This window comes from Anoxybacillus thermarum (assembly GCF_000836725.1).
GTDB classification, from domain to species: Bacteria; Bacillota; Bacilli; order Bacillales; family Anoxybacillaceae; genus Anoxybacillus; species Anoxybacillus thermarum.
Genome location: NZ_JXTH01000008.1, coordinates 1 through 57,671 on the forward strand (window position 1 = coordinate 1; position 57,671 = coordinate 57,671).

General features: G+C 42.1%; 62 protein-coding genes (1 of these 62 running past the window's edge). All 62 read right to left on the reverse strand.

Annotation, left to right across the window (positions count from 1 at the left end):
- Window positions 1–288: 288 nt before the first annotated feature.
- Window positions 289–1,224, reverse strand: a complete 936-nt coding sequence (gene ribF, locus LH47_RS03125; RefSeq protein WP_043964783.1) for a bifunctional riboflavin kinase/FAD synthetase — start codon at window positions 1,222–1,224, stop codon at window positions 289–291.
- A 9-nt stretch (window positions 1,225–1,233) separates the two neighbouring features.
- Window positions 1,234–2,130 carry a tRNA pseudouridine(55) synthase TruB gene (gene truB, locus LH47_RS03130; protein WP_043964727.1) on the reverse strand — a complete coding sequence of 299 codons (897 nt, stop codon included), beginning with the start codon at window positions 2,128–2,130 and terminating at the stop codon, window positions 1,234–1,236.
- 47 nt (window positions 2,131–2,177) lie between these two features.
- Entirely contained in the window at window positions 2,178–2,537 is a 360-nt protein-coding gene (rbfA, locus tag LH47_RS03135) for a 30S ribosome-binding factor RbfA (RefSeq protein ID WP_003394813.1), read from the reverse strand.
- A gap of 14 nt (window positions 2,538–2,551) precedes the next feature.
- On the reverse strand, window positions 2,552–2,830 hold the full coding sequence (locus LH47_RS03140; protein ID WP_003394815.1) for a DUF503 domain-containing protein: 279 nt from the start codon (window positions 2,828–2,830) through the stop codon (window positions 2,552–2,554).
- Window positions 2,827–5,001 (reverse strand): translation initiation factor IF-2, encoded by a 2,175-nt coding sequence (infB, locus tag LH47_RS03145; RefSeq protein ID WP_043964729.1) that lies wholly within the window; start codon window positions 4,999–5,001, stop codon window positions 2,827–2,829. The genes LH47_RS03140 and infB overlap by 4 nt, the downstream gene beginning before the upstream one ends.
- An 18-nt stretch (window positions 5,002–5,019) precedes the next feature.
- Window positions 5,020–5,319, reverse strand: a complete 300-nt coding sequence (locus LH47_RS03150) for a YlxQ family RNA-binding protein (protein WP_021094175.1) — start codon at window positions 5,317–5,319, stop codon at window positions 5,020–5,022.
- Window positions 5,309–5,593: an RNase P modulator RnpM gene (gene rnpM / locus LH47_RS03155; protein ID WP_009732926.1), complete on the reverse strand. Its 285-nt coding sequence runs from the start codon at window positions 5,591–5,593 to the stop codon at window positions 5,309–5,311. Before rnpM ends, LH47_RS03150 begins: the two co-directional genes overlap by 11 nt.
- A 1-nt stretch (window position 5,594) precedes the next feature.
- Complete coding sequence (gene nusA / locus LH47_RS03160) at window positions 5,595–6,698, reverse strand: transcription termination factor NusA (RefSeq protein ID WP_006322329.1); 1,104 nt, start codon at window positions 6,696–6,698, stop codon at window positions 5,595–5,597.
- Window positions 6,699–6,725: 27 nt separating this feature from the next.
- Window positions 6,726–7,196 carry a ribosome maturation factor RimP gene (gene rimP, locus LH47_RS03165; protein WP_043964733.1) on the reverse strand — a complete coding sequence of 157 codons (471 nt, stop codon included), beginning with the start codon at window positions 7,194–7,196 and terminating at the stop codon, window positions 6,726–6,728.
- 149 nt (window positions 7,197–7,345) lie between these two features.
- Window positions 7,346–11,638: a PolC-type DNA polymerase III gene (locus LH47_RS03170; RefSeq protein WP_043964735.1), complete on the reverse strand. Its 4,293-nt coding sequence runs from the start codon at window positions 11,636–11,638 to the stop codon at window positions 7,346–7,348.
- 99 nt (window positions 11,639–11,737) lie between these two features.
- Window positions 11,738–13,432, reverse strand: coding sequence for a proline--tRNA ligase (locus tag LH47_RS03175; RefSeq protein WP_043964737.1), 1,695 nt, complete (start codon window positions 13,430–13,432; stop codon window positions 11,738–11,740).
- 27 nt (window positions 13,433–13,459) lie between these two features.
- Window positions 13,460–14,716: an RIP metalloprotease RseP gene (gene rseP / locus LH47_RS03180; protein WP_043964739.1), complete on the reverse strand. Its 1,257-nt coding sequence runs from the start codon at window positions 14,714–14,716 to the stop codon at window positions 13,460–13,462.
- A gap of 15 nt (window positions 14,717–14,731) precedes the next feature.
- Window positions 14,732–15,886 carry a 1-deoxy-D-xylulose-5-phosphate reductoisomerase gene (dxr, locus tag LH47_RS03185; RefSeq protein WP_084221236.1) on the reverse strand — a complete coding sequence of 385 codons (1,155 nt, stop codon included), beginning with the start codon at window positions 15,884–15,886 and terminating at the stop codon, window positions 14,732–14,734.
- Between the two features lie 7 nt (window positions 15,887–15,893).
- Window positions 15,894–16,661: a phosphatidate cytidylyltransferase gene (locus LH47_RS03190; protein WP_043964742.1), complete on the reverse strand. Its 768-nt coding sequence runs from the start codon at window positions 16,659–16,661 to the stop codon at window positions 15,894–15,896.
- Between the two features lie 6 nt (window positions 16,662–16,667).
- On the reverse strand, window positions 16,668–17,432 hold the full coding sequence (locus tag LH47_RS03195) for an isoprenyl transferase (RefSeq protein WP_043964743.1): 765 nt from the start codon (window positions 17,430–17,432) through the stop codon (window positions 16,668–16,670).
- A 93-nt stretch (window positions 17,433–17,525) separates the two neighbouring features.
- Window positions 17,526–18,077: a ribosome recycling factor gene (gene frr, locus LH47_RS03200; protein WP_009732918.1), complete on the reverse strand. Its 552-nt coding sequence runs from the start codon at window positions 18,075–18,077 to the stop codon at window positions 17,526–17,528.
- A 1-nt stretch (window position 18,078) separates the two neighbouring features.
- Entirely contained in the window at window positions 18,079–18,801 is a 723-nt protein-coding gene (pyrH, locus tag LH47_RS03205) for a UMP kinase (RefSeq protein WP_021094184.1), read from the reverse strand.
- Window positions 18,802–18,863: 62 nt separating this feature from the next.
- Window positions 18,864–19,745 (reverse strand): translation elongation factor Ts, encoded by an 882-nt coding sequence (gene tsf / locus LH47_RS03210; protein ID WP_009732916.1) that lies wholly within the window; start codon window positions 19,743–19,745, stop codon window positions 18,864–18,866.
- Between the two features lie 131 nt (window positions 19,746–19,876).
- The gene (gene rpsB, locus LH47_RS03215) at window positions 19,877–20,584 is read right to left on the reverse strand and encodes a 30S ribosomal protein S2 (protein WP_009732915.1); all 708 of its coding nucleotides are present in this window, start codon (window positions 20,582–20,584) and stop codon (window positions 19,877–19,879) included.
- A gap of 139 nt (window positions 20,585–20,723) precedes the next feature.
- Window positions 20,724–21,179, reverse strand: coding sequence for a hypothetical protein (locus LH47_RS03220; RefSeq protein ID WP_043964744.1), 456 nt, complete (start codon window positions 21,177–21,179; stop codon window positions 20,724–20,726).
- 10 nt (window positions 21,180–21,189) lie between these two features.
- Window positions 21,190–21,447, reverse strand: a complete 258-nt coding sequence (locus LH47_RS03225) for a hypothetical protein (RefSeq protein ID WP_043964745.1) — start codon at window positions 21,445–21,447, stop codon at window positions 21,190–21,192.
- A 34-nt stretch (window positions 21,448–21,481) separates the two neighbouring features.
- Entirely contained in the window at window positions 21,482–22,222 is a 741-nt protein-coding gene (locus LH47_RS03230; protein WP_043964746.1) for a FliA/WhiG family RNA polymerase sigma factor, read from the reverse strand.
- Window positions 22,223–22,250: 28 nt separating this feature from the next.
- Window positions 22,251–22,565 (reverse strand): hypothetical protein, encoded by a 315-nt coding sequence (locus tag LH47_RS03235; protein ID WP_043964747.1) that lies wholly within the window; start codon window positions 22,563–22,565, stop codon window positions 22,251–22,253.
- Window positions 22,565–23,065, reverse strand: a complete 501-nt coding sequence (locus LH47_RS03240; protein WP_043964748.1) for a chemotaxis protein CheD — start codon at window positions 23,063–23,065, stop codon at window positions 22,565–22,567. Before LH47_RS03240 ends, LH47_RS03235 begins: the two co-directional genes overlap by 1 nt.
- Window positions 23,058–23,693, reverse strand: a complete 636-nt coding sequence (locus LH47_RS03245) for a chemotaxis protein CheC (RefSeq protein ID WP_043964749.1) — start codon at window positions 23,691–23,693, stop codon at window positions 23,058–23,060. Before LH47_RS03245 ends, LH47_RS03240 begins: the two co-directional genes overlap by 8 nt.
- A gap of 7 nt (window positions 23,694–23,700) precedes the next feature.
- Complete coding sequence (locus LH47_RS03250) at window positions 23,701–24,132, reverse strand: chemotaxis protein CheW (protein ID WP_084221237.1); 432 nt, start codon at window positions 24,130–24,132, stop codon at window positions 23,701–23,703.
- Window positions 24,133–24,157: 25 nt separating this feature from the next.
- The gene (locus LH47_RS03255) at window positions 24,158–26,170 is read right to left on the reverse strand and encodes a chemotaxis protein CheA (protein ID WP_043964751.1); all 2,013 of its coding nucleotides are present in this window, start codon (window positions 26,168–26,170) and stop codon (window positions 24,158–24,160) included.
- Between the two features lie 14 nt (window positions 26,171–26,184).
- Window positions 26,185–27,255, reverse strand: coding sequence for a protein-glutamate methylesterase/protein-glutamine glutaminase (locus LH47_RS03260; RefSeq protein WP_043964752.1), 1,071 nt, complete (start codon window positions 27,253–27,255; stop codon window positions 26,185–26,187).
- Window positions 27,256–27,267: 12 nt separating this feature from the next.
- Window positions 27,268–28,137 carry a MinD/ParA family protein gene (locus LH47_RS03265; protein WP_043964753.1) on the reverse strand — a complete coding sequence of 290 codons (870 nt, stop codon included), beginning with the start codon at window positions 28,135–28,137 and terminating at the stop codon, window positions 27,268–27,270.
- Entirely contained in the window at window positions 28,134–29,240 is a 1,107-nt protein-coding gene (gene flhF, locus LH47_RS03270) for a flagellar biosynthesis protein FlhF (protein WP_043964754.1), read from the reverse strand. The genes LH47_RS03265 and flhF overlap by 4 nt, the downstream gene beginning before the upstream one ends.
- Window positions 29,237–31,273, reverse strand: a complete 2,037-nt coding sequence (flhA, locus tag LH47_RS03275) for a flagellar biosynthesis protein FlhA (RefSeq protein WP_043964755.1) — start codon at window positions 31,271–31,273, stop codon at window positions 29,237–29,239. The genes flhF and flhA overlap by 4 nt, the downstream gene beginning before the upstream one ends.
- 31 nt (window positions 31,274–31,304) lie before the next feature.
- The gene (gene flhB / locus LH47_RS03280) at window positions 31,305–32,387 is read right to left on the reverse strand and encodes a flagellar biosynthesis protein FlhB (protein ID WP_043964756.1); all 1,083 of its coding nucleotides are present in this window, start codon (window positions 32,385–32,387) and stop codon (window positions 31,305–31,307) included.
- 1 nt (window position 32,388) lies between these two features.
- Window positions 32,389–33,168, reverse strand: a complete 780-nt coding sequence (fliR, locus tag LH47_RS03285; RefSeq protein WP_084221238.1) for a flagellar biosynthetic protein FliR — start codon at window positions 33,166–33,168, stop codon at window positions 32,389–32,391.
- Window positions 33,165–33,434, reverse strand: a complete 270-nt coding sequence (fliQ, locus tag LH47_RS03290; RefSeq protein ID WP_009732900.1) for a flagellar biosynthesis protein FliQ — start codon at window positions 33,432–33,434, stop codon at window positions 33,165–33,167. Before fliQ ends, fliR begins: the two co-directional genes overlap by 4 nt.
- A gap of 14 nt (window positions 33,435–33,448) precedes the next feature.
- A complete protein-coding gene (gene fliP, locus LH47_RS03295; protein WP_043964758.1) occupies window positions 33,449–34,114 on the reverse strand; it encodes a flagellar type III secretion system pore protein FliP in 666 nt (221 codons plus the stop codon).
- Entirely contained in the window at window positions 34,107–34,733 is a 627-nt protein-coding gene (gene fliZ, locus LH47_RS03300; protein WP_052585003.1) for a flagella biosynthesis regulatory protein FliZ, read from the reverse strand. The genes fliP and fliZ overlap by 8 nt, the downstream gene beginning before the upstream one ends.
- A gap of 12 nt (window positions 34,734–34,745) precedes the next feature.
- Complete coding sequence (locus LH47_RS03305; RefSeq protein ID WP_003394872.1) at window positions 34,746–35,105, reverse strand: response regulator; 360 nt, start codon at window positions 35,103–35,105, stop codon at window positions 34,746–34,748.
- A 19-nt stretch (window positions 35,106–35,124) separates the two neighbouring features.
- A complete protein-coding gene (gene fliY / locus LH47_RS03310; RefSeq protein ID WP_043964759.1) occupies window positions 35,125–36,276 on the reverse strand; it encodes a flagellar motor switch phosphatase FliY in 1,152 nt (383 codons plus the stop codon).
- Entirely contained in the window at window positions 36,266–37,264 is a 999-nt protein-coding gene (gene fliM, locus LH47_RS03315; protein ID WP_009732896.1) for a flagellar motor switch protein FliM, read from the reverse strand. The genes fliY and fliM overlap by 11 nt, the downstream gene beginning before the upstream one ends.
- Before the next feature lie 31 nt (window positions 37,265–37,295).
- Window positions 37,296–37,709, reverse strand: coding sequence for a flagellar basal body-associated protein FliL (gene fliL / locus LH47_RS03320; protein ID WP_084221240.1), 414 nt, complete (start codon window positions 37,707–37,709; stop codon window positions 37,296–37,298).
- 1 nt (window position 37,710) lies between these two features.
- Complete coding sequence (locus tag LH47_RS03325) at window positions 37,711–37,938, reverse strand: flagellar FlbD family protein (RefSeq protein ID WP_043964761.1); 228 nt, start codon at window positions 37,936–37,938, stop codon at window positions 37,711–37,713.
- Between the two features lie 40 nt (window positions 37,939–37,978).
- Window positions 37,979–39,367, reverse strand: coding sequence for a flagellar hook-basal body complex protein (locus LH47_RS03330; protein WP_043964762.1), 1,389 nt, complete (start codon window positions 39,365–39,367; stop codon window positions 37,979–37,981).
- A gap of 76 nt (window positions 39,368–39,443) precedes the next feature.
- A complete protein-coding gene (locus LH47_RS03335) occupies window positions 39,444–39,806 on the reverse strand; it encodes a TIGR02530 family flagellar biosynthesis protein (protein WP_043964763.1) in 363 nt (120 codons plus the stop codon).
- A gap of 13 nt (window positions 39,807–39,819) precedes the next feature.
- Entirely contained in the window at window positions 39,820–40,287 is a 468-nt protein-coding gene (locus LH47_RS03340) for a FlgD family protein (protein WP_052585005.1), read from the reverse strand.
- A 5-nt stretch (window positions 40,288–40,292) separates the two neighbouring features.
- Entirely contained in the window at window positions 40,293–41,771 is a 1,479-nt protein-coding gene (locus LH47_RS03345) for a flagellar hook-length control protein FliK (protein ID WP_043964765.1), read from the reverse strand.
- A 14-nt stretch (window positions 41,772–41,785) separates the two neighbouring features.
- A complete protein-coding gene (locus LH47_RS03350; protein WP_043964766.1) occupies window positions 41,786–42,397 on the reverse strand; it encodes a MotE family protein in 612 nt (203 codons plus the stop codon).
- Between the two features lie 6 nt (window positions 42,398–42,403).
- Window positions 42,404–42,847, reverse strand: coding sequence for a flagellar export protein FliJ (gene fliJ / locus LH47_RS03355; protein WP_043964767.1), 444 nt, complete (start codon window positions 42,845–42,847; stop codon window positions 42,404–42,406).
- Window positions 42,848–42,854: 7 nt separating this feature from the next.
- Entirely contained in the window at window positions 42,855–44,168 is a 1,314-nt protein-coding gene (fliI, locus tag LH47_RS03360; protein WP_043964768.1) for a flagellar protein export ATPase FliI, read from the reverse strand.
- Entirely contained in the window at window positions 44,165–44,944 is a 780-nt protein-coding gene (fliH, locus tag LH47_RS03365) for a flagellar assembly protein FliH (RefSeq protein WP_043964769.1), read from the reverse strand. The genes fliI and fliH overlap by 4 nt, the downstream gene beginning before the upstream one ends.
- Window positions 44,928–45,944, reverse strand: coding sequence for a flagellar motor switch protein FliG (gene fliG, locus LH47_RS03370; protein ID WP_009732885.1), 1,017 nt, complete (start codon window positions 45,942–45,944; stop codon window positions 44,928–44,930). Before fliG ends, fliH begins: the two co-directional genes overlap by 17 nt.
- A gap of 13 nt (window positions 45,945–45,957) precedes the next feature.
- Window positions 45,958–47,544: a flagellar basal-body MS-ring/collar protein FliF gene (gene fliF / locus LH47_RS03375; RefSeq protein WP_043964770.1), complete on the reverse strand. Its 1,587-nt coding sequence runs from the start codon at window positions 47,542–47,544 to the stop codon at window positions 45,958–45,960.
- A gap of 29 nt (window positions 47,545–47,573) precedes the next feature.
- Window positions 47,574–47,864: a flagellar hook-basal body complex protein FliE gene (fliE, locus tag LH47_RS03380; RefSeq protein WP_043964771.1), complete on the reverse strand. Its 291-nt coding sequence runs from the start codon at window positions 47,862–47,864 to the stop codon at window positions 47,574–47,576.
- A gap of 11 nt (window positions 47,865–47,875) precedes the next feature.
- Entirely contained in the window at window positions 47,876–48,313 is a 438-nt protein-coding gene (gene flgC, locus LH47_RS03385; RefSeq protein WP_009732882.1) for a flagellar basal body rod protein FlgC, read from the reverse strand.
- 3 nt (window positions 48,314–48,316) lie between these two features.
- Window positions 48,317–48,697: a flagellar basal body rod protein FlgB gene (gene flgB / locus LH47_RS03390; protein ID WP_009732881.1), complete on the reverse strand. Its 381-nt coding sequence runs from the start codon at window positions 48,695–48,697 to the stop codon at window positions 48,317–48,319.
- A 145-nt stretch (window positions 48,698–48,842) separates the two neighbouring features.
- Entirely contained in the window at window positions 48,843–49,622 is a 780-nt protein-coding gene (codY, locus tag LH47_RS03395; protein WP_021094217.1) for a GTP-sensing pleiotropic transcriptional regulator CodY, read from the reverse strand.
- A 12-nt stretch (window positions 49,623–49,634) separates the two neighbouring features.
- A complete protein-coding gene (hslU, locus tag LH47_RS03400) occupies window positions 49,635–51,017 on the reverse strand; it encodes an HslU--HslV peptidase ATPase subunit (protein WP_043964772.1) in 1,383 nt (460 codons plus the stop codon).
- Between the two features lie 13 nt (window positions 51,018–51,030).
- Window positions 51,031–51,573, reverse strand: a complete 543-nt coding sequence (gene hslV / locus LH47_RS03405; RefSeq protein WP_043964773.1) for an ATP-dependent protease subunit HslV — start codon at window positions 51,571–51,573, stop codon at window positions 51,031–51,033.
- A gap of 15 nt (window positions 51,574–51,588) precedes the next feature.
- Window positions 51,589–52,491 carry a tyrosine recombinase XerC gene (xerC, locus tag LH47_RS03410; protein ID WP_043964774.1) on the reverse strand — a complete coding sequence of 301 codons (903 nt, stop codon included), beginning with the start codon at window positions 52,489–52,491 and terminating at the stop codon, window positions 51,589–51,591.
- A 60-nt stretch (window positions 52,492–52,551) separates the two neighbouring features.
- Window positions 52,552–53,850 carry an FADH(2)-oxidizing methylenetetrahydrofolate--tRNA-(uracil(54)-C(5))-methyltransferase TrmFO gene (gene trmFO, locus LH47_RS03415; protein WP_043964775.1) on the reverse strand — a complete coding sequence of 433 codons (1,299 nt, stop codon included), beginning with the start codon at window positions 53,848–53,850 and terminating at the stop codon, window positions 52,552–52,554.
- 45 nt (window positions 53,851–53,895) lie between these two features.
- On the reverse strand, window positions 53,896–55,965 hold the full coding sequence (gene topA / locus LH47_RS03420; protein ID WP_043964776.1) for a type I DNA topoisomerase: 2,070 nt from the start codon (window positions 55,963–55,965) through the stop codon (window positions 53,896–53,898).
- A 104-nt stretch (window positions 55,966–56,069) separates the two neighbouring features.
- Complete coding sequence (gene dprA, locus LH47_RS03425) at window positions 56,070–56,957, reverse strand: DNA-processing protein DprA (protein ID WP_043964777.1); 888 nt, start codon at window positions 56,955–56,957, stop codon at window positions 56,070–56,072.
- 58 nt (window positions 56,958–57,015) lie between these two features.
- Window positions 57,016–57,671 carry the 3' portion of a succinate--CoA ligase subunit alpha gene (gene sucD / locus LH47_RS03430; RefSeq protein WP_043964778.1) on the reverse strand. Its footprint extends 247 nt past the window's final position, so only the last 656 of its 903 coding nucleotides appear in the window; its start codon lies beyond the right edge, outside the window; it ends in the stop codon at window positions 57,016–57,018.

The following is a 57,671-nucleotide window of genomic DNA, read 5'->3' on the forward strand; positions in this document are numbered from 1 at the left end:
TCCAAAAGGGCCGCCAACAAGACAGCGAACACCTTTTGAAGAGTTCTGACTAATTGTTCCTCCAGCTCTTTTAATAAAGGCCATTCTGTGGTAAAATGTTTCATGGACTCTCTCCCTCCTGTTTTATTGATGTTGGTCATCACCATCATAGCAGGGAGAGAGTCCTTTTTGCATGACATTTGCTTTTTTCTACCGCGCTTCGCTTGGTGGCCCCGACGAGCGTCGCGAACAAAAGTTCGCAACCCTCGTCGGGGAATCATTCCTGAATGTCACCCACAAATATTTTACTCACACTTGAAAATATTCGCGTGCCGCTTGAGCATCGCGATGAATTTGTTCAACGAGCTCGTGAACGGAAGAAAATGCTCGTTCATCACGCAATCGTTTATGCCATTGAATACGTACATGTGCACCGTAAATGTCTGCCGAAAAGTCAAACAAATGCACTTCAATCATTGGATCTGTTTGTTGTTGGACGCGGAATGTCGGCTTATACCCGACGTTGCATACCCCCGTCCACGTGTTGTCGTCTACCGTTACCGTGACAGCATATACACCAATGCGCGGGATGATATATTCATCGTCAAGCGCAACGTTTGCCGTTGGAAATCCGATCGTCCGTCCGCGTTTATCCCCATGAATGACTGTGCCCGTTACTTCATACCATCTTCCGAGCAAATGAGGTAGCTGTTCCACGTCCCCTTCAGCTAACCGTTGCCGAATATATGTGGAGCTAATTTTTTCCTTCCCAAACGTCTGTTTTGGAATGACGGTTTGCGTAAATTGTTCACGAGAATGAAACGGCAATGTTTCCATCGTCCCTTTTCCTAAGCGGCCGTAGGTAAAATCAAATCCTGCCACGACATGCTTCACGCCAAGACCGATGATGTATTCGTCGACAAATTGTTGCGGCAACAAATAGGCAAATTCAGGCGTAAATTCAACAACGTATAAATAATCAACGCCAAGTTTTGCAATTTGTTTTTCTTTTTCTTTTAATGGTGTAATAAATCGAACATGTTGTTGTGAGCGCCCGAGCACGACGGACGGATGCGGATGGAAAGTCATAACCGCGCTTTTGTATCCATATTGATCAGCGATTTGTTTTGCCGTTTGAATGACTTTTTGATGTCCAAGATGAACACCGTCAAAATAACCGAGCGCCATAGCAAGTGGGTCGTCATTTTTTTTGTTGAACGGATGGGACAGCCAAATGGTTTTCATCGTTTTCACCTACAATACTTTTAAAGGTTTCATATAGCTTTGCTTTGTCGGATGAGGCATATAAATGGCTAACGCTTCACCTTGTTCATTAACCATTAACAGACGCTCTGGCATAGAAGGTAAAATAGGTAAAAGCGCCCCATGTTTTACCTTTTCCTCTTCTTCCTTACTCATGACATACGTCGGGAAATGAACTAGCGCTCGTTTAATCGGTAAAAGTAACGTATGCGCTGTACCAGCTACGACATGCTGTTCAATGTCGGCAAACGACACGCATTGATCGAGCGTAAACGGTCCTGACGCTGTGCGAACAAGATGTGACATGTGCGCCGGATACCCAAGTCGCTCGCCGATTTGAACAGCGAGTGTACGCACGTATGTCCCTTTACTACATGTCACACGAAAACGAAACGATATACGTTCACCTGTAAATACTTTTCTGTCATCAAGAAGGAGCAGTTCAAAAATGTGGACGTTTCGTTTCGGTCGTTCTACGTCAATACCTGCGCGTGCATACTCATATAGTTTTTTTCCATTTACTTTTACTGCGGAATACATCGGTGGCACTTGTTCAATGTCCCCTGTGAGATTAGCAAATACTCGTTCAATGTCATGACGAAAAATCGGCTGTTCAATCGGTTTCGCTGAAACGATGTCACCCGACGCATCTTCTGTTGTCGTCGCTATGCCTAACGTCACTTCCCCTTCATAAGTTTTTCTCTCCGCTGTTAATAGTTCAACGATTTTTGTTGCTTTGCCGATGCAAATGGGCAATACACCACTTACGTCAGGATCAAGCGTTCCTGTATGACCAACTTTTTTCGTTTGGAATAACTTACGAATGCGCATGACGCAGTCGTGTGACGTCATGCCTGCAGGTTTATGTAACAATAACACTCCGTCCATCGCTTCACCTCTAAAATAGCGGAAATGGATAGACGCACGTCTATCCATTATTCTTCTTTATGTTCTTTTTCTTCTGAAATTTGTTTAATTAAACTTTCAATTCGTTGACCGTAATCGATCGTTTCATCAATTTCGAAGTAAATTTCCGGCGTCTTGCGCAAACGAATACGCTGACCAATTTCTGAACGGATAAAGCCCGTTGCTTTCGCTAACCCTTTTAGCGTATTTTTCTTTTGTTCTTCGTCACCAAGAACAGAAATATACACTTTTGCTTGTTGCAAATCACCCGTCACACGAACATCTGTTACGGTAACGAAACCGATGCGTGGGTCTTTTAGTTTGCGTCCGATAATATCGCTTAATTCTTTTTTCATTTGTTCGCCTACACGTGTGGCTCGCAAACTCATTGTCATCACCTCGATTAAAACCACTCGAATGTTGTAACCGTTCGTTCGATTTCTGGAAACGAATCGATGAATTGTAACGCCCGATGTAGCTCTTGTTCCGTCGCCGTTCGCTCGGCTGTAATCGCTACAATCCCTAGCTTCGTTCGTTGCCATACGTTTTGATAATCTACTTCGGCTACAGATATATTATATTTTTGTTTAAGCCGTGTGACAACGCGTTGCAACACGGCTCGTTTTTCTTTCAATGATTGGACGTCGTAAATGATGCATTCACATTCGACGTATCCGATCATTTGCGCTCCACTTCTTGCATCATATATGCTTCAATGACGTCGCCTTCTTTAATGTCATTAAAGTTTTTAATCGTTATCCCGCACTCGTACCCTTGTGCGACTTCTTTTACATCGTCTTTGTAACGTTTTAACGTATCAATTTGTCCTTCGTAAACGACGATGCCTTGACGAATGAGACGGACGCTACTATCGCGCGTAATTTTTCCATCTGTCACATAGCATCCTGCAATTGTACCGACTTTTGATACTTTGAACGTTTGACGCACTTCCGCTTGACCGATCACTTTTTCTTCGTACTCTGGATCAAGCATCCCTTTCATCGCTGCTTCAATTTCTTCAATCACTTTGTAAATGATGCGATGAAGACGAATATCGACCTTTTCTGCTTCCGCGACACGTTTTGCGTTCGCATCCGGACGAACGTTAAAACCGATGACAATCGCATTTGATGCGGATGCGAGCATAATGTCGTATTCTGTTACCGCGCCGACGCCAGAGTGAATAATCTTGACGCGCACTCCTTCGACTTCGATTTTTTGTAATGCCGCAACGAGCGCTTCTACGGAACCTTGTACGTCCGCTTTCACAATAATATTTAATTCTTTCATTTCGCCTTGCTTAATTTTTTCAAACAAGTCGTCTAAGCTAACGCGCGCTTTTACGCTTCGTTGTTGGGCAATTTGTTTTTGGGCGCGAGCTTCACCAATTTGACGTGCTTTTTTCTCGTCTTCAAACACCATGAAACGATCGCCTGCTTGCGGCACCTCGTTTAATCCAGTAATTTCAACTGGCGTCGATGGACCCGCTTCTTTCACACGACGTCCAAGGTCATTCGTCATCGCCCGTACACGTCCGTACGTATAACCGACAACGATCGGATCACCAACGCGCAACGTACCTGATTGAACGAGAAGAGTTGCCACCGGGCCGCGACCTTTATCGAGCTTCGCTTCAATGACCGTTCCCGTCGCACGGCGGTTTGGATTTGCTTTTAATTCTTCCATTTCGCTCACAAGCAAAATCATTTCAAGCAAATTGTCAATCCCTTCTCCTGTTAACGCAGATAGTTTACAATAAATTGTATCGCCGCCCCATTCTTCTGGAACGAGCTCATATTCCATTAGCTCTTGCATGACGCGATCTGGATTCGCTGTTGGCTTATCGATTTTATTGACCGCGACAATAATTGGAACCTTTGCCGCTTTCGCATGGTTAATCGCTTCAACAGTTTGCGGCATCACTCCGTCATCTGCTGCGACAACAAGAATGACGATGTCTGTTACTTGTGCACCACGTGCACGCATCGTTGTAAATGCTTCGTGACCAGGTGTATCTAAAAATGTGATTTTTTTGCCGTTTACAACAACTTGATACGCACCGATATGTTGTGTAATACCGCCAGCTTCTTGTTCCGTTACTTTCGTATGGCGAATCGAGTCAAGCAACGTTGTTTTTCCGTGGTCAACGTGTCCCATAATCGTCACAACAGGCGGGCGTTCAACTAAATCTTCTGGATGATCAACAATTTCGATCGTCTCAAATTCAGTTTCGTCAATCGTCACTTTTTCTTCTACTTCTACACCGTAGTCAGAGCAAATGAGCTCGATCGCATCCTTGTCCAAATCTTTGTTAATTGTTGCAATGATGCCGAGCATAAATAGCTTTTTAATAATTTCAGAAGGCTCTTTGCCTAATTTTTTTGCTAACTCTGCGACCGTTAAAGAACCTTCAAATGTAATTTTTTTCGGAAGCTCTTTTTCTTTCTTCTTTTGCACTTCTTGTTGTGGAGCTTGCTGAGGTTTTTGTTTTTTATTTTTTTTGTTATTGAAAATTTTCTTTTCTTTTTGTTGAATTTGCAAGTCGTGTTTTTTCCCTTCGCGATTTTTTACTACTGCTTTTTTGATCGGCACTTTCGTTTGAATGACTTCATCCTCATCTTCTTCAAACTGTTCTAAAACAGGTTTTTTCACAGGTACTGTCTTTTCTTCTTCTTTTTTCATTTCTTGTTTTTGTTCTTTTTTGAACGAACGATCTAGCTTTTCGACAACATCCGCTTCAATCATCGTCATATGGTTCGATACGTCGATGTTCATTTCTTTTAATTTATGGATGACATCTTTACTTGACACGTTATGTTTTTTGGCATATTCATATACACGCATTTTTGACATACATTCACCCCCAAAATGTTAGAGCATCGTTTTTAGCTTTTGTGCGAATCCTTCATCTGTAATTGCTACAACGACCCGTGCTCCTTTGCCAATCGCTCCACCTAATTCATAGCGATTGTCTACATAACAAAGCGGAACGCGATAAAACGTACATTTATCGGAAATTTTTTTTCTCGTATTTTCTGACGCATCTTCCGATAAAATGACAAGCTTCACGCGCTGACGCTGAATTTCTTTCACAACGAGCTCTTCTCCCGAAATAACTTTGCGCGCGCGATTCGCTAATCCGAGAAAAGAAGCCCACGGTTTATGATTCATTTGTTTCTCCATTCTCCTTCTCAGCGAGCTGTAATAGCTGTTCGTAAATCGAATCGTCAATAGTCGCTTTCAAATGATGCGCAAGCGTATTTTTCTTTTTCGCAAGCAAAATGCATTCTTTACTTAGCGTAATGTATGCACCGCGTCCCGCTTTTTTTCCTGTCGGGTCAATTGATACGTCGCCTTCTTTTGAACGAACGATGCGAATAAGCTCTTTTTTCGGCTTCATTTCCCCTGTGACAACACATTTGCGCATCGGAATTTTTTTCGGCATATTATTCCACCTCACTAATCTCCTCTTCGTCAACTTGGAACGATGATGAAGAACGAGGGTAAATACCTAATTGCTCCGCTTCAGACTGACTTTTAATATCAATTTTCCAATTTGTTAATTTCGCTGCTAAACGAGCGTTTTGCCCACGTTTCCCAATGGCAAGCGAAAGTTGATAATCTGGTACGATGACCGTTGTTGCTTTTTCTTCTTCGTTGACAATGACATCAAGCACTTTGGATGGGCTTAACGCATTAGCGACAAATTCAACTGGATCCGCTGACCAACGAACGATGTCGATTTTTTCGCCTTTTAACTCGTTTACGATCGCTTGTACCCGTTGTCCTTTAGGTCCAACACACGCGCCAACCGGATCGACTTCTGGGTTATCGGAATGAACAGAAATTTTTGAACGATCTCCTGCTTCGCGTGCGACCGATTTAATTTCTACTGTACCGTCATAAATTTCTGGCACTTCTAATTCAAACAATCGCTTTAATAAACCTGGATGCGTGCGAGATACGTAAATTTGTGGACCTTTGGTCGTTTTTTCGACTTTTGTAATGTACACTTTAATGCGATCATGTGGCTTATACGTTTCATTCGGCATTTGTTCGCTCACCGGAAGCAACGCCTCAATTTTGCCGAGGCTGACATAAATAAATTTCGAATCCGTCCGCTGAACAATACCTGTCATAATATCTTCTTCTCGGTCAACAAATTCGGCATAAATGACTCCGCGCTCTGCTTCGCGAACGCGTTGCGTGACGACTTGCTTTGCTGTTTGTGCAGCAATACGTCCGAAGTTTTTCGGCGTCACTTCAATTTCAACGACATCGCCTACTTGATAATTTGGATTGATTCGCTTCGCTTCATCAAGCGAAATTTCTAAGCGTGAATCGTACACTTCATCGACTACTTCTTTGCGAGCAAATACGCGAATCGTTCCTGTCTCTTGATTAAAATCGACGCGAACGTTTTGCGCTTGATTAAAATTGCGTTTATAAGCGGACACAATAGCCGCCTCAATCGCTTCAATTAACACTTCTTTACTAATGCCTTTATCGCGCTCGAGCGCCGTTAGGGCATCCAACAACTCTGTATTCATGAACCGGTCGTCCCCCTTTAATGTGAATTAAGAGAAAATGACAGCTAGCCGTGCACTAGCTACTTTTTCGTATGGAATGGTCACTATTTTTTTCTTTGTTTTGACTTTTATTTCTACGGTCACCGTTTGACCATCAAATGCAGTTAATAGTCCTTCAAATTCTTTTTGGCCATCAATTGGCTCATACGTTTTCACATAAACGTTTTTCCCAACGGCGCGTTCAAAATCTTTCGCCTTTTTAAGCGGACGTTCTGCTCCCGGTGACGATACTTCTAAAAAATAATTGTGCGGAATCGGATCGATTTCATCAAGCTTTTCACTTAATCGTTCGCTTACGACACCGCATTGATCGATATCAATTCCAGTTGGTGAATCAATAAAGACGCGCAAAAACCAATTCTTTCCTTCTTTCACATATTCAATGTCGACAAGTTCTAAACCCATATCTGTCACGATCGGGGTAACGAGCTCCTCAACGATGTGCGTCACTTTTTTCATGTTGGTCCTCCTAACTGCAAGAAAATCCCTTGCGGTTGGCAAGGAATCTCGAATCAATACGAAAGAGTGGGTTTCCCCACTCTTTTTGTCCATTATCTTTACCATTTCAACTAGAACTATAACATATTGGCAAAAAAATTGCAACTCATTCAAAAGAGTGATAATTGATTGTGATCCGGTAGCGACTGTAAGCACCCACGGCTTTCGAGATATTCTAAAATCGTTTTCGATACTTTGCCGCGTTGTTGCAAATCTTCTTTCGATAAAAACTCGCCTTCTTCACGTGCGCGTACAATACTTTGAGCCACGTTTGTTCCTAGTCCAGGAATCGCATTAAACGGCGGAATTAGCGAATTTCCATCAATAATGAACTCTGTTGCTTGTGAACGATACAAATCAATATTTTTGAACGAAAATCCTCGTTCGCACATTTCAAGAGCAATTTCAAGCACAGTCAACAAGCTTTTTTCTTTCGGGGACGCATCGAGCCCTTTTGCTTGAATTTCTTCAATTCGTTTACGAATCGCAGCAGACCCTTGAATCATCGCATCTAAATCAAAATCTTCTGCACGCACAGTAAAATACGATGCGTAATAAAGAAGCGGATGGTGAACTTTAAAGTACGCGATGCGAACAGCCATGAGCACGTAAGCAGCAGCATGCGCTTTCGGGAACATGTATTTAATTTTTTTACATGATTCAATGTACCATTCTGGCACATCATGTTTGCGCATTTCTTCTTCAAACTCAGGCGTTAACCCTTTCCCTTTTCGAACGGACTCCATAATTTTAAATGCTAACGACGGCTCTAACCCACGATAAATTAAATACACCATAATGTCGTCACGACATCCAATGACTTCAGATAGCGTACATGTCCCATTTTGAATAAGCTCTTGTGCATTGCCGAGCCAAACGTCCGTTCCATGCGATAACCCGGAAATTTGTACAAGTTCTGAAAATGTTTTCGGTTTTGTTTCCTCTAACATTTGACGAACAAATCTTGTACCAAACTCTGGAATACCAAGTGTTCCGGTATTGCACATAATTTGTTCCGGCGTCACGCCAAGCGATTCTGTACTACTAAAAATTTTCATCACTTCCGGATCGTCTGTCGGTATCGTCTTCGGATCAATTCCACTTAAATCTTGCAACATCCGAATGACCGTTGGATCGTCGTGTCCGAGAATATCGAGTTTCAACAAGTTATCATGAATAGAGTGGAAGTCAAAATGCGTCGTGCGCCACTCCGCGCTCGTATCGTCGGCTGGATATTGAATCGGCGTAAAGTCATAAATATCCATGTAATCTGGCACGACGATAATCCCACCTGGATGTTGCCCAGTCGTTCGTTTCACTCCTGTACATCCTGCAGCTAAACGATCAATTTCCACCCCGCGCACATGAAGGTTGTGATCGTTTATATACCCTTTGACGAATCCGTATGCCGTTTTGTCAGCGACAGTACCGATCGTTCCTGCACGATATACGTTATCTTCACCGAATAACACTTTCGTATAGTTATGCGCTTGCGGTTGATACTCACCCGAAAAGTTTAAATCGATATCTGGCACTTTATCTCCTTTAAACCCTAAAAACGTCTCGAACGGAATATCGTGACCGTCTTTATTGTATCGAACGCCACATTTCGGGCAGTTTTTATCCGGCAGGTCAAATCCTGAGCCGACCGAACCGTCATCGAAAAACTCGGAATGTTTACAGTTCGGACAAACATAATGCGGTGGAAGCGGGTTCACTTCCGTGATCTCCGTCATCGTTGCGACAAACGATGAGCCAACCGAGCCGCGTGAACCGACAAGATATCCGTCATCAAGCGATTTCTTTACAAGTTTATGAGAAATTAAATAAATGACTGCAAACCCGTGACCAATAATGCTTTTTAATTCTTTTTCTAACCGTTTTTCAACGATGTCTGGAAGCGGGTCACCATAAATACTTTTCGCACGTTCATAGCTCATCCGACGAATTTCTTCGTCCGCTCCTTCAATTTTCGGTGTGTACAATTCATCTTTAATCGGTTTCACTTCTCCGATTAAATGAGCGATTTTTTTCGTATTTGTCACAACAATTTCTTTTGCTTTTTGTTCACCAAGAAATGAAAACGCTTCTAACATTTCGTTTGTCGTACGAAAATGAACATTTGGCAATTCGTGGCGATTTAACGAATTTCCACCAGATTGTGAATGAATTAAGATTTTGCGATATATTTTATCTTCTCGATTGATGTAATGCACATTTCCAGTCGCAACAACCGGAATGCCGAGCCGTTCGCCAAGTTGCACAATGTTTGTAATAATTTCTTTGAGTGCTGCTTCATCGCGTACGTATTCCATCTCAATAAGCGGCGCATATACTTCTGGCGGATGTACTTCAAGAAAGTCGTAAAATGGTGCAATCGCCTCCGCTTCTTCGACTCCTTTTTGCATCATCGCTTCAAATAACTCGCCTTTATCGCAACCTGATCCGACTAAAATGCCTTCGCGATGTTGTTGCAATACGGAACGTGGGATGCGTGGCACGCGATAAAAATAGTTCACATGTGAAAACGATACGAGTTTAAATAAATTTTTTAAACCGACTTCATTTTGTACAAGCAACGTTGCATGAAACGGTCGGGAACGTTGGAACGCCCCTTGTTCTTTCGATGCTTCGTTTAATTGGTCGAGATATTGAATTCCTTTTTCATCAAGTTCTTTCGCCAAATGAATAAGTAAATATCCTGTCGCCTCTGCGTCATAAATCGCGCGATGGTGCTGGGTTAATTCAATATTAAATTTTTTGCAAAGCGTATTTAAACGATGGTTTTTTAACTCTGGATATAAATAGCGAGCAAGTTCAAGTGTATCAATAACCGGATTCGTTACTTTACCTCGATTCATCTTTTTAAATCCTGCATTTAAAAAACCGATGTCAAACGTCGCATTATGAGCAACGAGCACACAATCATCGATCCAATGATAAAACTTTTCTAACACTTCTTCGACATCTGGCGCGTCTTTTAACATGTCATCTGTAATTTTCGTCAATTCGATTGTCGTTGCGGAAAGCGGATGATGCGGATTTGCAAACGACTCAAAACGGTCGATAATTTCCCCGTTTTTTACTTTGACCGCTGCTAATTCAATAATTGTATCATATACAGCAGAAAGCCCTGTCGTTTCCACGTCAAATACGACAAACGTATCGTCCATTAGCCGTCGATGAGCTTCATTATAAGCGATTGGTACCCCGTCATCGACAATATTTGCCTCTAGTCCATATAAAATTTTTACACCATATTTTTTTCCGGCACTATATGCTTCCGGAAACGATTGAACGACCGCATGATCCGTTACAGCAATTGCTTCATGCCCCCATTTTTTCGCTTGTTCGACAAGCTTTGTAATGGAAGCGACCGCATCCATTTGGCTCATTTGAGTATGAACGTGCAATTCTACCCGTTTTTCTTCCGCTGTATCTTGACGTTCATTCGGTTTCACTTCATTCAAATCGTTCGCAATAAGCACAAGATCGCGCACGAATGTGTCATTTTGCACGCTGCCGCGCACTTTTATCCACATTCCTTTTTTTACACGCTGCATAAGTTCGGCGTCTTCTTTATCGCGTGAGAACATTTTGACAAGAATCGAATTTGTATAGTCTGTTATTTTTAACGTCAATAACGTACGTCCGCTTTTTAGTTCTTTTGCTTCAGCATCAAAAATGTATCCTTGCACAGTGACGCGACGTTCTTCCTCTACAATTTGATCGAGCGGACGAATATGTTCGTCATCTTTAATTTGATAGCCGATCACAAGCGGACCGCTTGTTTCACTTACAGTAGGATCTTCTTGTTTCGGCATTGCTTCCATAAACGCGGCTAACGCTCGTTCTTCATCTTCTTTTTGTTTTTGCGCTAAAAATTGTTCAAACTGCTGCTCATCGTGTTTTACACTAGCTTCTAACTGCAAGTGCGGAAATCCGAAAGAAACATACGTCGCAGCGAACATTTCCGCAAATCGCTTTTTTAACGCGATCGCTTCTGCCTCATTACGCGCTTGTACAGTGACTTTCGTTCCTTTTACTTCCGGTTGCTGTTGTGTAAGTAGTGAAAAAAGCGGCGATGCTTGTTGAATCGTGTCAACAAATATTGGCCAGTACGACACAACATCTTCGGCAGTAAACGTTTGATCCTCTACTTCTATCGTGCATTGCACATGGGCAATATGGCGAAATTGTTCGATTAGTCGTTTACGAAACTCAGCATATACGTGCGCCCGTAAGATCGTAGGAAAGCGAAAATAAAAGTGCCAACATTTCATTTGTTTATCAACAACTACTTTTTCAATTTGTCCATGCAATAAGTCATCTGCCATATGCGAAGAAAGCCGTAGTTGTTGTAATAAAATCGAAAATCGTTCTTTTTGTTCTTCCCTCATCATTGTTCGTTACAAAAAATGTAACGGTACACCTCCCTCTCTTTTTTATACATCGTTTGGGAGCGATAGACGACAGAAAGAGGGGGGGATCCCCCTCTCCGCCTATAAGTAACGGCGCAACGTTTCAACTAATTGCGACACGTGTACTTCTTCTGTTTCACCTGTTTTTCGTACTTTTACTTCAACAATTCCTTCATTTGCACGCTTTCCGACTGTTACACGCACAGGTAACCCAATTAAATCGCTGTCAGCAAATTTGACTCCTGGACGCTCGGCACGATCGTCATATAACACTTCGAACCCTTCTTGTTGCAAACGTACATACCATTCATCGGCAAGCTCTCGTTGCTCGTCCACTTTTGGATTTACAGAAATTAAGTGAATGTGGAAAGGAGCAACCGCAGTTGGCCATATGAGTCCATGCTCATCGTTATATTGCTCAGCAATTGCCGCAAGCGTACGCGATACACCGATACCATAACACCCCATAATCATCGGCTGCGTACGTCCGTTTTCATCTAAATACGTCGCATTCATCGCTTCGCTATAACGCGTTCCGAGTTTAAATACGTGTCCAACTTCAATTCCGCGCGCAAAACGAATCGTCCCTTTTCCATCTGGTGACGGATCTCCTTCTTGAATGAAACGAACATCTGCATATTGCGCAGAAAAATCACGATCTGGATTGACCCCTTTATAATGGTAGTGCGCTTCATTCGCTCCACACACACCGTTGACAACCGCTTTTACCGCATGGTCAGCTAAAACGAGGACACCATCACGAACACCAATCGGGCCAAGTGAACCAATTTCACAGTTCATCACTTGCTTCGTTTCTTCTGGCGTTGCCAATTCTACAACAGTTGCTTCTAGTATATTTTTTACTTTTACATCATTCACTTCATGATCACCGCGCACAAGAACGAGGACATAGCGATCGTCTACTTTAAATAGTAACGACTTGATGCATTTTTCTTTTGGTACTTGAAGAAATTGGCTTACTTCTTCAATGGAACGTTGTTCTGGTGTATGCACTTTCTCAAGCGGTGCATGCGGTTCATCACTACGCTCATAATTCGTAATCACCGGCGCCATTTCAATGTTCGCTGCATAATCAGACGAATCTGAATATGCAATCGTGTCTTCACCAACATCGGATAAAACCATAAATTCATGCGTATCTTTGCCACCCATTGCGCCAGAATCCGCAATGACAGCACGGAAATTTAATCCGCAACGTCGGAACACGTTCGCATATGCTTCGTACATTTTATTGTACACTTCGTCTAAACTTTCTTGTGAAGCGTGAAATGAATACGCGTCTTTCATAATAAATTCGCGACCGCGAAGCAAACCGAAGCGCGGACGTTTTTCATCGCGAAACTTCGTTTGAATTTGATAAAGCGTAAGCGGTAACCGTTTATACGATTTCACTTCATCACGAACGAGCGCCGTAATGACTTCTTCATGTGTCGCACCGAGCGCAAAGTCGCGATCGTGACGATCTTTTAAACGCATTAATTCTGGTCCGTATGAATACCAACGGCCTGATTCTTGCCATAATTCCGCTTGTTGAAGCGCTGGCATCAACAGTTCAATAGCACCAGCACGCTCCATTTCTTCGCGAATGATCGCTTCAATTTTTTGCAGCACGCGCTTACCAAGTGGCAAAAAGCTATACACGCCGCTTGCATTTTGGCGAATAAAGCCGGCGCGAAGCAGCAGTTGATGGCTTTTAATTTCCGCATCTGCCGGTACTTCACGTAATGTAGGAATAAACGACATACTTTGCTTCATTTTTTTAGCACCTCTTACTCCATTTAATTATAAGAAAAATTTTTGAATGTCATTCCATGTAACAACAAGCATAAGCAACATAAGAAGGGCAAAACCGATAAAGTGTACAATACCTTCTTTTTGACGATCAATCGGTTTTCCACGCAACGCTTCAATCGCAAAAAACGTTAACCGTCCTCCGTCAAGCGCCGGAAGTGGAAGCAAGTTAATAATGCCTAAGTTAATGCTTAAAATCGCTCCCCATTTCATTAAGTAATACACGCCGGATTGAGCGACTTTATGAGTCGAAACAGCAATGCCAACAGGTCCGGACAACATATCAAAAGAAAATTTCCCCGTCAATAAATGACCTAATCCAACGATGATTTCTTTTGTCCAATAATACGTCTCGAACGCTCCTTGTTTGATCGCTCCGACAAACGACTTTTCCATCGGTCCATACACACCGATCAAACCGATCGTCTCGCCTTCGATTGTTTTCTTTTCTGGTGCGACGGTGAGATCAATCATTTGACCGTTGCGATTGACTTGAAATTGAAGCGGTTTTTCCGGGCTTTTTCGAATGATTGTCACAACATCTGTCCAAGAAGACATCGGCTGTCCATCAATGGAAATGACGATATCCCCTTGTTGTAGCCCAGCTTGACGTGCAGCACCATCCTCTGTCAATTCACCAATCACTGGTTTATCAACCGGATAACCTTGCAGCAGTCCGATAAGAATGAAAATGACAAGCGCTAAAATAAAATTCATCATCGGACCAGCAAAAATGGCCATCGCGCGCTGTCCGAGCGTTTTGGAACCAAATTGACGATCGTAAGGCGCAATTTGCACTTCCTCTCGATCGATGACGATATAAGCACGATCGCTTAATTCAAAGCGTTGTAAACGCTCATCATCGCCTTCATATCCTTCAATATATAACTCATGTTCAAAATCAGCGCGTTCTACTTCAATGATTTTCGCATCGGGATATTCGTCTTTGTGATTGACGATCACTTTTTTCACTTTCCCGTCTTCATGAAACAATAAGCCGACAACTTGACCGCGCTTCACGTCAATCATTTCTGGATCTTCACCGGCCATGCGCACAAAACCGCCGAGCGGGAGCAAACGAATCGTATATGTCGTTTCTCCCTTTTTCATCGAAAATACTTTCGGACCGAATCCAATCGCAAATTCGCGACATAAAATGCCTGCTCGTTTCGCGAAAATGAAGTGCCCTAATTCATGAAAAAACACAAGCGCACCAAAAATGACAATAAAAGCGATAACTGTTTCCAACGTTTCAACCACCTTTTACATGTGTAGTGATTTTACATATTGTCTCGTTTCACGATCGACTTCGCGAATCGTCTCAAGATCTGGATGAGCAATCGGCACGTGCCGCTCCATCGCTTGTTCAATGCATTGTTCAATCGCTAAAAACGATATTCGTCCGGCTAAAAAGGCTGCCACTGCTTCTTCATTTGCTGCATTTAATACGGTCGGCATCGTTCCACCTATTTTTCCTGCCTCATAAGCAAATTGTAAACAACGGAACCGGTTCATGTCCACTTTTTGAAAATGCAACGTGGCTACTTGTGCTAAGTTCAGTCGTTCGATATGTAGCGGAAAACGATCAGGATACGTTAGCGCATATTGAATCGGTACGCGCATATCTGGCGTTCCAAGCTGAGCAATGACACTTCCGTCATGAAATTGCACCATGGAATGAATGATGCTTTCTTTATGTAGAAGAACGTCAATTTGTTCGTACGGTAGGTGGAACAACCAATGTGCTTCAATGACTTCAAGCCCTTTATTCATCATCGTTGCAGAGTCGATCGTAATTTTTGCTCCCATCGACCAATTCGGATGTTTTAGCGCTTCTTCGACCGTGACATGTTCTAGCTGCTCGCGCGTGCGATCGCGAAAACTGCCGCCTGATGCCGTCAAAATAATACATTCGATATTTTTTTGTTGTTCTCCTTGTAAACATTGGAAAATAGCGGAATGTTCACTGTCCACAGGCAAAATCGACACACCGTAATCGATCGCGTGCTTCATGACGAGATGGCCTGCGGTAACTAACGTTTCTTTATTAGCTAGCGCAATTGTTTTTTTCGCCTCAATCGCTTTTAACGTAGGCACTAGTCCAACGCTTCCTACTACCGCATTGACGACAATGTCAGCTTCTTGAACTGTCGCCACTTCAATGAGCCCATCTTCACCTGAAACGATGCGCACTCGCCCAATATATTCCCTCTGCAACATGTCGGCATCTTCTTTTTGGGCAACACATACAACTTTTGGTGAAAATTGTTCAATGATGATTCTTGCCTGCTCTATATTTCGTCCAGCTGAAAAAGCAACGAGACGAAACGCATCGCCATGAGCACGAATGACGTCTAACGTTTGCATTCCAATCGAGCCCGTCGCTCCTAATAAACTAATTGCTCGCAAGCTGTCCACTCCTTTTTTAAACAATGAGGTAAAACAAGTGTAAAATTGGTAAAATAAACAACAAACTATCAAAGCGATCTAAAATGCCGCCATGTCCCGGCAAAATAGCACCTGAATCTTTTACTCCATAATGCCGTTTGAACGCGGATTCCACTAAGTCACCGAGCTGGCCGAAAACAGATAAAATGACTGTCGCAATAAGTAACATTGGAAAAGATGGAGCAAACGGTAATAACCACTCATAAACACTGACAACAAAAAGTGCACATAAAATGCCTCCAATAGCACCTTCAACTGTTTTGTTCGGGCTAATGTGCTCCCACAGTTTTCGTTTTCCAAGCGCTCGACCAATAAAGTACGCTCCGCTATCCGTTGCCCAAATTAAAAAGAGCGCATAAAAAATATACGACAACCCTGCTTCACGCACGTGAAAAAACGAATAAAACCCAACGCCTACATATAGCAAAGAAGCAATCATAAACCCAACATCGTCAAACGTAAACGCGTTTTTGGATATGACCGTATAAATGAGCAACAAAAAGAGTCCGATGATGAGGATCCATATGTTTATCATATGTTCATACGGATATAAAAAGAGCCATAATACAAGAAAACTAACGATGCTTGGAAACGAAAAAAGCGACATTTTTTTCATGCGAGTAAGTTCAAATAAACCAATCGTAGCGAGTATATACGTTAAGACTAAAAATGGCCATCCGCCATATATGACGATCGGTAAAAAGACTGAAGCTGCAATAATTGCTGTCACAATTCTTTGTTTCATATGAAATTATACGCCTCCAAATCGGCGGCTACGTTGCTGAAATTCATGTACCGCCTGTAAAAAGTGTTGTTCTGTGAAGTCTGGCCATAATACATCTGTAAACCAAAACTCTGTATACGCTAACTGCCAAAGCATAAAGTTACTTAAACGAATTTCCCCGCTTGTGCGAATAAGCAAATCAGGATCAGGCAAATCGTTTGTCATTAAATAAGAATGAAACAACTGTTCATCGACATCGCTTGCTTGAATCGCTCCGTTTTGTACATCGTCAACAAGTTTTTGAACGGCATGTACAATTTCTGCACGACTTCCGTAGTTTAAGGCAAAGTTTAAAATTAAACCGGTATTTTGTTTCGTCTGTTCGATCGCCTGATCGACTGCACGCAACGTATGTAAAGGTAGTTGGTCTTTATGTCCCATGACGCGCACTTGTACGTTTTCTGCAATTAACTCGGGCAAAAATGTCGTTAAAAACTGTTCAGGAAGCTGCATTAAATAATCGACTTCTGTTTTCGGTCGTTTCCAATTTTCTGTTGAAAATGCATATAACGTTAACACTTCCACACCTATTTCGTTGGCAAAGCGCGTAATTTTTCGCACCGTTTGCATACCTTCGTAATGTCCAGCCATCCGTGGCAATGCACGTTTTTTCGCCCATCGTCCGTTTCCGTCCATAATGATCGCCACATGCGCAGGAATCGGTCCTTGTAAAACGGTTTCTTTTGAATACACTTCTTCTTTGTTTTTCCATCTTTTCATCTTTTCAAACATAAGCGCATGTCCTCCAGCTTTGATCGATCGTAATTAGGCTGTGCGCCCTATTTCGTAATTATAACAAAAAACCCTCTATAAACATAGAGGGACTTATACTTCCATCACTTCTTTCTCTTTTTCTTTCGTAATCGCATCGATTTTTGCGATATGATCGTCTGTTAGTTTCTGAATATCTTCTGTATAGCCGCGCAATTCATCTTCAGTAATTTCACCGTTTTTCTCTAGCTTTTTCAACTCGTCGTTTGCGTCGCGACGAATGTTGCGCACAGCGACTTTTGCTTCTTCAGCATATTTTTTCACAAGCTTAACGAGTTCACGGCGGCGCTCTTCAGTAAGCGGTGGAATCGCAATGCGAATGACTGAACCGTCATTTGAAGGTGTTAAACCTAAATCTGATGCTAAAATCGCCTTTTCGATTTCTTTCAATACAGATTTGTCATACGGTTGAATGACAAGCAGGCGCGCTTCTGGCACTTGAATGCCGGCTAATTGAATAATTGGCGTTGGCATGCCGTAGTAATCGACTGTAATTTTTTCTAATAATGCAGGATTCGCACGACCTGCACGAATTGTTGCAAGTTCACGTGAAAAAGCTTGAACTGCTTTATCCATCTTTTCTTTTGCGTTCGTTAATACTTGCATATTATTTCCCCCTTACAATTGTTCCGATATTTTCACCTAACACAGCACGTTTAATATTTCCTTCTTCCATAATGGAGAAAACAATGAGTGGAATATCGTTATCCATACATAGCGATGAAGCAGTCGAGTCCATGACGCCTAATCCTTGTTTAATGACATCTAAATAAGATAGTTCATCATATTTGACTGCATTTTTGTCCACTTTTGGATCGGCGCTATATACACCGTCTACGTTGTTTTTCGCCATTAAAATGACGTCCGCTTCAATTTCTGCAGCACGAAGCGCGGCTGTCGTATCTGTTGAAAAGTACGGGTTTCCTGTTCCTGCTGCAAAAATGACGACACGTTTTTTCTCTAAGTGACGAATCGCTCTTCTTCGAATGTACGGCTCGGCTACTTGGCGCATTTCAATCGACGTTTGCACACGCGTTTGTACACCGAGCTGCTCTAAGCTATCTTGCAGCGCGAGCGAGTTCATCACCGTTGCTAACATTCCCATGTAATCAGCTGTGGCGCGGTCCATCCCCATTTCGCTACCAATTTTTCCACGCCAAATGTTTCCGCCCCCAACGACGACGGCAACTTCGACTCCTAGTTCTGCCACTTCTTTTACTTGTTGAGCGATCGATTTAATGACAGACGGATTAATTCCAAATCCTTGCTCTCCCGCTAGCGCTTCACCGCTTAGTTTTAAAACGACACGTTTATACTTTGGACTTTCCATTGTAAACCTCCATACCGTTCTTTAAAAATAGGGAACACATATGTGTTCCCTATTTGTCTTCATTACTTACGAACTTGGCTCATAACTTCTTCAGCGAAGTTATCTTGGCGCTTTTCAATACCTTCGCCTACTTCGTAACGGATGAAGCTTTTCACAGTCGCGCCATTAGACTCTACAAATTGACGCACTTTCACATCTGGATTTTTCACGAAGCTTTGCTCAAGTAAGCAAATGTCTTCAAAAAATTTGCCTAAACGGCCTTCAACCATTTTTTCAACGATATTTTCAGGCTTTCCTTCATTTAATGCTTGTTGTTTTAACACTTCGCGCTCGCGAGCGATTTCATCTGCAGATACTTCATCGCGAGACACGTATTTTGGATTAATTGCCGCAATGTGCATCGCTACATCTTTTGCAATGTCGCTATTTGTTGTACCTTCTAACACAGTTAATACGCCGATGCGTCCGCCCATGTGTAAATATGCACCAAATACAGCGTTGTCTCCTTTTTCAACAACCGCAAAGCGACGTAACGTAATTTTTTCACCAATTTTAGCGATCGCTGCATTGATATGTTCTTCTACTGTCGCACCGTTATCCATTTTTTGTTGTAATGCTTCTTCGACTGTTGCAGGCTTATGCTTTAATAAATGGTCAGCCAATTCTTTTACTAATGTTTTAAATCCTTCGTTTTTCGCAACGAAGTCTGTTTCAGAGTTTACTTCTAAAATCACTGCTGTATTTCCATCTACTTCGATTAACGTTGTTCCTTCCGCTGCAATACGATCTGCTTTCTTCGCTGCTTTCGCCATTCCTTTTTCACGAAGCCAGTCGATCGCTTTTTCCATATCACCGTTTGTTTCTGTTAATGCTTTTTTGCAGTCCATCATCCCTGCGCCTGTTTTTTCGCGCAATTCTTTTACCATTTGAGCAGTAATTGCCATATGAAACATCCTCCTTTTTTATGTGCGAAATCGTATGTACACAAACCGAAACGGTTTGTATGCTTAGTATGCCCGTTTTTTCTTAAAAAAAGGTGATAAAAGGCTTCCCCCTCTTATCACCTTTCACATGTTTACTCAGCTGTGACAACGGCTTCTTCGCCTTGTTTTGCTTCTAAAATCGCATCCGCAATTTTAGCTGTAAGAAGCTTCACAGCGCGAATCGCATCGTCGTTCGCAGGAATGACGTAGTCGATTTCGTCTGGATCGCAGTTTGTATCCACGATTCCGATGATCGGAATGTTTAATTTACGAGCCTCTGCAACGGCAATGCGCTCTTTGCGTGGGTCGATAACAAATAACGCATCTGGCAATTCTTTCATTTCTTTAATGCCGCCTAAAAACTTTTCAAGACGCTCTAATTCTTTCTTTAGTTTTACCACTTCTTTTTTAGGCAATACATCGAATGTGCCGTCTTCAGCCATTCTTTCGATCTCTTTTAAACGTTTAATACGTTTTTGGATTGTTGCGAAGTTTGTTAACGTTCCACCTAACCAACGTTGGTTTACGTAGAACATGCCAGAACGTTCTGCTTCTTCTTTCACAGAATCTTGCGCTTGTTTTTTCGTACCAACGAATAAAATTTTGCCGCCGTTTTCCGCAAGTTCTTTGACGAAGTTGTACGCTTCTTCTACTTTTTTCACTGTTTTTTGCAAGTCAATGATGTAAATACCATTGCGCTCAGTGAAAATGTATTTTTTCATTTTTGGGTTCCAACGACGCGTTTGATGCCCGAAGTGAACCCCTGCTTCAAGCAACTGTTTCATTGAAATAACAGACATCTTTCATCCTCCTAGATGGTTTTTTTCCTCCGCCCACGTCATTTTTAAGCAAGACTGCAAAGCAGCACCGTTGCTTAAATCGATGAGCGTGTGTATTCACACCAAATAGAACTATATCATAATTAAAAAGCACATTCAACTACTTTTGGTGAAATTTAAGCAAAAGCTCTATTTCTGTCTTCCCCCGATTTAACACCTTCGCGATTTCATCTATTGTTTTTCCTTGTTGTTGAAGTTTTAACGCTTCTGAAACGAGCGACTTGAGCGACGCCTCTTCCTTCAGCGAAGTTGTTGATAATTCCACTCGGTCAACAACGTCTTCAACTGGAAGTCGCACTTGTTCGTCCCGAAATGGAGGAGAGGCTTCTTTTTTCTTTTGACGAACGGCCGATGATGTCATTTGTTTAACAAATCGTTCGTTTTCCTCTTTAAACTGCATTAAATATGTCGTCATCATCGTTTCCATTTCGCGAATGAGCTCCGCTTGCTCTCTTTCTGTCTCTTTAATTTTTGCCCATTTTAATGACAAAAGAATAATGAGAAAAAGCGAGACACCATGCAAAACGAAGCTGATCAACCATAAAAACGTCGTCATATCATCCCTCTTATCCGATAAAATCAATATGTGTTCCTTTGTAAGGATGTTTACTTTTTTCTTTTTTCTCAGACTGTTTTTTCCACTTTGCGCGTTCGCTTTGTTCCGCTCTCGTCACTTGTTGCCGAAGGCGCTCATCTTGTTTCTTCATTTCTGTTGCAAGCTGTTGCTGAGCAAGCTGTCCGTACTGTTGCATATGTTCTTGCCATTTTCCGAGCTCATGCGTTTTCGGCAACGCCACTTGTAACTCGACTAATTTTAAACTCATGTTCTCACTTCCTTCATAAAGTGATGAAGGACTGTCATATCGCTTGCTCAATCAGTTTGCGCATTTTAAATAAAGCTTTTGCGTGAATTTGGGAAATTCGTGACGTAGACAGCCCCATAATATGCCCGATTTCTGTAAACGTCAATTCCTCTTTGTAAAATAAACTAATCACTAGCTGTTCTTTTTCATTTAGCTGTTGAATGATATTCACTAATTGCTCAATTTGTTCTTTACGCAACATATGTTCTTCTGGTGGCAGAGATCGATCATCGCGAATCGTAAATGACGGCTGATCATCGTCATCATCAAACGGTCGCTCATCGAGCGATAAAACATGGGCGAAAAACTGTTCGGTCATCACCGCATACACTTCATCTTCTGAAATGTTTAATGCTTCTGCCACTTCTTTGGCGCTGACATCACGCATATATTTTTGTTGCAACTGCTCAATTGTTGCCTCTATTTTTTTCGCCTTGTCTCGTACGCTGCGCGGAAGCCAGTCTTCTTTGCGCAATCCGTCTAAAATCGCGCCACGAATGCGAAAAGAAGCATACGTATCAAATTTTAAATCGCGTGATGGATCAAACTTTTCTAGCGCATCATATAACCCAAGCAGCGCTAAGCTTTTCAAATCTTCTCTTTTCACGCTTTTCGGAAGGGATGAAGCAATACGTTGCACATGATAATCGACAAGTGGCATGTATTTTTCGATCAATTGATCGCAAGCGTCGCGATCGCGGGCATCCATCCACTTTTGCCAGCATTGCTCAATCATATCATCCCCCCTAAATGTTAACGTTCATTTACTTTTCTTCCTGCCTCAATAGTTGTCGAATATACTCTGCTACTTTTTGTTGCTCTTCTTCGTCTAAACTTTCAATCATCTGTTCCACTTCCATTTCATCCGATGGTGTTAACGACATATTTTGTACGGATGCATCTTTTTGAATAAACGCCGTCATCCAACGAATGATAAATGCAAAAACAAAGAAAACAACAAATGCGATCAACGAACGTATCATAGATGTCCATACACTATTTTGCAATAATGAAGAAAAAAAAGCGACGATACAGCCAAATAAGGCAAAAATCACATTAAATTTCCATGTACTAACCATTACATTTCCCGTACCCCTTGATTTACTGTGCGAATGAGCAACATGCCTGTTTTCGGATGAAATTCTATCGTCCGTCCACTATTCCCTCCGACGTCTTCAGCAACGATTGGGATGCGAAAACGTTGAAGCTGCTCACGAACAGCCTCAACGTTGCGCGGTCCGATGCGCATCATATCTGTCGTACCTGTACGAAATTGAAACATTTGCGCACCGCCAGCCATTTTTGCCTTCAAATGACCATTTCTTCCCCCCGCTCCAATGACTCGGCGTACTAACTCTTCAATCGCAGTGTCGGCATATTTCGCTACATTCATTTTTTCGGATTTTGCTAACGATGAATCAGGGAGCATGACATGCGCCATCCCTGCCACTTCTTTTGCTAAATCGTATACAACGACACCGACGCAAGAGCCAAGTCCACACGTACGAATGACATGTGGTGCCTTTACTACATTCATGTCAGCAATTCCTACTTTGACGACTTGAACAATTTCACTCATCATGTTCCACACCTAAAGCCCGAAAAATAATGTGAAATGATTCAGGGTCAGGGAGTAGGAAAAAGTGTCCTTTTACACGATCATCAGGCTGATGTTCTTCATGAATGGCTGTATCAACGACAATGACATGATCGCCGACGCGCGACATTTCAATTAAACCATAGCTTAAAATCGCACCAATCATATCAATGCTAAGCGCCGGAACAGATGGATATAAATTTAAATGGGTGAAATCTGATAAAGACGATAAATACGAACCGGCTAAAATGTTGCCTAGCTCTTGCAACGCAGATAGCGACAATTCCGAACAATCTTGCTCTAGTTTAAACTGCTCATCGCCAATCATTTGTTGAATAAATCGTTCCGCTTGTTCAATAGATAATACGAAAAACATATTGCCTGGCGCATCTCCTTCAATGCGCAGGAAAACAGCGGCGACGACATTGTCAGCTCCTCCAACAATATCCATCATTTCATCAAATGAAATGATGCGCACATCCGGAATCGTCATTTCAATTTTTTTATTTAACAGCTTTGATAACGCTGTTGCTGCGTGACCCGCACCAATATTTCCAATCTCTTTTAGTATGTCCATATGGACGGCATCCATCCGTTCGAAATATGACATGGACAATTTATCCTTTCTCTGTTTTTAATACTTTTTCTAAGTTTAATAAAATGAATAGGCGTTTTCCAATTTTCACAACCCCGTTAATGTATTCCGCTGTTGTTGTATCCACTACTTCTGGTGGCGGTTCAATCGCTTCTGTTGAAATATCAACGACATCGTTTGCCGCATCAACAATGAAACCAACTTCCATATCATCGAGCGCAACGATAATGACGCGCGTATGATCAGAAAACGCAGCTTCCTCTAAACCGAAACGCATGCGCAAGTCAATAATCGGTGTTACAACACCGCGCAAATTAATGACGCCTTTTACATATTTCGGAACGCGAGGAACACGCGTAATATGTTGAATTTTTTCAATTGAACGCACTTGTTGAACTGGAATGGCATATTCTTCGTCTTTTAATTGAAACACAATCACTTTCAGCTCAGCCACATTATATTCCCCCTCTCGCTTGTCCCTACTTAATGAGCGCATTGCAGTCAATAATGAGCGCCACTTGCCCGTCACCTAAAATGGTCGCTCCAGAAATCGCAAACACGGACGTTAAGTAGTTGCCAAGCGATTTTAACACCACTTCTTGTTGACCAATAAACGCATCGACGACAAGTCCGGCCATTTTTTCACCTTTCCGTACCATGACGACCGATAAGAAATCGTCTTCTTCCTTGACGACAGGCACTTCAAAAATATCTTTTAAGAATAAGAGCGGAACAACTTTTCCACGGAAATCAATGACTTTTTGGTTATGAGCATGCAAAATATGTTCTTTCTTCACAATAGCCGTTTCGATAATAGATGACAACGGAATTGCATATTTTTCCTTTTGAATTTCAACTAACATGACAGAAATAATAGATAGTGTAAGCGGTAGTTGGATCGAAAAGATAGAGCCGACGCCTTCCTCTGAATCAATCGATACCGAACCACCAAGCGATTCAATTGTGTTTTTTACGACATCTAAGCCGACGCCACGTCCAGAAATATCAGATACTTTATCTGCTGTCGAAAAGCCTGAAGCGAAAATCAGCTCATATACTTGCTTATCCGTTAAGTTCGCCGCATTTTGTTCGGAGATAATGCCTTTACTAATCGCCTTTTTCAACACTTTTTCACGGCTAATGCCCGCACCGTCATCTTCAATTTCAATAAATACATGGTTGCCGCTATGATACGCTTTTAACTTGACTGTCCCTTCTTCCGGCTTTCCTTTTGCACGGCGCACATCCGGCGTTTCAATACCGTGGTCGATCGCATTCCGCAATAAGTGAACAAGCGGATCGCCGATCTCATCAATCACCGTACGGTCAAGCTCCGTTTCTGCCCCGATAATTTCAAGGTTAATTTTCTTTCCTAAATCGCGAGCTAATTGGCGAACCATGCGCGGGAAGCGGTTAAATACCGTTTCAACAGGCACCATGCGCATATTTAAAATGATGTTTTGCAAATCACCTGAAATGCGTGACATGCGTTCAACCGTTTCATGTAATTCCGGGTTGTTTAGCTCGCGTGAAATTTGTTCCAACCGCCCGCGATCAATGACAAGCTCTTCGAACAAATTCATTAATATATCGAGCCGCTCAATATTTACGCGAATCGTTTTATTGCTCACTTGCTTTCCTGTTTGCTTTTCTTCTTGTGTTTCTTGTTTTTTATCGACCGTTTGTTCAACCGTTTTTGTTTCTTCTTTCTGTTCCTTTTTCTGCTCTTCTTTTTGTTCGACCGTGTTTTCAGATTTATGTAAATCAACTGGCCGAACATTTACTTCTTCTACTTCTGATACTTTCATAATGCGTTTTTGTAATTCGTCTTGTGATACTTTTGTCACAACTGTCACGACAAATTGATCGTCAAATTGTTCTGCTTCAAGCATTTCTACTGACGGAACAGATTTGATCACTTCACCAATTTGTTCAATGACTTCAAAAATCATAAATACACGAGCTGCCTTTAATAAGCAGTCGGAACGCAATTTCACGCTCACTTCGTAGCTATAAAATCCTTGCTCAGCTGACTGTTTTAAAATAGTGTATTCAAATTCATCGTATGTTTGCTCTTGGATTGCATTGCTTTTTTGTGGAGCGACAACTACTTCTCCTTTTTCGATTTGCTTTAACTGCGCGACAACGGCTGTAACGTCACGCTTTCCATCCCCACCTTCTGCAATGGAAACAACCATCGCTTCTAAATCGTCAACGGCACGGAAAATGACATCAAGCAACTCAGGTGTCACAGCAATTTTCCCATTGCGAATCGCGTCGAGCACATTTTCCATTTGGTGTGTTAAATTAGCTAAGTCCTCAAACCCCATCGTCGCTGACATCCCTTTTAACGTATGGGCAGAACGGAAAATTTCATTGACGATCGACACGTCATCTGGATTTTTTTCAAGCTCTAACAATTGTTCGTTAATCGTTTGTAAATGTTCTTTACTTTCATCAATAAATACTTCGAGGTATTGACTCATGTCCATTGTTCCTATCCCCCTCAAACTTGTACGTGCTTCATTGCCGCTTCAGCAATATCATCAACATGAACAATTTCATCAACGACGTTCGCAGCAATGGCCGATTTTGGCATACCGAATACGACTGAAGATTCAGCAGATTCTGCAATAACAAACGTTTTACCAGACATTTTTAACTGTTTTAATCCTGCTGTGCCGTCTGAACCCATTCCCGTCATAACGACGGCAATTTTTTCGTAATCTGTTAGAGCGCTTAACGACTCAAACATGACGTCAACCGAAGGGCGATGTCCGTTGCGCGGTGCTGCTTCATCAAGATGAATGGCAAGCGATGTACCGACACGTTTGACATATAAATGTTTTCCACCCGGTGCGATATATGCCGTCCCTTTTTGAATAACTTCACCGTCTTCTGCTTCTTTCACGCGAATATCGCATAACGAATCGAGGCGGTTCGCTAACGATTTTGTAAATCCTTTTGGCATATGTTGCACAACTAAAATAGGCGCATCAATCGTCGCTGGAAATTTCGTTAACACGTGCTGAAGCGCACGCGGACCACCCGTCGATGTGCCGATTGCGATGATTTTTTTCTTTCCGCTCACATGTTGTCGTTCGCTTACCTCTATTTTACTATATTGCTTTTGTGGCAACATAGACATTTTTTGCTTTGTCTTTACCGTTCGCAAATTCGCTTCGCTTGCCAAAAGCACCTTTTCGATCATTTTATCTTTAATTTTATATAAATCTAGTGAGATGGCACCTGATGGTTTAGCGATAAAATCAACGGCACCGTATTGCAACGCTAAAATTGTATTTTCCGCTCCTTCTTTCGTCGTGCTTGAAATCATCACGACAGGAAGCGGTCGTTTCTGCATAATATGCTTTAGCGTTTCAAGCCCGTTCATGACAGGCATCTCAACATCTAACGTAACAACATCCGGTTGTAATTGCTCAATTTTTTGTAGCGCTTCTTGTCCGTCACGAGCGGTCCCGACAACGTGCAAGCGCGGATGTTCTGACAAAAAGTCGCTAATTAATTTTCGCATAAAAGCAGAGTCATCAACGACAAGCACTTTTGCTTTATTCACGGCGATGATAACCTACCTTTCTAAAAAGTATTGACGCAGCTTGGCAAAAAAGTGAAACGGACGTTTCTCTTTCTCCTCATGCTCTTCATCTGCTAAATAGCGATCTGTCATTTGTACGAGCGCCTTGCTCGCCTTAGCACTCGGATCAAACAAAAGAAAAGGTGTTTGGCGAATGACAGCTGTGCTTACTGTTCGATCTTCTGGCACATATCCTAAAGCATGTAGCTCTTTTCCTAAAAAACGTTTCGCTACTTGTTTTAAACGTTGTAACGTTTCCATGCCTTCTTTGTCCGAACGAACACGATTCACTAGCACATAAATCGGAAGTTGCGAATCCGCTAAATGAATGTATTTCATCATTGCGTATGCATCAGTTAAAGCTGTCGGTTCAGGCGTTGTCACGATGAAAATATCATCAACCGCCTTTAACAGTTGAAGACGATCTTCGGACATCCCCGCCCCCATATCAAAAATAATGTAATCATATTGCGCAGAAACGTGTTGTAACTGTTCAATAAAATATTCCACTTGTTGTTCGTCCATATGAAAAATTTCGGTAAATCCCGTTCCTCCTGCAATAAACGCCAACTCATTCGGTCCTATCTTTATAATATCATGAATGGTGACATTTGGACGAAAAATATCGATGATCGTATGGGATGACGTTTGTCCAAGTAAAATGTCGATATTTCCCATTCCAATATCCATATCAAACAACAATACATGTTTCCCCCGTTGACGTAGCGCTAATGAAAAATTTAGCGAAACGTTCGACTTTCCAACGCCGCCTTTCCCACTTAACACAGCAATCGCTTTCGTTTCTGAACCGCTTTGCATTTTTTTTACACGTAAACGTAAGCTTTCCGCTTGATCTCTCATCATTGTTGCTCGACCCCGGTAATCATATTTGCCACAAGTTGTGGAGTAGCTTCAACGATATCGTCTGGCACGTTTTGCCCGTGTGTCATATACGCTGTACCGATGCCGCATTGAACCATCATATTTAACATCGCCCCATGTCGACTCGTTTCGTCTATTTTCGTGAAAATAAATTTATGAATCGGAATGAGGGAAAACTGTGTATAAATTTCTTTCATATCTCGCCATTTCGCTGTTAACGATAAGACAAGAAATGTTTCCATTTCTTCGTTAAAATCGATCATTTCTTTTAAATCGTTCACATATTGGACGTTGCGAAAATTTCTTCCGGCCGTATCAATAAAAACAATATCGTACGATGTAAGCTTCTCTTTCGCTTGGCGGAAATCGTCAAGATTGTAACATACTTCAATTGGCACGTTTAAAATTTTTGCATACGTTTTTAGTTGATCAATCGCCGCAATGCGATACGTATCCGTCGTAATAAACGCCACTTTTTTTCCATGTTTAATAACGCAATCAGCTGCCATTTTCGCCAGCGTCGTCGTTTTCCCAACCCCCGTTGGCCCAACAACGTTAACGAATTTTTTTTGAAAAGAAATACCCCCGAACGAAAGAGAAGATAATGTGTTTACAATTTCCTCATAAAGCCATTTCTTTACTTCATCATACGATCCGTTCGCACTCGATGTGTACCATCGTTGCAACAAAGTAGACATGAACATCGCTCGCACATCATCGCTTATTTCTTGATCAATTAAATGGGCATCTATTGCTTTCAACGGAGCGGGATAATGCTCAATCCCCCCTCCTTGTGACAACTGGCGGATCGTCGCTTTTAATTCATGAATTTCTTTTAACAGCTGTTCATCACGCAACGGTTCTGCGCGCTCTTTTCGTTTTTCTTTCATTTTTTGAACAGGCGGAGTGGTTGGCTTTGGTTCAACGGCAGCAATCACTTCAATATTTTTTCGGGAAAACAGGCCAAGAAATCCCTTTTTTTGTACGACTTTCGAATTTAAAATAACGGCATCATTTCCAAGTTCCGCGCGAATCATTTTCATCGCTTCTGGCATAGACGAAGCAACAAACTTTTTTACTTTCATTCCACATTCACCACCCCAACACTTTGAACTTCCACATTTGCTTCAAGTTCATTATACGACAAGACCGGAACGTGACGGAAATATCGTTCGGTTAATTGTCTAACATACATGCGCACAGCTGGAGAGCATAGTAAAATTGGCGATTGATCTTGAAACGGAAATTGTTCAATTTGCATCGCTATTGCTTCAATAATCGCTTGTGAAACAACCGGATCAAGCGCTAAATAATTACCATGTTCCGTTTGTTGCACACCTTCGGCAATCATTTTTTCAACTTTTCCTGATAATGTAATGACACGCAACGGCTGTCCTTCCACAACATACTGGCTCGTAATTTGACGTGCAAGCGCTTGACGAACGTATTCTGTTAAAAGATCTGGATCTGTTGTCATTCTTCCAAAATCAGCAAGCGTTTCAAAAATAACCGGCAAATTGCGGATTGATACTTTTTCACGTAGTAAATTCGCAAGCACTTTTTGAATGTCGCCAACCGATAGTGGATTTGGCGTCACTTCTTCGACTAAAATTGGATACGACTCTTTGACATGATCGATTAACTGCTTCGTTTCTTGACGACCGAGTAACTCATGCGCATGCGCTTTTAACAGTTCGGTGATATGCGTCGATACGACAGATGGCGGATCAACGACTGTATATCCAAACATTTCGGCTCGCTCTTTCATTTCTTCAGAAATCCATTTCGCTGGCAAGCCGAACGCTGGTTCAATCGTATCGATTCCTTCAATGGAATCATCATCAACGCCTGGGCTCATCGCTAAATAATGATCAAGCAACAACTCGCCACGCGCCACTTCATTTCCTTTAATTTTTAGTCGATATTCATTCGGCTGCAGTTGAATGTTATCACGAATGCGAACAACAGGAATGACAATGCCAAGCTCTAAAGCAAGTTGGCGCCGAATCATCACGATACGATCTAATAAATCTCCGCCTTGATTAGCGTCAGCGAGTGGAATGAGTCCGTACCCAAACTCAAATTCAATTGGATCGACACTTAATAAACTCACAACACTTTCTGGACTTTTCATTTGATCCATTTCGATTTCTTCCTCTGTCTCTTCTGTTGTTGTTTCTGCCACACGAGCTTGTTTTGTCAATTGATATGCGCCGAAAGCAAGCAGAGAAGCAATCGGAATCGTTAACAAATCATTAATCGGGGTAAACAACCCGAGTAAAAAAATAGTCCCCGCTGTGACGTATAACATTTTCGGATACGCAAACAGCTGCCGCACAATGTCGGCACCTAAATTATCATCAGAGGCTGCACGGGTGACAACAATCCCTGTGGCCGTTGAAATTAATAACGCCGGAATTTGGCTAACAATTCCGTCCCCAACCGTTAATAGCGTATATCTTCTTGCTGCTTCCCCAATGTCCATCCCTTGTTGCACCATGCCGATGACGATTCCAAATAACATGTTAATTAATACAATAATAATTCCTGCGATCGCGTCGCCTTTTACGAATTTACTTGCTCCGTCCATCGCACCGTAAAAATCCGCTTCTTGCGCAATTTTTTCACGTCGTTCTCTCGCTTGTTGTTCGGAGATAATGCCGGCATTTAAATCGGCGTCAATGCTCATTTGTTTTCCCGGCATCGCATCGAGCGTAAAACGAGCCGCAACTTCTGATACGCGCTCCGCCCCTTTTGTAATGACGACAAATTGAATAATAATTAAAATTAAAAAGACAACAAAACCAACAACAACATTTCCACCGATGACGAACGTTCCAAACGTTTCAACGACTCCCCCTGCTTCTCCTCTGCTCAAAATCGAGCGAGTCGTTGAAACGTTCAAACCGAGGCGAAATAATGTAAGCAAAAGGAGAAGCGAAGGGAAGATCGAAAATTGAAGCGGTTCGCGCATATTCATCGATGTTAAGAGAACGAGCAACGCAAGAGAAATATTCATAATAATGAGGATGCTGAGCAACCATGATGGTAGAGGGATGATGAGCATCGCTACAATTAATACAACCATAAGTAATACAGATAAGTCCCTTGCCGACATAAACGTTCTCTCCTGTTCACATACATAAGAATTAAAGTTTATTTTTCGTTTTATAAACGTACGCTAAAATTTCTGCTACCGCTTTAAAAAAGGCTTCCGGAATAACCATCCCGACATCTGTTTGATCGTATAATGCGCGCGCAAGCGGGCGGTTTTCAACAATGATCACATCATTTTTTTTTGCAATATCTTTTATTTTTTGCGCCATATAGTCCGCCCCTTTGGCGACAACGATCGGGGCATCTGCTTGTTGTTCATCATACTTTAACGCCACAGCAAAATGCGTTGGATTTGTAATGACAACATCCGCTTTCGGCACTTCTTGCATCATGCGGCGCATCGCCATTTCCCGCTGTTTTTGCTTAATGCGCGATTTAATGAGGGGATCCCCTTCCGTCTTTTTATATTCATCTTTGATATCTTGTTTTGACATACGAATATTTTTTTCAAAATCGTACCGTTGATACAAATAATCAAACATCGAAAGAAAAAGTAAGGCGACAGAAGCAACGAGCCCCATTTGAATCGTTAAACGTCCAAGCGTGATCGCGCTAGCACCGATCGATTTATGGGATAGCGATAAAATATCCTCCATGTGCAACCATAAAACTGAAAATGTTACAACGCCAACAAACAGCACTTTTAAAATCGATTTTAACAATTCGACAAGTGCACGGAGCGAAAAAATGCGCTTGAATCCTTGAATCGGATCGAGTTTACTTAGTTTCATTTGCAACGGTTCCGTCGTAAATAAAAAGCCAACTTGCACAAAATTGGCAAATAGCGCTGCGGCAATTGCGGCTAAAAAAATCGGTCCAACGAGCATTGCAAGCTGACGAAGAAGATCAACGAAAATCAGCTGCACAGAATCAACCGTCACATCCATAAAAAAATAATGTTGAAAAGATTGACGAAACAGTCGGACAATTGCATCTCCCCACACGCCCGAGGAAAACGAGAGAGTGAGAAAAACGACGAGCATTAAAAAAGCAGCAGTCGCATCAGCACTCTTCGCTACTTGTCCTTTTTTGCGCACTTCTTGCCGTTTTCTCGGCGTTGCTTTTTCCGTTTTTTCTCCAGCGAAAAACTGTAAATCAACCGACAGCCAGCCCACGTTACGCGCCCCCTAACAGCTTCATCATGCCGCGCATCGACGTAAAAGTGAATTCAAACAGTTGTTTTGTTACGACAAACATGCTTGAAAATACAATGACGAACAAAACAAAACTAACGATAATTTTCACGGGTAATCCAATCACAAAAATGTTCATCTGCGGAACGGTGCGCGCAACAATCCCAAGCGCTACATCCACTAAAAATAAACAGCCGACAATGGGAATGGCCATTTGTAACGCAATGACAAACATCGCTTGAAATAAACGAACCACCTGTTCTGCGATTTGTCCATTTCCAAAAGAAATGAGACGCTCGAGCGGAATAAACTGATAACTATAAAAAATACCGTCTAACAACAAATGATGTCCATTGACGGCAAGTAAAAAAAACAAAGCGATCGTATACAAATATTGTCCCATTAATGGGCTTTGTGCGCCTGTTTGTGGATCGATGACGTTTGCAATGGCAAATCCCATTTGAAAATCAATGAGTCCGCCCGCAATTTGAATCGACGACATGATAATAAACGCAACAAGCCCAATCAACAGCCCGATAAGCACTTCTTTGATTAGCAACATCATATACATTCCGTCAATATCGATCGGTTTCGGATCAAGTGAAAAAAACATGATCCAACTAATGAAAAAGGCAAAACCGATTTTATGAACGTTTGGCACGTTTCGATAAGAGAAAAGCGGCATCGTCGCAAAAAAGGAAGCGACGCGCGCAAAAATAAGCAAAAACGTTGGTACATACGTGTATAACTCCATACGCTTCATCCTACAAATTTACTTAAGTTACTAAAAATATTGTATGCATACGAAATCATGCGCGAAAGCATCCACGGCCCGAAAAAAACGAGACCGATGAGGACAGCGACAATTTTTGGAACAAACGCTAACGTCTGTTCTTGAATTTGCGTCGTTGCTTGCAAAATGCTGACAAACAATCCGACCGCAAGCGCAAGCAACATGAGCGGCCCACATATGACGAGCACCATATACACACCGCGTTCCGCCACTTGAATGACAAAATCGGGACTCATTTTTCCCACCTACTTTAAAAGCTTTCTAATAATGATTTCACAACTAAATACCAACCGTCTACAAGAACAAATAATAAAATTTTAAACGGCAACGAAATCATGACTGGCGGCAACATCATCATCCCCATCGACATTAATACACTGGCAACGATCATATCAATCACTAAAAACGGGATGAATAACATAAAGCCGATTTGAAAAGCCGTTTTCAACTCGCTAATCGCAAAAGCAGGTACAAGAGCGGACATCGGAATCTCTTGCACTGTTTTTGGCTGTTCAGCCCCTGCGTAGCTTAAAAATAAAGCTAAATCTTTTTGCCGCGTATGTTTGCTCATAAAATCTTTTAATGGTGCTTCGGCTCGTTCGTATGCTTGTTCTAAGTTAATTTTTTCATCAAATAACGGCTGTAGAGCATCACGGTTAATTTGTTGAAATGTCGGTGCCATAATAAAAAATGTTAAAAATAGCGATAGCCCGATGATCACTTGGTTTGGCGGCATTTGTTGCGTGCCGAGCGCTGTTCTGACAAACGACAAGACGATGACGATGCGCGTAAACGATGTCACCATAATTAAAATGCCCGGTGCAATCGACAACACGGTTAACAACAATAACAGCTTCACAGATGTCGCTACATTGTCAGGGGCACTATTGTTAAAAAACTGCATCACTTCATTCATGTGGATCCCTTTCTTTTTCTAGCGCTCTCATCGCTTTTTTTCGCTCTTCAGCTAGCCGTTGTAACTCGCGATCAAATAACTGGCGAAAACGAGGTTCGCTCGCTTTTCGCTGCCAAAGCGACTGGAGCAATTTCCATACGCTCGTATCAAGCAATGAATCAAGCCGCGCTTCATGTTGCTTCAGCAACTCCTCGATTTCTTGTTCGTCCGTAATTTCTTTCAATAAATGGATCGATTCCCCTACACCGACGACAAACACACGTCGACCAACTTTCACAATTTGAATCGTTCGATTCGTTCCTAAACTTGTCCCGCCTAAATGTTGAATAAGCCCTTTTCGCTCATAAAATCGGTTTTGTTTATTTAGCCATTTTAAAAGAGCATATAACAAAAACACAACAAAAGCCGTTGCAGCGATTAGTTTGGCAAAATCCGAAAACGTAATCGGATCCGGCTGGACAACTGTTTCCGCTTTCGTTGCCTCGTTCTTCTGTTGTTCTTTACACTTTTCTGGATGCTCTACACATTCTTTAACGCTATTCGTTTGTTCTGCAAAAGCAGGGGAAACTGCTTGCAGAACAACGAACGCGCACAACATCATGATGCGAATATAGCGCAATGAATTCCACCTCTAACCGAGCGTTTTATTAATGGCTTCAATGACGCGATCTGCTTGGAACGGCTTGACGATAAAGTCTTTTGCTCCTGCTTGAATCGCATCAATAACCATCGCTTGTTGCCCCATGGCCGAACACATAATGACTTTTGCGTTGCTATCAATTTTTTTAATTTCTTTCAACGCTGTAATGCCGTCCATTTCTGGCATCGTAATGTCCATTGTGACTAAGTCTGGACGAAACTCTTTATATTTTTCTACCGCTTGCGCTCCATCAGCTGCCTCAGCAACGACTTCATGTCCGTTTTTCGTTAAAATATCTTTAATCATCATTCTCATAAATGCTGCATCATCAACAATTAAAATTCTCGCCATTCTCCAATAACCTCCCAAATTATCGTAATTTGTTTAATCGATCGCTCTGGCTAATAATGCTTGTCACGCGCACGCCAAAATTTTCATCGATGACAACGACTTCGCCTTTGGCGATCAATTTATTGTTTACTAAAATGTCAACCGGTTCACCAGCCAGCTTATCGAGTTCGATAATGGACCCTGACGATAAACTTAAAATATCTTGAACAGAGCGCTTCGTTCGGCCAAGTTCTACCGTTACTTGCAACGGAATGTCAAGCAACATGTCGAGATTGCGCGATTCCGTCTCTGGCAATGGCGCTGGTTCAAAACTTGCAAAAGCAACAGGCTGAACGTTGACAGGCTGCTGCACAGCTCCGGTTCCTACATGTTGAGGAGCTTCTTTTTGCGTTTGTTGAGCCGGTGAAGGCGCTTGTTGTGTTTGTGCGGATGGCGCGGTTTGACGTGGCTCATTCGTATTTATTGTAGCTGATGTTTGTGCGTTTGTACTAGACGGATTTAATAAATTTTCGACTAATTCTTTCGCAAAATGAATCGGAAGCAGCTGCATAATGTTCGAATCAATTAAGTTGCCTACTTTTAAACGAAACGATACTTTTACAAGCACATCATCCGGTGGTAAATATTCAAACCCTTCTCCTTCTGATAAATCAAGCAAATGTAAACTCGGTGGAGAAATATCGACTTTTTTACTAAAAATCGTCGACATCGATGTGGCTGCAGAACCCATCATTTGGTTCATCGCTTCTTGCACGGCACTTAGCTGAATTTCATCCATGAACGCTGGTGGATTTGTTCCGTCTCCGCCCATCATTAAATCAGCAATAATGGCCGCGTCAGACTGCTTAATCACAAGCAAATTCGTTCCTAAAAATCCTTCCGTATAGCTCACTTGAATCGCCACATACGGATGTGGAAACTCTTCTGCCACTCGTGAACGCTCAATGAGTGAAACGCTCGGTGTTGTAATTTCCACTTTTTGATTTAATAACATCGAGAGCGCTGTCGCTGAACTACCAAACGAAATGTTTCCAATTTCACCAAGTGCATCTTGTTCGATCGGTGTTAACACTTCATCAATCGACATTGTGCTAGACGGCATCGGGTCTTCGTCAATTCCTCGCAACAACGCATCAATCTCGTCTTGAGATAACATATCGTCACTCATCATCGCCGTCTTCCCCCTTTATCACATCTAAAATTTGTACGGCTAATCGTTTATTCATTTTTCCGGGCTGTCCAATAAATTTCGGCACATCTCCTACTTTGATCACAAGCGGATCGCGCACGGTTTGATCGAGTTGAATGACATCGCCAACGGAAAGTTGTAAAAATTCTTGGATAGAAATGGTCGATGTGCCAAGCTCTGCGATCATCGGCACTTTTGTTTGTTTTAATCGCTTTTGTAACGTCGCCACTTCCTCTGGTTCGCGCGCTTTTTTTTGCGTTTGCATCCAATAATGAACCGATAATTTCGGAATAATTGGTTCTAACACAACATGCGGAATACAAATATTAATCATGCCGCTCGTATCACCAATTTGTGTATTTAATGAAATAACAACAACCGTCTCATTTGGTGATACCATTTGTAAAAACTGTGGATTTACTTCAAAATCTGTCAACATCGGGTCAATATCCGCCACCGACTCCCACGCTTCACGCAAGTTGCTAAACGCTTTTTCGAACAAATTTGACATAATTTTCGTTTCGATTTCTGTTAAGTTTTCAATTTTGTTCAAACTTACCCCTCTGCCGCCTAATACGCGATCAAGCATCGCATAAGCGATGTTTGGGTTCACTTCTAACAGCACGCGTCCATCAAGTGGAGGGACTTCAAATACTGTTAAAATCGTCATTTTCGGAATGGAACGAATAAATTCCTCATACGGCAGTTGGTCAGCCGATGCGACAGAAATTTGTACATATGTGCGCAACTGCGCTGAAAAAAATGTTGTTAATAATCGGGCGAAGTTTTCGTGTATGCGCGTTAAACTGCGAATTTGATCTTTTGAAAACCGCAATGCCCGTTTAAAGTCATACACTTTTACTTTTTTCTCTGCTTCTTCCTTTTTTAACTCATCAGCGCTCATCTCTCCAGCAGATAGCGCCGCCAGCAACGCATCTATTTCACTTTGCGATAAAACTTCTCCTGACACCGTTCTCACCTCCTACTCCTATTCATTTTATTTACTGGAGAATAAAGGAGGTTATATAAATTTTCTCAACTTTTCCTTCTTGCATCAGTTCATTAATGCGTTCACGCAATTTTTTCTCCAAAAGCAGTTTTCCTTGTTTTCCTTTAAACTGTTCCGCCGTCATTTCTGACAATTCTTCAATAATGATATTTTTAATTTGAAAATCGCGTTTCTCGGCTTCTTCTTTTGCTTTTTCGCTATCTGTTTGAATTTTAAACGCAATTTTAATAAAGCTGCCATCCATTAAATTCGTCATCATTTCCGGTACATCAAATGAGCTTGCAACAATTTCATCGACCGTCGGTTCTTTCGGCTCATCGTTCCCCATAAACTTCATAACTACAACAAGTGCAACGACGCTAACGAGCGTAATAACCCCCATCACAATAAGCATCATTTTTAACATTTTATTGTCTTTCAACGTCGGATCCCTCCGCATCTCTCCTTAATCCGAGAACAGAAATGTTGCGATAAAACGTTTCTACTAATAACATAACATCTTCAACAGACTCCCGCACGACAAACTTTTTGCCATTCGTTAACGTAATCGTCGTATCGGGGAACGCTTCAACTTGCTCTATGTAAATGGCGTTTAACGTAAAAGGTTTGCCGTTTAACCGCGTTAATCGAATCATTATGTATCGGGGGCAAACGCCCCCGTCCCCCCTTTATTTATTATTTCTTCAAGTTAACAAGCTCTTGTAAAATTTCGTCCGACGTTGTAATAATGCGCGTATTTGCTTGGAAGCCGCGCTGGGCAACGATCATTTCTGTAAATTCTTCAGATAAGTCCACGTTCGACATTTCAAGCGCTCCTGAAATAATTTCGCCCGCACCGTTTAAACCAGGACGCGACAATTCATTAATCATTAGACCATCCGCATTTCGATCGAGCTTACCGGAGTTGTTCGTTTCTTTAAACGTATTGCCGCCCATTTTTTCTAAACCAGTCGGGTTTGGAAATTGTGCCAACAAAATTTGACCTGCAATTTTTAACTGTCCGTTGCTATCAATGAACGTCACTTTTCCGTCCGCTGTAATTCCAAAGCTTTTCGCTGTTTTCGGAATTTGAATTAACCCCGGTTCAAAGCTTGTCACGTTGCCGTATTTTGGCTCACTATAATCTTGCAACACTTGCTGGACGCTTTCGACAAAGCCACTAATTCCTTCTAAGTATGGACCCATCATTTTTTCTGCTTCCGCCAGCGTATCCGGCCAATCTGCTTCGTTTTCAGGAAGAAGCGGAACCGGGTTAATGCTTGCTTTCGGAGATACACGATCATTAAAGTATGTTCCAGCTGACGCAGGCGTTGTATCATTTGGATCCTCTTTTCCTGTAATTTTCTCATTTAAGCTTTTTAGCTCACTGTTAAAGTTTTGAATAAAATTAATAAAATCAGTTTGTGTAGCCGGATTGTTATCAGAGTCTTTCGTAAACTCTTCTTTCCATTTTTTTATAAAGTTTACGAGGCCATTTGCACTGTTAAGAAATGTTTCTAAGTCACGTCTAGCTTGAGCAACATGTGGAGCGTTTGCAATGACCGTATCTACATCTTTAATCGCTGCTTCGCCAATTAAATATTGTCCGTCCGAGTTGACGATGTAACCGTACTCATCTAAATAAAAGTTTCCGGCACGTGTAAAACTTAAGTTAAATACACGATCAATCGGCACACCTGTATTGACTTTATTTGTTCCTAATTTCCCAGCCGGTCCATCCATACTAATTAACGTCACATCGTTAATCGAACCGACGATGAAAAATCCGTCGCCGCCGAGTGCTAAGTCAAGCGGACGCGATGTCGTTTGCGTCGATCCTTGCGTATGAATCGTTTCGATTGAACCGAGGCCGCTTCCTAGTCCGATTTGTTTCCCGTTAATTCCTCCGCGCGTTCCTGTTGATGATGTCGCCGCGGAAATTTGTTGGGAAACGAGATCTTTAAATGTGACGCGCGCTTTTTTATAGCCATACGTATTGACGTTAGAAATATTGTTACCAATCACGTCTAATTTATATTGAAAGTTGCGAATACCGCCAATGCCAGTGAACATGGAACGTAACATATAATCCTCTCCTTTTCATCGTTTGAGCGGCTTCTGTCATTCCGCACGCTCGAAGGCTTCCAATGAAGGTCCAGCCTTATATAATAATCGCACCATTAATGTTTGTGAACAGTTGTGTTTGCGCTTCTTCGCGATTCATCGCCGTAATGACCGTTTGATTCACAGCGCTGACAATCAGTGCCGCTTCATCTGTAATGACGAGTGAGTCGCGCACACCTTTTTGTTTTGCTTCAACGATTTTTTGTCCGATCATTTCCCATTGTTCATCGTTAATATAAATATTTCGTTCTTGCAATCGTTGTTGGGCATGTTTGCTTATTTTTAACGTTTGTTCAGCCTTCGTAAGCTCATCCCGAAACGATTGTCGCTCTGTTGAAACGACCGTCTGTTTTTTTGACGGAATAAGCGGAGTATGCGGGAAAAATTGAATGCGATTCATTCGCTCACCTCCTTTATTGCGACACTTTTGTGACGCGAGAGGCTAAAACGGTTTCCCCTTGTTCAAGCTCTAACCATACTTCCGTTCCTTTTTGAACGATCGCTTTCACAACGCCGCTTTGTTCATCCCATGTGACCGTTTTGCCAATCCATTCGCTATATTGAGCAAGCGACGGTGCAACCTGTTGTTGCATAAGTTTTTGCAACGCATCTAATGTGCTCGCAAGCTTTTCTGATGTACTTGTTTGCGATTCAATAAACTTGCCCATCATATTCGACATATTGACCATTTGCTCGAGCGATGAAAAATTCGCCATTTGCGAAATAAATTCACGGTCTTCCATCGGGTTTAACGGATCTTGATGCTGCAATTGGGCAATTAAAATTTTTAAAAAATCATCTTTTCCTAATGAGCTTTTTCCTGTTTCTCTTTGTTGTGTTTGACGCTGTGACAAAAATAAACTCGGATCGATAGCTGTCACGTTCATCACCTCTTTTCAAAGTCAATCCATTCTTTCAACCACTCATCAAAAGATTCGTCATGTTGTTTCTTTTGTTCTTTTTGTTGTTCTTGGTGCTGCTGTTTTTGTTGTTGGAATGAATGGTCGCGAAATTTTGCTTCATCAAATACATGGAACTTCTCAACAGTAATATGATCAACAATATGTGACAGCTGATGAATATGTTGTTCAACCAACTGTTTCGCCGCATCGGTTGATGTAATCATTTTTGCAGTCAATTTTCCTTTTTGTTGAATGAGCTTAATTGTGACATACCCTAAATGTTCCGGATGCAAACGAATAAGCATTTGTGTATTACCATTTTTCCATTGCGTCAGTTTACTTGTTCGCAAAATGCGTTCAAACTGCGTAACAAAAGGCGTATCTTTTGTTGTATCGATCGTTTTTAGCCCCATCGGTGCATGTTCATTTGTTTGCTGCCCGACATGTAAAACATGTTCATATAAGCGGGCTACTGATTGTTTACTCTCTTGTTGTAATGTGACAAGCTCTTTTGGTACTTGTAATGGCGATAAAAACTCTTTTTGCATAGCTTGTGTCCCTTGCTTGAATAAAAGAGCATTTGTCGTATTCATCCGCCCATCTTCGGGCAATGATACAGCTCTCGTGTTTATTTGCCCATCTTCTGACCATGATGCAGCTTTTGTGTTTATTCCCACGTCTTTTGACAAAGATACAGCTTTCATGTTTATTCGCCCATCTTCGGGCAATGATACAGCTCTCGTGTTTATTCCCACGTCTTTTGACAAAGATACAGCTTTCATGTTTATTCGCCCATCTTCGGGCAATGATACAGCTTTTGTGTTCATCTTTTCCTCTTTTTGATGCGGTACGGTGAGAGGCACATCTTTCAAAAGGCTTTGAACTTGTTTTGGCATATAATCATTCGTTCGCTTTTCGCTTTCGTTCATTTCTTTTGTTAATGCCTGCAGCATCGCTGTAATTGTGCCGCTTTGCTCATTACGCATTCCAAATGTTGTTTGCATCATTTGGCGCACTTGTTCGATAATCGGCTCTGGAATCGTCCATTGTTTTTGCTCCAGTTGGAATAATGCCAAAACAAGCATAAGCTCATCTTCTACATTTCGCTCATCTTTTGGCGAAAACATCATTTCAAGCGGTTGCCCAGATGAAAACCGTTCAATCATGTCATTTTTCGTTTCTTCTGGCAAAAGGGAGAGAAACGCTTGAACGGCATCGTTGGATAACGTTTGCTTTTCTGCGTACCCGTCATAAACAGGAAGTTGTGCAAACCATTGTTGTAGCTGTTCCCAATCGACAGTTTGCGCTATTTCTGGCGCCTCAACAAATGGTTGTAACGTTTTTGTTTCTTGGCGCAGCGATGCGATGATATGGGCAAATGCGTTGCTGTCGCCCGTTTGCGCTGCGATTTGTTGATTTTGTCCGCTAGATGGCGCCATGAGGGAAACCGATACGATATTCATTTTTTCACCTCCTTTCAATTATTCGATCTTTTCGCAAGCAGGCTCGTATATTTTGCAGCGTTTGCCGCATCCATTTTTTCTAAAATGGCTGCCGCTTTATCTGTTTTTAACTGCGATAGCAAATCGACAGCTTCGCGATCCGACATTTGCGGAATAATTTCTGCTGCTTTTTTTGGGGACATTGTTTCATACATTTTTACAACGTCTACACGTGAAGCATTCGTTTGCTCTGCCGACGGTGTAGTTGTAGGTTGTTGAGCTTGTTCCTTCTCTGCTTTCAGGCGCGCAATTTCTTGTTTCAGTGCATCCATTTCCCCTTCTTTTTCTTTGAGCGCATCGTTCGCTTTTGTTAGTTGTTTCTCTTTTTCGACAATCGTTGCTTTTAGCTCAACGATTTGTTGTTGTAGTTTCTTTTTTTCATTTGCTTCCGTTCCTTCAATCCATTGCGATACGAACGGCAATTGACTCGCATATTTTTTCCCTTGTTCAAATACGTTAATACCGGAGAATGTTAAAATAAGCAAAACAACCGAAATCGTAAATAAAAGTGGAATAAACACGACAAAAAGAAACCATTGAAACTTACTTGTTTTTTTCGTTTCTTCTTCTTTTCCAAACTGCTCCATTGACGCTCACCTTGTTTCTCGATGGCAATATTGCTGTATTGAAATATCGTCCATCTGCTTTTGTTCTGCGATTCGCATTTGTGTCGCAATCATTTCGTCATATCTTTCTTTTATTTTTTCGTATTTTTTCACTTCTACATTCAATTCAACTAACTTCAGTTGTTTCAACTCCATTTGTTGACGGGCTTGCATGACAAGATGTTGATAATGGTCGATAACGCGTTGCAAATTACCCATAAATTGTTGAAACGAACGAATATGTTGAATCGCTAATCCTAATTGTAGTTGTTGTTTATGTTGTTCTTCATAATCTTCTTTTTGCTTTAAAAAGTGATATAGTTTTTCCGCCACTTCTTCAAATCGGCTGCGCGCCTCTTCATATTCGTGCAATGCTTTTTGTTTTTCATGTTCTTTTAAGTTTAAAATTTTTGTTAATTTAAATGGTGTCATCGTTTATTCACCCTTGTTCAATAAGTTGAAACAACTGTTGAACGCTTTCGTTTATTGTGTATGATTCATGAACATCTTGCTTTAAAAACGAAATAATTTTTGGATAATAGCGAATGGCTTCATCAATTTCCCGCGACGACCCTCGTTTATATGCACCAATTTGAATTAAATCTTCAGACTGAACGTATGTCGCAAGCAGCTCGCGCAATTTTTCCGCCATTTTGCGATGCTCTGGCGTTACGATGTAGTTCATGACGCGGCTGACGCTTTTTAATACGTTAATTGCTGGATATTGTCCTTTGTTTGCTAGTTGTCGTTCTAATACGAAATGTCCATCCAGAATACCGCGAACGGTATCTGCAATCGGCTCATTCATATCATCGCCGTCAACGAGCACCGTATAAAAAGCAGTAATCGTTCCGTGTTCATTCGTTCCCGTCCGTTCAAGCAGTTTTGGTAACATAGCGAAAACAGACGGTGTATATCCTTTCGTCGTCGGTGGTTCTCCGATGGCTAATCCGACTTCACGTTGCGCCATTGCCACGCGTGTAACAGAATCCATCATAAACATGACGTTCAACCCTTGGTCTCGAAAATACTCGGCAATGGCTGTCGCTGTATACGCCCCTTTAATGCGCATGAGCGCTGGTTGATCGGACGTCGCAACAACGACAATGGAACGTTTTAATCCTTCTGGCCCGAGGTCACGTTCAATAAACTCTCGCACTTCACGTCCACGTTCCCCAATAAGAGCAATGACGTTTAAATCAGCGTTTGTGTTGCGGGCAATCATTCCCATTAATGTACTTTTTCCAACGCCAGACCCAGCAAAAATGCCAACGCGTTGCCCTTTTCCAACCGTAAGCAAACTGTCGATCATTTTCACCCCGACTTCAATGGGCTCCGCAATCGGTGGACGCGTCATTGGATTTGGCGGTTGACGATCGATCGGAACAGCCGTCAGCCCTTTCGGAAGCGGCTGATCATCGAGTGGAGCACCTAATGCGTCAATGACACGTCCGACAAGCGCAGTACCTACTTTGATTTCAAGAGGGGCACCCGCTGCTTCGACAATGCAACCGGGGGCAATATCTTGAACCGTTGCATATGGCATTAATAGTACGTATTCATCGCGAAATCCAACGACTTCGGCTTGAATTTTTTTCTTTTTTTTATGACCAATATGAATGTAGCATACATCTCCGATCGAGCTTTCCGGTCCTTTCGCTTCAATCATTAAGCCGATGACGCGCGTCACTTTGCCAAATCGTTTATATGGATCGAGCAGATCAATTTCATTGATGAGCGCTTGCCAATTCATTCACTTTCCCCCTCGATTCGCTCGAGCAATTGTAACTTCAATTGCTCAAGCTGTGTGTCAACGCTTGCATCAATGCGGCCGAACGGCGATTCAACAATACAACTCGTCTCCGCCAATGTTTCATCCGGGTAAATAAATAAATGAACGTCTTGACTAAATAGCGCTTTTAGCTCCTCTTTTTGGCGGGCAACAGCGGCATAGTAAGTCGGATGAACGTATATTTTCACTTCTTCATGTTCACGAACTTCTTTAATGACTTGCTTCACAAGACCGAGAAAATGTTCTTTATTTTCAGCAAGACGTTCACCGATAATTCGTTCTGCCACTTTGCACGCGATAAGCAAAATCGTTTCATCAGCCGACTGCAACATATGATAAAATTGTTCATTTGCTGACTGCACGATTTGTTTTGCTTCTTGGATCGTTTCCATGTACTGTTGAAATCCGTCTTGGCGCCCTTGCTCTAAGCCGATGGCGTATCCTTCTTGACGCGCTTGTTCAATCCATCGGCTTCGTTCTTCTTCCCATTGCCTTTGTTCTTCGGCAATTTGTTGTTGAACAGATGCGTAATACATATCCGCTTCTTGGCGAATGTTTGCCGCTTCCTGTTCTGCTTGTTCAACGATCATTTGTGCGTGCGCTGTCATCGTTTCGTCATATTGCTCGTGTTCTTCTTGTTGCACGTCTGGCAACACTTTTTTTACTTGAATGACGGCTCGTTGTTCCGTACACGTTCTAGCAAACGAGGCTTTAATTAACTTAGACAATAATATCATCTCCTCCACCGCGAGCGACGACAATTTCACCCGCTTCTTCGAGACGACGAATAACCGCAACAATACGCGATTGCGCCTCCTCTACGTCGCGAAGGCGAACAGGACCCATAAACTCCATTTCTTCTTTAAACGTTTCCGCCATGCGTGAAGACATATTGCGGAACACGACTTCTTTCACTTCATCGCTAGACACTTTCAACGCAAGCAACAAGTCGGCATTGTCCACTTCGCGAATGACACGTTGAATAGCGCGATTATCAAGCGTAACGATATCTTCAAAGACAAACATGCGCTTTTTAATTTCTTCTGCTAATTCTGGGTCTTGAATTTCAAGCGCATCTAAAATTGTTCGTTCTGTTGCGCGATCGACACCGTTTAACACTTCGACAACCGCTTCAATGCCACCCGTTTGCGTATAATCTTGTACAACTGTCGTCGATAGTTTCCGTTCGAGCACTTGCTCAACTTCATTAATCATTTCTGGCGATGTGCGATCCATTAACGCAATGCGACGTGCGACATCCGCTTGCATTTCTTGTGGTAACGCGGACAAAATTTGTCCCGCTTGCGCCGGGTCTAAATACGACAGCACGAGCGCAATCGTTTGTGGATGTTCGTTTTGCAAAAAGTTTAAAATTTGCGCAGGGTCCGCCTTGCGTGCGAAATCAAACGGGCGCACTTGCAACGCGGAAGTTAGACGATTAATAATGTTCATCGCTTGCTCTGGTCCTAGCGCTTTTTCAAGCACTTGTTTCGCGTAAGCAATACCGCCTTGTGAAATGTAATCTTGTGCTAAGGCGATTTGGTGAAACTCTTCTAAAATCATTTCTTTTTTCTCGCCATCAACTTGACGAACGTTAGAAATTTCAAGTGTGAGCTTTTCGATTTCTTCTTCCGATAAATGTTTATATACTGATGCTGAAACGTCTGGTCCTAATGAAATGAGGAGAATGGCTGCTTTTTGTTTTCCTGTTAACTCTTTTGGATCGCGTTTTGCCATACAATCCCCTCCTTTATTCCTCAGCAAGCCATGTTCTTAACAATTTTGCAAATTCTTCCGGTTTTTCTTTTGCGAGCTTTTCAAGCTGCTTCCGTCGCAATGTAGCCTCCGTTTCTACTTCTTCGTTTACATCTGGAATTTGTACTGCCACTTGCTCTTCTTGCAATGGTCGTTCGTCCATTTCTTCTTTTTTCCGTTTGCGCAACCATAAAAAGACGATCAAAGCAAGTAACAACACGATTGCCACGCCACCAGCAATATATGCCCATGTCGGAATGGCTGATGTTTGCTCGTCAAACTGCACTTTTCCGTTGAACGGTTGTACAGAAACGACGACGCGGTTTTGTAAATCGGTGTCTGTCCATTGTCCAGCCACATCTTTATCAACCGATGTACGCACGATCGTCCCTAAAATTTTTGTAATGTCATCCACCGTTTGAGCCGGAAGTGAGTTCGGATCGTTTGGTGTTGGCGGCTCAACCATCACTTGAATGCCTAAATCTTTTATTTTATAAGGACTTGCTACAATTTCTCTTTTTATTCTATTAACCTCGTTATTAATTGTTTCTTCAATTCGCTCATAATCCCCATTTGTCTCGCCGTTGGCACCTTCATATCCTGGTACAGCGTTTTCTCCCGTTCCTACCGTACCACCTGCTTGAGCTCCTTTTCCAGAAAATGTTTCAGTAATGCGCTGCACGCTCACTGCGATGCCTTCCATATTTTCTTTATCGACTGGCTCAACAAGTTCTTCTTGACGGTTTTCTTGCGTAAAATCCACGTCTGCTGTAACGGAAACAACAACTTTATCTTGTCCGATCATCGTTCCTAACATTTGTTGGACGCGGCGTTGAATGTCGCGCTCAATTTGTTGTTTCACTTCGTATTGTTCAGCAAACGTTTTGCCTGACGAAAAATTTTCTTCATTTTTTAAATCAAAGTACTCAAAATATTGATTCATAATGACGATATTTTCAGTAGGGAGATTCGGCACGCTTTTGGAAACAAGGTGATATAGCGATTTAATTTGCTGTTCATTAAACTTATATCCTGCCTTCGTTTTCAAAACGATGGACGCAGATGCCTCTTCCTGTTGGTCACCAACAAAGATGGTCGGCTGGGGTAGATTAATCATCACCTTTGCATCTTCTACCCCGTCGATACTTTTTATTAAATTAGCGAGCTCTGTTTGCATCGCCTCAATTTTCAACACGTTAAATTCATTATCCGTCATCCCGAAACCGGAGTTTTTTCCGAAAAAAGAGTAATCAATACTTCCGCTATCCGGAATGCCTTCTGCAGCTAGTTCAACTTTTAATGTGTTAACAAGCTGTTCAGGCACTAAAATCGTCGTGCCGTTATCGGCAACCTGCGACTCAATACCGCGCTGATCAAGCGTCGCTTTAATTTGTCCTGCTTCTTGCGCCGATAAATTGCTATAGAGAGGAACAAAGTTCGTTCGCGTCGCAAAAAAAGCAGTAAGCGCAACGGTGACGACTACTAGCCCGACAAGCCCTAGGGCCATCGCTTTTTGCTGCTTTGTTCTCCCGCTCCAAAACAATTTCAATCGTTCTATCGCTTGTTTTAATTGCTCGCTCATATGCTTCCTCCGCTATCTCTTGAGGTCCATTATACTTGCATTCTCATCACTTCTTGATATGCTTCAATGACTTTATTGCGTACTTCAATCGCTAATTGAAGCGACACGCTCGCTTTTTGCGAAGCGATCATCACGTTGTGTAAGTCAACGTTTTCTCCTTTTGCTAACTTTGTCGTGAGCAAATCAGATTCAATTTGCTGTTTATTTACTTCGTTTATCGCTTCTTTTAAAAATTGCGAAAATGCCCGTTGTGCTTCCGCAGGCTTTATCGCTTGCTGCTGTACAGCTGATGGTAATGTACGTTGAATGCGATCAATCATCGTTTATCCCCCTATTTCCCGATTTCTAGCGCCTTCATTAACATCCCTTTCGTTGCGTTTAACACCGTCACATTCGCCTCATACGAGCGCGTAGCGCTCATTAAATCAACCATTTCTTTTAACGGATCAACGTTTGGCAACTGCACATATCCGTTCTCATCTGCATCGGGATGAGATGGATCATATACAAGTTTAAATGGGGTTTGATCTTCGACAATTTTCGTCACTTTCACCCCACCTGTTGATCGCTCGTTCATCGCTTGATTCAAAAAAGAAGAAAACGACTCGTTCGGTTGCATGACAACCATTTTCCGGCGATACGGCTGCCACTTTCCATCGACCATTTTGGCGCGAGTCGTATCGACGTTTGCCATATTTGCTGAAATGACATCCATACGCAACCGCTGAGCGGTTAACGCAGAGGCGGACACATTGAAACTTTGAAACATGTATTATTTTCCTCCCTTAATGACCGTTTTTAAGGAGTTAAACTTTCCGTTTAAACGTTCAACTAACGCGTTGTAGTAAATTTGGTTTTGCGCTAAATCCGACATTTCTTTATCGAGATCGACATTATTCTTATTATGATTGTAAACGAGATCATTTTTAGTTGTCACGAAAAATTTGTTTGTACTTCCTTTAAACTCAAAGTGACGAGGATCGGTACGATACGCTTGCAACGCTTGCTGAAATTCCGTACGAAACTGAACATCTTTCGCTTGAAAATTTGGTGTATCGACATTCGCAATATTGTTTGCGATTACTTTTTGCTTTAACGATGAATAATTTAATCCTTGTTCTAATATTTGGAATGTATTTGAAAACAATTTCACGGCATATTCCTCCTTGTAAAGACACCGTTCGACAATACACCTCTATTGTAAAAAATTATTTATGTTATGTATATAGGGAACATTGGACTATTTTTCACATACTTTAACAAAAGAGGCATCTTCACGAGAAAGATGCCTTTTTGTTTTAATGATGTTTTAACTTCTCGAGTTCCGTTAAAAACTTATCGTTTAATACTTTAATGTACGTTCCTTTCATTCCGAGCGAGCGGGATTCGATGACTCCAGCGCTTTCTAGTTTACGAAGCGCGTTGACAATGACTGAACGCGTAATGCCGACACGATCAGCAATTTTACTTGCAACGAGCAAGCCTTCTGTCCCATCTAATTCTTCAAAAATATGCTCAATTGCTTCTAATTCACTATATGAAAGAGAGCTGATCGCCATTTGCACAACTGCCTTGCTGCGCGCTTCTTCTTCAATTTCTTCCGCTTTTTCACGCAAAATTTCCATTCCAACAACTGTCGCTCCGTATTCAGCCAAAATTAAATCATCATCGTGGAACTCTTTATCTAATCGAGATAAAATGAGCGTTCCAAGGCGTTCCCCGCCACCGATAATCGGCACGATCGTCGTTAAGCCATTTTTAAATAAGTCTTTATTTTCAATTGGAAATGCCGTATACTCGCTATTAATATCAAGGTTTGGCGATGTTTCTGTAATATGAAATAAGTTTTTCGTATACTCTTCTGGGAATTGACGATCCGCTAACATTTTTTTCATTCGTTCATTTTCAATCGTTTGTTTAATCGCAAAGCCGAGCAACTTTCCGCGACGGCTCACAACGAAAATGTTTGCTTCAATGACTTCGCAAAGCGTTTCTGCCATCTCTTTAAAGTTTACAGGCTTTCCGGCCGCATTTTGCAGCATTGCATTAATTTTTCTCGTTTTTTCAAGTAAGTTCATATCGCATCCTCCTTATAAAATAAACTGACTTAAATCTTTATTTCTTACAATGTTCCCTAGTTTTTGTTCCACATATTGTGGAGTAATCACGACCTTTTCAAGATGTACGTCTGGTGCTTCATACAATAAGTCTTCTAACAATTTTTCCATAATTGTATGAAGGCGGCGTGCGCCGATGTTATCTGTTTGTTGATTCACTTCAAAAGCGACTTCTGCGATTTTACGAATAGCATCGTCAGAAAATTCAAGTTGTATACCCTCTGTAGCAAGTAAAGCGATATACTGTTTTAACAGCGCATTGTTCGGTTCAACTAATATTTTTACAAAATCATCTACTGTGAGTTTCGTTAATTCAACGCGAATCGGAAAACGCCCTTGCAATTCTGGAATTAAGTCGGACGGTTTCGCCATATGAAACGCCCCAGCAGCAATAAATAAAATATAGTCGGTTTTTACCGGTCCGTATTTCGTCATGACAGTTGACCCTTCCACAATCGGCAAAATGTCGCGTTGCACCCCTTCACGCGAAACGTCAGCTGATGAACCAGCCTGCCCTTTTCGAGCAATTTTATCAATTTCATCAATAAAAATGATGCCTGATTGCTCTGCGAGTCGAATCGCTTCTTGCGTTACTTCGTCCATATCGATCAACTTTTGCGCTTCTTCGTTGGCAAGCACGTGGCGCGCTTCTTTTACTTTTAATTTTCGTTTTTTTCTCTTTTTCGGCATAAAGCTACTTAACATATCTTGCATATTGACGCCCATTTGCTCCAAACCAGCGCCTTGAAATAAGTCAAACATGGACGGTTGCTGTTCTTCGATTTCGACCGTCACTACTTCGTTTTCTAACTGTCCATTTGCCAATTGCCATGCAACTTGTCTTCGTCTTTCAGCAAGTTGTTGATCGTCGCTTCCATTTGTCGTTTGTTGTTCTACTGCACCGCCGAACAAAAGTTCAAATGGATTTTTCATCGGTTGTTTTGTTTTCCCTGGTACAAGCAGTTCAACAAGCCGTTTGTTCGCCAATTGTTCCGCTTGTTCTTTTACCTCGTTCATTTTTTTCTCTTTCACGATGCGCACAGACGTCTCAACGAGATCACGCACCATCGACTCTACGTCGCGACCGACATAACCGACTTCCGTAAATTTCGTTGCCTCTACTTTTACGAATGGAGCGCCAACAAGTTTCGCTAATCGCCGTGCAATTTCTGTTTTTCCAACACCCGTTGGTCCAATCATTAAAATGTTTTTCGGCACGACTTCATCGCGCAATTTTTCATCTAATAAACTGCGGCGATAACGATTTCTTAATGCAATCGCTACCGCTTTTTTCGCTTCATGCTGACCGACGATAAATTGATCAAGCTTTTCAACAATTTGTTTTGGCGTCAACATGCCGTTCCCTCCTCTACAGCTCTTCAACGATAATGGAATCGTTTGTGTACACGCAAATATCGCTCGCTACTTTTAATGCCGCTTCCGCAATTTGCTTCGCTGTGAAATGTTCACCTGCATACGTCTTCAATGCCCGACCAGCTGCTAACGCATAGTTACCACCGGAGCCAATCGCTAACATGTCATCATCCGGTTCAATGACTTCGCCTGTTCCAGAAATGAGCAAGAGATGCGTTTCATCCATGACAATTAACATCGCTTCTAATCGGCGCAACACTTTATCGCTCCGCCATTCTTTTGCTAGCTCAACCGCCGCCCGTTGTAAATTTCCGTTATATTCTTCTAACTTTCCTTCAAACATCTCAAATAGCGTAAACGCATCAGCTACCGCCCCTGCAAAACCAGCTAACACTTTGCCGTGAAAAAGTTTACGAATTTTCCGCGCTGTATGTTTCATTACTACGGCATTGCCGAACGTCACTTGGCCATCGCCCGCCATCGCTCCTTTTCCTTGATGGCGAATCGCAAAAATCGTCGTCGCATGAAATTGACTCATAACCCATCCTCCTTTTTATGCACGCGGGTGAGAATGTAAATAAACGTGGCGCAAATGATCTTTCGTTACATGTGTATACACTTGTGTTGACGAAAGATGCGCATGGCCTAACAATTCTTGCACAGAACGTAAATCAGCACCTTCATTTAATAAATGCGTCGCAAACGTATGACGAAACACATGGGGACTAACTTTCAAAGAAAGGGCAGCTTGTTCAACGATGTCGTTTAAAATGTGACGTACCCCTCTTGGCGTTAATGCTCCACCACGCGCATTTAAAAAAAGCACATCCGTCGGCGCTTTCGCCTTGCTTACAAGTTGCTGACGTCCGTCTTGTATATATCGTTCAAGCGCTTCTTTTGCATACGTACCAAACGGGACATATCGTTGCTTATTTCCCTTTCCGTAAACTAAAATCGTACATACAGAGAAATCAATGTGCGATAAGCGAATGTTACAACATTCACTTACACGAACACCTGTTGCGTATAATAGTTCAATGATCGCTTGATTTCGTTGACCGATCGCTGTATTCAAATCATTGACAACAAACAACTGTTCTAATTCATCAGGATACAAAAAATGTGGAATTTTCTGTTCTTTTTTTGGCAACGATGCAAGCGCGAACGGATTTTCAGAAACAATTTTCTCCCGCACTAAAAATTTATAAAAGCTGCGCATGCTCGACATTTTCCGGGCAATCGAACGGCTTGATTGTTGACGCTTATGAAGCTCTGTTAAAAACAAGCGAACGTCGCCGTAAGACACTTCTTGCAACTGTTTGATTTGTTCACGCTCCATAAATTCAAAAAATTCGCCAATATCATGCTTATAACACGCAATTGTATATTCTGAATAATTTTTTTCTATTTGTAAATATTCAATGAACAAATTTAACGTAAAATTCACATTCTCCATTCGATCACCTCACAAGAGCTACTAAATAGTAGCATAATTTAGTAGCTCTTGCAACGAATTTCACCATTTTTTTAAAAAATTCTGAATCGTTTCTAATGCCCGTTGCGCATATCGTTCATTTTTTTTCTTTTTATCTTTCATTGGCTCGTCGAGCGGTGCAAATAAGCCGAAATTCGCATTCATCGGTTGAAAATGTTTCGGGTTCGCCGATGTAATATAATGCGCCATGCTTCCGATGGCCGTTTCTTGTGGAAATACGACAAGTTCTTTTCCGAGCACATAGTGGGCAGCATTAATCCCCGCCACAAGTCCTGATGCTGCTGACTCAACATACCCTTCAACCCCGGTCATTTGTCCTGCAAAAAATAAATCTTCTCTTTCTTTATATTGATATGTCGGTTTTAATAACTTCGGGGAATTAATAAACGTATTGCGGTGCATCACGCCGTATCGTACAATTTCTGCTTGCTCAAGCCCTGGGATCAAGCGAATGACTTCTTTTTGCGCACCCCATTTTAAATGCGTTTGAAACCCGACAATATTGTACAACGTTCCTGCCGCATCGTCTTGACGAAGTTGGACGACGGCGAAAGGGCGTTTCCCTGTACGCGGGTCTTCTAAACCGACGGGCTTCATCGGACCAAATAGCAACGTCTTTTTGCCGCGCCGGGCCATCACTTCAATTGGCATACATCCTTCAAAATAAATTTCTTTTTCAAACTCCTTTAAAGGGACCGTTTCAGCAGAAATGAGCGCATCATAAAATCGGTCAAACTCTTCTTCTGTCATCGGGCAATTAATGTATGCTGCTTCCCCTTTGTCGTAGCGGGACTTTATATACACTTTTTCCATATCAATACTTTCTTTCTCAACAATCGGTGCAGCCGCATCGTAAAAATATAAATATTCTTCCCCTGTCAACGCTTGAAGCTGTTCCGAAAGCGGCTGCGATGTTAACGGACCTGTCGCAATAATCGTTGGGCCTGTTGGAATTGTTATTACTTCTTCACGCACAACCGTCACATTCGGATGATTCGCTACCATGTCTGTAACTTTCGCTGCAAATTCGTGACGGTCGACAGCTAAAGCGCCACCAGCTGGCACGGAACAAGAGTCCGCTGCTTTCATAATGACGGAATCTAAACGCCGCATTTCTTCTTTTAATACACCGACTGCATTCGTTAACGTATTTGCGCGAAGAGAGTTGCTGCATACGAGTTCTGCAAACTTGTCTGTATGATGCGCGGGAGTTTGTTTCACCGGGCGCATTTCATATAATTTGACGCGAATGCCGCGCTTCGCGAGTTGCCATGCCGCCTCACTTCCTGCCAATCCTGCTCCAATGACTGTTACTTCCATCCATATTCCCTCCTCGATAAAATGGGTGAGGGTATTCGCCTCACCTTACTGTTGTTCGTTATATTCACATTGTGTACATTGAACGTGCACGGTCTTTTTCCCTTTTTTCTCAACGAGCATGCCCCCGCATTTTGGGCACGGTCGATTAATTGGTTTATCCCATGAAACGAAATCGCACGTTGGAAAACGATCGCAACCATAAAACATGCGCTTCTTTTTGCTTTTTCGTTCGACGATGTTTCCTTCATGACAGCGCGGACATGTCACACCGATATGTTTGACGATCGCTTTTGTATTGCGGCATTGTGGGAAATTCGAACAAGCGATAAACTTTCCGAAACGCCCCATTTTATATACCATTGGGCTTCCGCATACATCGCAATCGACATCGGCTGATTCGTCTGCTATTTCGACTTTTTCCATTTCAACTTCAGCCACTTTTAACCGTTTTTCAAACTCGCGATAAAATTCGTCAATGATGCGTACCCATTCGACTTTCCCTTCTTCGATGTCGTCTAAGTTTTTTTCCATTTTCGCTGTAAACTCGACGTCTAAAATTTCCGGGAAAAATTGCATCATTAAATCAAGGACAATTTCCCCAAGCTCTGTTGGAACAAATCGTTTGTTCTCAAGCGTCACATAATTGCGCTTTTGAATCGTATCGAGCGTCGGGGCATATGTCGATGGACGACCGATGCCGAGCTCTTCTAACGTCTTGACAAGGCGAGCTTCCGTATAACGCGGTGGCGGCTGTGTGAAATGTTGCTTTCCTTCAATATCTTTACTAAATACGCGCTCCCCTTCCACAAAGTCTGGCAATAATCGTTGCTGTTCATCTTTCGGATCGTCTGTTCCTTCCACATATACTTTCATAAAGCCTGGAAATTTGACGGTCGAGCCAGTCGCACGAAAGACGACTGAACCGTTTGAAAGCTCTACGGCGACCGTATCGAGCAAAGCTGGGGCCATTTGACTGGCGATAAAGCGCTCCCAAATGAGTTTGTACAGCTGATATTGATCGCGTGTCACATGCGGTTTAATGGCACTCGGATGACGCCAGACGGACGTTGGGCGAATTGCTTCGTGCGCATCTTGCGCGTTCGACTTTTGTTTTTCTTTTCTTTTTTCTGTCGCTACATATGATGTACCGAACGTCTGTTCAATATACTGAATCGCCTCTTGTTGAGCGCTCTCAGATACGCGCGTGGAGTCTGTACGCATATATGTAATTAAACCGACGGTTCCTTCGCTTCCCAGATCAATTCCTTCGTACAGCTGTTGTGCAACCATCATCGTCTTTTTCGTGCGAAAATTCAACTTCCGTGCAGCCTCTTGTTGCAATGACGATGTAATGAATGGTGCAACCGGATTGCGCTTTCGCTCTTTTTTCGTTACCGCTGTGACGACAAATTCATTGCCTTGCATATGGCTTAACACATGTTGTACATCTTGTTCTGTTTTTAAATCGAACGTTTCGTTGTCTAGACGATAAAATTGCGCTTCAAATGTGTCATTGCCTTTGACAAACGTCCCTTGAATCGTCCAATATTCTTCTGGTTGAAACGATTGAATTTCTTTTTCACGATCAATAATTAGGCGAAGCGCAACAGATTGCACACGCCCTGCGCTCAACCCTTTTTTTACTTTTTTCCAAAGCAACGGGCTAATGTTGTAGCCGACAAGGCGATCGAGCACGCGCCGCGCTTGTTGTGCATGAACTAAATGCATATTAATGGCGCGCGGTTGTTCAAACGACTGTTTAATCGCATCTTTTGTAATTTCGTTAAATACAACGCGACATGGGGAGTCGGTATTTAAATCAAGCAAATGTGCTAAATGCCAAGCGATCGCTTCCCCTTCGCGATCCGGGTCGGCGGCAAGAAATACTTTTTTTGCCTTTTTCGCTGCTGTTTTCAACTCTTTAATGACCGAACCTTTGCCGCGAATCGTAATATACTTCGGTTCATAATCGTTTTGTATATCAACGCCCATTTGACTTTTTGGCAAATCGCGCACATGCCCCATCGATGCTTTTACTTTATACTTTTTTCCTAAGTATCTTTCAATCGTTTTCGCCTTTGCTGGCGACTCTACAATGACTAAGTAGTCTGACATCATTTTGTCCTCCCTTAAGAGGTAATTCGTAAAATAAAATCTTCATTATTATTAATGATGATTCGTTCATTTGTCAAACATCATTTTTCGATTTTTTCTTTCGCTCATGTAAAAAGATGTCGAAATTCTTCTTCGATATCGTCGCTTGATAAGATTAATTTCGCTCCTTGTTGGATTAACCGGTTCGTCCCGTGCGCTTCTTTTGTCGTGATGTCACCTGGGATCGCAAACACGTCTCTTCCTTGTTGTAGCGCAAAATGAGCAGTAATGAGCGAGCCGCTTCGCTCTTTCGCCTGCACGACAAGCGTGCCAACAGACAAACCGCTAATGATCCGGTTGCGCATCGGAAAATGCCATGTTTGTGGGCGAACAAACGGCGGATACTCAGAAATAACGAGTTGTGTTGTCGCTAATTGTCGAAATAATGATTCGTTTTCAGGAGGATATATATAACGCAATCCCCCTGCCATCACCGCAATTGTTTCACCGTTATGGCGTAAACATAAACGATGCGCTTCGGCATCGACACCTTTCGCTAATCCGCTCACAATGACCCACCCGTGTTGGATGAGCGGCGGAAGAACGATGTGCATCGCCGCCATTCCTTGACGGGTTGGTGTTCGTGTCCCGACGACGCTTATTAATTTTTTTCGCTTCAACAATTGCACGTTTCCTTTCGCATATAGTACCCAAGGCGGATCGTATATATGTTTAAGCCACTCTGGGTATTCATCGTCCTTAATTGTTACAATATGAATGTTTTGCTCCTCATATGTTTTTATCATACGTTTCAATTTGTGACAATGCAAATCATGGAAAAAAGCAGCGAAATGTTTTTCGGGGATAGCCAGTAATCGTTGAAGTTGATGAGAAGAAAGATGAAAAATCGAGGTAAGGGATGGATCAACATGAAGCAAGCGCGCGATGCTTTTCCATCCGATCCCACGACAATGATGCAAATGAATAAGCCTTTCGCGATCTGTATCGTACATCATATCCCTCCTTTGATAAAAATCGTCCTAAGGTCTGCTCCTTAGGACGATTGAACGATTAATGCGTTTTACATTTCTCGTATAAACCGCGTTCTTTTAATACAGAGATGAGCGTTTCGCCGATCACAGATGGCGTTTCAGCAACTTTAATGCCGCATGCTGTCATCGTTTGAATTTTTTCTGCGGCTGTTCCTTTGCCACCAGAAATAATCGCACCCGCATGTCCCATGCGCTTTCCTGGAGGAGCTGTTTGGCCGCCGATAAAGCCGACAACCGGTTTTGTCATGTTTGCTTTTACCCATTCTGCCGCTTCTTCTTCCGCTGTTCCGCCAATCTCACCGATCATAATGACTGCGTACGTATCTTCATCTTCGTTAAACGCTTTTAATACGTCGATAAAGTTTGTGCCGTTGACTGGGTCACCGCCAATGCCGACCGCAGTTGATTGACCGATTCCCGCTTGTGTTAACTGATGAACAGCTTCGTACGTTAGCGTACCGGAGCGCGAAACGATACCGACGTGACCTTTTTTATGAATGTAACCTGGCATAATGCCGATTTTACATTCTTCCGGTGTAATAATACCAGGGCAGTTTGGTCCGATTAAGCGCGTTTTCTTCCCTTCCATATAGCGCTTCACTTTTACCATGTCCAATACCGGAATGCCTTCTGTAATACAAACGACTAAATCGATTTCTGCATCGACAGCTTCCA

Coding starts and splice junctions, on each gene's coding strand:
- flgC (WP_009732882.1), bottom strand. CDS start 48,313: ATGTTTCAAAGTTTCAATGTGTCCGCCTCTGCGTTAACCGCTCAGCGG.
- LH47_RS03170 (WP_043964735.1), bottom strand. CDS start 11,638: ATGATGAGGGAAGAACAAAAAGAACGATTTTCGATTTTATTACAACAA.
- LH47_RS03265 (WP_043964753.1), bottom strand. CDS start 28,137: ATGATGAGAGATCAAGCGGAAAGCTTACGTTTACGTGTAAAAAAAATG.
- flhA (WP_043964755.1), bottom strand. CDS start 31,273: ATGTCGGCAAGGGACTTATCTGTATTACTTATGGTTGTATTAATTGTA.
- LH47_RS03335 (WP_043964763.1), bottom strand. CDS start 39,806: ATGAATCGCATTCAATTTTTCCCGCATACTCCGCTTATTCCGTCAAAA.
- LH47_RS03325 (WP_043964761.1), bottom strand. CDS start 37,938: ATGATTCGATTAACGCGGTTAAACGGCAAACCTTTTACGTTAAACGCC.
- LH47_RS03245 (WP_043964749.1), bottom strand. CDS start 23,693: ATGTCATATTTCGAACGGATGGATGCCGTCCATATGGACATACTAAAA.
- truB (WP_043964727.1), bottom strand. CDS start 2,130: ATGGACGGAGTGTTATTGTTACATAAACCTGCAGGCATGACGTCACAC.
- hslV (WP_043964773.1), bottom strand. CDS start 51,573: ATGAGTCAATTTCATGCGACGACGATTTTTGCGATTCGCCATCAAGGA.
- fliL (WP_084221240.1), bottom strand. CDS start 37,709: ATGTTAAAAATGATGCTTATTGTGATGGGGGTTATTACGCTCGTTAGC.
- hslU (WP_043964772.1), bottom strand. CDS start 51,017: ATGTTGACGCCAAAACAAATTGTTGAAAAGCTTGATCAATTTATCGTC.
- LH47_RS03235 (WP_043964747.1), bottom strand. CDS start 22,565: ATGGTTAGTACATGGAAATTTAATGTGATTTTTGCCTTATTTGGCTGT.
- fliJ (WP_043964767.1), bottom strand. CDS start 42,847: ATGACACCATTTAAATTAACAAAAATTTTAAACTTAAAAGAACATGAA.
- infB (WP_043964729.1), bottom strand. CDS start 5,001: ATGTCAAAAATGCGTGTATATGAATATGCCAAAAAACATAACGTGTCA.
- ribF (WP_043964783.1), bottom strand. CDS start 1,224: ATGAAAACCATTTGGCTGTCCCATCCGTTCAACAAAAAAAATGACGAC.
- pyrH (WP_021094184.1), bottom strand. CDS start 18,801: ATGGAAAGTCCAAAGTATAAACGTGTCGTTTTAAAACTAAGCGGTGAA.
- fliF (WP_043964770.1), bottom strand. CDS start 47,544: ATGAGCGAGCAATTAAAACAAGCGATAGAACGATTGAAATTGTTTTGG.
- LH47_RS03140 (WP_003394815.1), bottom strand. CDS start 2,830: ATGATCGGATACGTCGAATGTGAATGCATCATTTACGACGTCCAATCA.
- fliI (WP_043964768.1), bottom strand. CDS start 44,168: ATGAATTGGCAAGCGCTCATCAATGAAATTGATCTGCTCGATCCATAT.
- LH47_RS03195 (WP_043964743.1), bottom strand. CDS start 17,432: ATGTTTGAAAAGATGAAAAGATGGAAAAACAAAGAAGAAGTGTATTCA.
- rnpM (WP_009732926.1), bottom strand. CDS start 5,593: ATGCCGAAAAAAATTCCGATGCGCAAATGTGTTGTCACAGGGGAAATG.
- tsf (WP_009732916.1), bottom strand. CDS start 19,745: ATGGCAATTACTGCTCAAATGGTAAAAGAATTGCGCGAAAAAACAGGC.
- topA (WP_043964776.1), bottom strand. CDS start 55,965: ATGTCAGACTACTTAGTCATTGTAGAGTCGCCAGCAAAGGCGAAAACG.
- dprA (WP_043964777.1), bottom strand. CDS start 56,957: ATGTACGATACAGATCGCGAAAGGCTTATTCATTTGCATCATTGTCGT.
- LH47_RS03305 (WP_003394872.1), bottom strand. CDS start 35,105: ATGGCGAGAATTTTAATTGTTGATGATGCAGCATTTATGAGAATGATG.
- fliG (WP_009732885.1), bottom strand. CDS start 45,944: ATGGCAAAACGCGATCCAAAAGAGTTAACAGGAAAACAAAAAGCAGCC.
- fliH (WP_043964769.1), bottom strand. CDS start 44,944: ATGATATTATTGTCTAAGTTAATTAAAGCCTCGTTTGCTAGAACGTGT.
- xerC (WP_043964774.1), bottom strand. CDS start 52,491: ATGGAGAATGTGAATTTTACGTTAAATTTGTTCATTGAATATTTACAA.
- fliR (WP_084221238.1), bottom strand. CDS start 33,168: ATGAAGCGTATGGAGTTATACACGTATGTACCAACGTTTTTGCTTATT.
- rpsB (WP_009732915.1), bottom strand. CDS start 20,584: ATGTCTGTTATTTCAATGAAACAGTTGCTTGAAGCAGGGGTTCACTTC.
- LH47_RS03230 (WP_043964746.1), bottom strand. CDS start 22,222: ATGATTGAGCAATGCTGGCAAAAGTGGATGGATGCCCGCGATCGCGAC.
- nusA (WP_006322329.1), bottom strand. CDS start 6,698: ATGAATACAGAGTTGTTGGATGCCCTAACGGCGCTCGAGCGCGATAAA.
- LH47_RS03345 (WP_043964765.1), bottom strand. CDS start 41,771: ATGAATATCGTATCGGTTTCCCTCATGGCGCCATCTAGCGGACAAAAT.
- LH47_RS03255 (WP_043964751.1), bottom strand. CDS start 26,170: ATGGACATGAGTCAATACCTCGAAGTATTTATTGATGAAAGTAAAGAA.
- fliE (WP_043964771.1), bottom strand. CDS start 47,864: ATGATTGATCGCATTCAACGTACATTACCATCAGCTGTACAGCAGCAA.
- LH47_RS03190 (WP_043964742.1), bottom strand. CDS start 16,661: ATGAAACAAAGAATTGTGACAGCAATTATTGCAGCTTCAGTCTTTTTA.
- LH47_RS03350 (WP_043964766.1), bottom strand. CDS start 42,397: ATGGAGCAGTTTGGAAAAGAAGAAGAAACGAAAAAAACAAGTAAGTTT.
- LH47_RS03225 (WP_043964745.1), bottom strand. CDS start 21,447: ATGAGTTTAAAATTAGTCGAGTTACAAGTGGCGTTGCCGAAAACGCAT.
- fliQ (WP_009732900.1), bottom strand. CDS start 33,434: ATGAGTCCCGATTTTGTCATTCAAGTGGCGGAACGCGGTGTGTATATG.
- rimP (WP_043964733.1), bottom strand. CDS start 7,196: ATGAAAAAAGTGACGCACATCGTTGAGGAGCTCGTTACCCCGATCGTG.
- LH47_RS03330 (WP_043964762.1), bottom strand. CDS start 39,367: ATGTTACGTTCCATGTTCACTGGCATTGGCGGTATTCGCAACTTTCAA.
- frr (WP_009732918.1), bottom strand. CDS start 18,077: ATGCAAGTATTAACGAACGCAAAAGAAAAGATGGATAAAGCAGTTCAA.
- fliP (WP_043964758.1), bottom strand. CDS start 34,114: ATGAATGAAGTGATGCAGTTTTTTAACAATAGTGCCCCTGACAATGTA.
- rbfA (WP_003394813.1), bottom strand. CDS start 2,537: ATGAGTTTGCGAGCCACACGTGTAGGCGAACAAATGAAAAAAGAATTA.
- fliY (WP_043964759.1), bottom strand. CDS start 36,276: ATGATGAGTGACGATATGTTATCTCAAGACGAGATTGATGCGTTGTTG.
- LH47_RS03175 (WP_043964737.1), bottom strand. CDS start 13,432: ATGAAGCAAAGTATGTCGTTTATTCCTACATTACGTGAAGTACCGGCA.
- flhF (WP_043964754.1), bottom strand. CDS start 29,240: ATGAAAGTAAAAAAGTTTGTTGCTTCGTCTATGCCAGAAGCGATGAAA.
- trmFO (WP_043964775.1), bottom strand. CDS start 53,850: ATGGAAGTAACAGTCATTGGAGCAGGATTGGCAGGAAGTGAGGCGGCA.
- LH47_RS03240 (WP_043964748.1), bottom strand. CDS start 23,065: ATGAGTGAAATTGTTCAAGTCGTCAAAGTAGGAATTGCTGACATGAAT.
- LH47_RS03220 (WP_043964744.1), bottom strand. CDS start 21,179: ATGACGACGTTTTTATGGTTGATCAGCTTCGTTTTGCATGGTGTCTCG.
- LH47_RS03150 (WP_021094175.1), bottom strand. CDS start 5,319: ATGAATCATAAACCGTGGGCTTCTTTTCTCGGATTAGCGAATCGCGCG.
- codY (WP_021094217.1), bottom strand. CDS start 49,622: ATGAACTTACTTGAAAAAACGAGAAAAATTAATGCAATGCTGCAAAAT.